The 57,257-nt window shown below is 62.1% G+C and carries 48 protein-coding genes (1 of these 48 running past the window's edge); 17 read left to right on the top strand and 31 right to left on the bottom strand.

Translation table 11 applies throughout. The features are described from left to right. Both mutS and ACQ4WS_RS19690 read left to right on the top strand, forming a co-directional pair. A protein-coding gene (mutS, locus tag ACQ4WS_RS19695) for a DNA mismatch repair protein MutS (RefSeq protein ID WP_436478752.1) crosses the window boundary here: on the top strand, window positions 1-1,898 show its 3' portion. It extends 796 nt beyond the left edge of the window; the window shows 1,898 of its 2,694 coding nt (coding positions 797-2,694); its start codon lies off the left edge, out of view; it ends in the stop codon at window positions 1,896-1,898. Then, window positions 1,895-2,932: a hypothetical protein gene (locus ACQ4WS_RS19690; RefSeq protein ID WP_436478751.1), complete on the top strand. Its 1,038-nt coding sequence runs from the start codon at window positions 1,895-1,897 to the stop codon at window positions 2,930-2,932. The genes mutS and ACQ4WS_RS19690 overlap by 4 nt, the downstream gene beginning before the upstream one ends. 184 nt (window positions 2,933-3,116) lie before the next feature. Here the strand turns inward: ACQ4WS_RS19690 and ACQ4WS_RS19685 are convergent, their stop codons facing one another. After that, a complete protein-coding gene (locus ACQ4WS_RS19685; RefSeq protein WP_133989882.1) occupies window positions 3,117-3,662 on the bottom strand; it encodes an FKBP-type peptidyl-prolyl cis-trans isomerase in 546 nt (181 codons plus the stop codon). A gap of 93 nt (window positions 3,663-3,755) precedes the next feature. Between ACQ4WS_RS19685 and ACQ4WS_RS19680 the strand changes: the two genes are divergently transcribed. Next, complete coding sequence (locus tag ACQ4WS_RS19680; RefSeq protein ID WP_219114829.1) at window positions 3,756-4,877, top strand: cupin domain-containing protein; 1,122 nt, start codon at window positions 3,756-3,758, stop codon at window positions 4,875-4,877. A gap of 354 nt (window positions 4,878-5,231) precedes the next feature. Continuing rightward, a complete protein-coding gene (locus ACQ4WS_RS19675; protein WP_043462404.1) occupies window positions 5,232-5,486 on the top strand; it encodes a flagellar basal body L-ring protein FlgH in 255 nt (84 codons plus the stop codon). A 173-nt stretch (window positions 5,487-5,659) separates the two neighbouring features. Here the strand turns inward: ACQ4WS_RS19675 and bamC are convergent, their stop codons facing one another. The 8 genes from bamC to ACQ4WS_RS19635 form a co-directional block, all read right to left on the bottom strand. Then, window positions 5,660-6,853 carry an NlpB/DapX family lipoprotein gene (gene bamC, locus ACQ4WS_RS19670; protein ID WP_436478750.1) on the bottom strand — a complete coding sequence of 398 codons (1,194 nt, stop codon included), beginning with the start codon at window positions 6,851-6,853 and terminating at the stop codon, window positions 5,660-5,662. An 80-nt stretch (window positions 6,854-6,933) separates the two neighbouring features. Next, the gene (gene dapA / locus ACQ4WS_RS19665) at window positions 6,934-7,812 is read right to left on the bottom strand and encodes a 4-hydroxy-tetrahydrodipicolinate synthase (protein WP_436478749.1); all 879 of its coding nucleotides are present in this window, start codon (window positions 7,810-7,812) and stop codon (window positions 6,934-6,936) included. 84 nt (window positions 7,813-7,896) lie between these two features. Beyond that, a complete protein-coding gene (locus tag ACQ4WS_RS19660; RefSeq protein WP_436478748.1) occupies window positions 7,897-8,469 on the bottom strand; it encodes a class I SAM-dependent methyltransferase in 573 nt (190 codons plus the stop codon). Between the two features lie 42 nt (window positions 8,470-8,511). Next, window positions 8,512-9,189, bottom strand: a complete 678-nt coding sequence (locus ACQ4WS_RS19655; RefSeq protein WP_436478747.1) for a site-2 protease family protein — start codon at window positions 9,187-9,189, stop codon at window positions 8,512-8,514. Between the two features lie 79 nt (window positions 9,190-9,268). Continuing rightward, window positions 9,269-9,892, bottom strand: coding sequence for an L-threonylcarbamoyladenylate synthase (locus ACQ4WS_RS19650; RefSeq protein ID WP_436478746.1), 624 nt, complete (start codon window positions 9,890-9,892; stop codon window positions 9,269-9,271). Window positions 9,893-9,930: 38 nt separating this feature from the next. Then, window positions 9,931-10,815, bottom strand: a complete 885-nt coding sequence (gene htpX, locus ACQ4WS_RS19645; protein WP_436478745.1) for a protease HtpX — start codon at window positions 10,813-10,815, stop codon at window positions 9,931-9,933. Between the two features lie 200 nt (window positions 10,816-11,015). Continuing rightward, window positions 11,016-11,849: a 3',5'-nucleoside bisphosphate phosphatase gene (locus tag ACQ4WS_RS19640; RefSeq protein WP_436478744.1), complete on the bottom strand. Its 834-nt coding sequence runs from the start codon at window positions 11,847-11,849 to the stop codon at window positions 11,016-11,018. A gap of 90 nt (window positions 11,850-11,939) precedes the next feature. Then, window positions 11,940-12,815, bottom strand: a complete 876-nt coding sequence (locus tag ACQ4WS_RS19635; protein ID WP_436478743.1) for an alpha/beta fold hydrolase — start codon at window positions 12,813-12,815, stop codon at window positions 11,940-11,942. A 218-nt stretch (window positions 12,816-13,033) separates the two neighbouring features. On the opposite strand from ACQ4WS_RS19635, the gene ACQ4WS_RS19630 reads away from it, so the two are divergent. The 5 genes from ACQ4WS_RS19630 to ACQ4WS_RS19610 all read left to right on the top strand — a co-directional run bounded on the left by ACQ4WS_RS19630 (window position 13,034) and on the right by ACQ4WS_RS19610 (window position 18,656). Continuing rightward, window positions 13,034-13,558: a gamma carbonic anhydrase family protein gene (locus tag ACQ4WS_RS19630; RefSeq protein ID WP_436478742.1), complete on the top strand. Its 525-nt coding sequence runs from the start codon at window positions 13,034-13,036 to the stop codon at window positions 13,556-13,558. A 4-nt stretch (window positions 13,559-13,562) separates the two neighbouring features. Beyond that, window positions 13,563-14,543: an Hsp33 family molecular chaperone HslO gene (gene hslO / locus ACQ4WS_RS19625; protein ID WP_436478741.1), complete on the top strand. Its 981-nt coding sequence runs from the start codon at window positions 13,563-13,565 to the stop codon at window positions 14,541-14,543. A 149-nt stretch (window positions 14,544-14,692) separates the two neighbouring features. Then, window positions 14,693-17,095, top strand: a complete 2,403-nt coding sequence (locus tag ACQ4WS_RS19620) for a TonB-dependent receptor (RefSeq protein ID WP_436478740.1) — start codon at window positions 14,693-14,695, stop codon at window positions 17,093-17,095. Continuing rightward, a complete protein-coding gene (locus ACQ4WS_RS19615; RefSeq protein WP_436478739.1) occupies window positions 17,095-18,225 on the top strand; it encodes a glycerophosphodiester phosphodiesterase in 1,131 nt (376 codons plus the stop codon). Before ACQ4WS_RS19620 ends, ACQ4WS_RS19615 begins: the two co-directional genes overlap by 1 nt. Window positions 18,226-18,377: 152 nt before the next feature. Then, window positions 18,378-18,656: a hypothetical protein gene (locus ACQ4WS_RS19610; protein WP_436478738.1), complete on the top strand. Its 279-nt coding sequence runs from the start codon at window positions 18,378-18,380 to the stop codon at window positions 18,654-18,656. A gap of 255 nt (window positions 18,657-18,911) precedes the next feature. Here the strand turns inward: ACQ4WS_RS19610 and ftsB are convergent, their stop codons facing one another. The 3 genes from ftsB to pyrG form a co-directional block, all read right to left on the bottom strand. Next, complete coding sequence (gene ftsB / locus ACQ4WS_RS19605) at window positions 18,912-19,235, bottom strand: cell division protein FtsB (protein ID WP_436478737.1); 324 nt, start codon at window positions 19,233-19,235, stop codon at window positions 18,912-18,914. A gap of 61 nt (window positions 19,236-19,296) precedes the next feature. Beyond that, the gene (eno, locus tag ACQ4WS_RS19600) at window positions 19,297-20,580 is read right to left on the bottom strand and encodes a phosphopyruvate hydratase (protein WP_070260371.1); all 1,284 of its coding nucleotides are present in this window, start codon (window positions 20,578-20,580) and stop codon (window positions 19,297-19,299) included. Window positions 20,581-20,720: 140 nt separating this feature from the next. Then, entirely contained in the window at window positions 20,721-22,373 is a 1,653-nt protein-coding gene (pyrG, locus tag ACQ4WS_RS19595; RefSeq protein WP_436478736.1) for a CTP synthase, read from the bottom strand. A gap of 246 nt (window positions 22,374-22,619) precedes the next feature. On the opposite strand from pyrG, the gene ACQ4WS_RS19590 reads away from it, so the two are divergent. Continuing rightward, a complete protein-coding gene (locus tag ACQ4WS_RS19590) occupies window positions 22,620-23,024 on the top strand; it encodes a PRC-barrel domain-containing protein (RefSeq protein ID WP_436478735.1) in 405 nt (134 codons plus the stop codon). 57 nt (window positions 23,025-23,081) lie between these two features. Here ACQ4WS_RS19590 and ACQ4WS_RS19585 read toward each other — a convergent pair whose 3' ends face one another. The 5 genes from ACQ4WS_RS19585 to ACQ4WS_RS19565 form a co-directional block, all read right to left on the bottom strand. After that, on the bottom strand, window positions 23,082-25,337 hold the full coding sequence (locus ACQ4WS_RS19585) for a TonB-dependent receptor domain-containing protein (RefSeq protein WP_436478734.1): 2,256 nt from the start codon (window positions 25,335-25,337) through the stop codon (window positions 23,082-23,084). A gap of 44 nt (window positions 25,338-25,381) precedes the next feature. Then, window positions 25,382-26,161 (bottom strand): energy transducer TonB family protein, encoded by a 780-nt coding sequence (locus ACQ4WS_RS19580; RefSeq protein ID WP_436478733.1) that lies wholly within the window; start codon window positions 26,159-26,161, stop codon window positions 25,382-25,384. Continuing rightward, the gene (gene exbD / locus ACQ4WS_RS19575; RefSeq protein WP_436478732.1) at window positions 26,158-26,583 is read right to left on the bottom strand and encodes a TonB system transport protein ExbD; all 426 of its coding nucleotides are present in this window, start codon (window positions 26,581-26,583) and stop codon (window positions 26,158-26,160) included. The genes ACQ4WS_RS19580 and exbD overlap by 4 nt, the downstream gene beginning before the upstream one ends. 3 nt (window positions 26,584-26,586) lie before the next feature. Continuing rightward, window positions 26,587-27,348 carry a tonB-system energizer ExbB gene (gene exbB / locus ACQ4WS_RS19570; protein WP_436478731.1) on the bottom strand — a complete coding sequence of 254 codons (762 nt, stop codon included), beginning with the start codon at window positions 27,346-27,348 and terminating at the stop codon, window positions 26,587-26,589. A gap of 140 nt (window positions 27,349-27,488) precedes the next feature. Next, complete coding sequence (locus tag ACQ4WS_RS19565) at window positions 27,489-28,406, bottom strand: ChaN family lipoprotein (RefSeq protein ID WP_436478730.1); 918 nt, start codon at window positions 28,404-28,406, stop codon at window positions 27,489-27,491. Window positions 28,407-28,590: 184 nt separating this feature from the next. On the opposite strand from ACQ4WS_RS19565, the gene ACQ4WS_RS19560 reads away from it, so the two are divergent. Then, on the top strand, window positions 28,591-30,000 hold the full coding sequence (locus ACQ4WS_RS19560; RefSeq protein WP_436478729.1) for an FAD-binding oxidoreductase: 1,410 nt from the start codon (window positions 28,591-28,593) through the stop codon (window positions 29,998-30,000). A gap of 69 nt (window positions 30,001-30,069) precedes the next feature. Here ACQ4WS_RS19560 and ACQ4WS_RS19555 read toward each other — a convergent pair whose 3' ends face one another. Together ACQ4WS_RS19555 and ACQ4WS_RS19550 are read right to left on the bottom strand one after the other, a co-directional pair. Beyond that, window positions 30,070-30,543, bottom strand: a complete 474-nt coding sequence (locus tag ACQ4WS_RS19555) for a GNAT family N-acetyltransferase (RefSeq protein WP_436478728.1) — start codon at window positions 30,541-30,543, stop codon at window positions 30,070-30,072. 39 nt (window positions 30,544-30,582) lie between these two features. Then, window positions 30,583-33,723: an error-prone DNA polymerase gene (locus ACQ4WS_RS19550; protein ID WP_436478727.1), complete on the bottom strand. Its 3,141-nt coding sequence runs from the start codon at window positions 33,721-33,723 to the stop codon at window positions 30,583-30,585. Window positions 33,724-33,819: 96 nt separating this feature from the next. Between ACQ4WS_RS19550 and ACQ4WS_RS19545 the strand changes: the two genes are divergently transcribed. The 3 genes from ACQ4WS_RS19545 to ACQ4WS_RS19535 all read left to right on the top strand — a co-directional run bounded on the left by ACQ4WS_RS19545 (window position 33,820) and on the right by ACQ4WS_RS19535 (window position 39,710). Then, on the top strand, window positions 33,820-34,605 hold the full coding sequence (locus ACQ4WS_RS19545; protein ID WP_436478726.1) for a PhzF family phenazine biosynthesis protein: 786 nt from the start codon (window positions 33,820-33,822) through the stop codon (window positions 34,603-34,605). A gap of 177 nt (window positions 34,606-34,782) precedes the next feature. Beyond that, on the top strand, window positions 34,783-37,185 hold the full coding sequence (locus tag ACQ4WS_RS19540) for a TonB-dependent receptor plug domain-containing protein (protein WP_436478725.1): 2,403 nt from the start codon (window positions 34,783-34,785) through the stop codon (window positions 37,183-37,185). A gap of 326 nt (window positions 37,186-37,511) precedes the next feature. Beyond that, window positions 37,512-39,710, top strand: a complete 2,199-nt coding sequence (locus tag ACQ4WS_RS19535; protein WP_436478724.1) for an OsmC domain/YcaO domain-containing protein — start codon at window positions 37,512-37,514, stop codon at window positions 39,708-39,710. 29 nt (window positions 39,711-39,739) lie between these two features. Here the strand turns inward: ACQ4WS_RS19535 and coaD are convergent, their stop codons facing one another. The 5 genes from coaD to ACQ4WS_RS19510 all read right to left on the bottom strand — a co-directional run bounded on the left by coaD (window position 39,740) and on the right by ACQ4WS_RS19510 (window position 45,344). Beyond that, on the bottom strand, window positions 39,740-40,885 hold the full coding sequence (gene coaD, locus ACQ4WS_RS19530; protein ID WP_436478723.1) for a pantetheine-phosphate adenylyltransferase: 1,146 nt from the start codon (window positions 40,883-40,885) through the stop codon (window positions 39,740-39,742). Between the two features lie 119 nt (window positions 40,886-41,004). After that, window positions 41,005-42,339, bottom strand: a complete 1,335-nt coding sequence (locus ACQ4WS_RS19525) for an ATP-binding protein (protein WP_035821221.1) — start codon at window positions 42,337-42,339, stop codon at window positions 41,005-41,007. Between the two features lie 2 nt (window positions 42,340-42,341). Further along, window positions 42,342-43,001 (bottom strand): response regulator, encoded by a 660-nt coding sequence (locus ACQ4WS_RS19520; protein WP_010400558.1) that lies wholly within the window; start codon window positions 42,999-43,001, stop codon window positions 42,342-42,344. Between the two features lie 97 nt (window positions 43,002-43,098). Continuing rightward, window positions 43,099-44,598: a Do family serine endopeptidase gene (locus ACQ4WS_RS19515; RefSeq protein WP_436478722.1), complete on the bottom strand. Its 1,500-nt coding sequence runs from the start codon at window positions 44,596-44,598 to the stop codon at window positions 43,099-43,101. Between the two features lie 284 nt (window positions 44,599-44,882). Further along, the gene (locus ACQ4WS_RS19510) at window positions 44,883-45,344 is read right to left on the bottom strand and encodes an Hsp20 family protein (protein ID WP_436478721.1); all 462 of its coding nucleotides are present in this window, start codon (window positions 45,342-45,344) and stop codon (window positions 44,883-44,885) included. Window positions 45,345-45,565: 221 nt separating this feature from the next. On the opposite strand from ACQ4WS_RS19510, the gene ACQ4WS_RS19505 reads away from it, so the two are divergent. Continuing rightward, window positions 45,566-45,916 (top strand): hypothetical protein, encoded by a 351-nt coding sequence (locus ACQ4WS_RS19505; protein WP_436478720.1) that lies wholly within the window; start codon window positions 45,566-45,568, stop codon window positions 45,914-45,916. Between the two features lie 72 nt (window positions 45,917-45,988). Here the strand turns inward: ACQ4WS_RS19505 and ACQ4WS_RS19500 are convergent, their stop codons facing one another. The 4 genes from ACQ4WS_RS19500 to imuA all read right to left on the bottom strand — a co-directional run bounded on the left by ACQ4WS_RS19500 (window position 45,989) and on the right by imuA (window position 49,735). Next, a complete protein-coding gene (locus ACQ4WS_RS19500; RefSeq protein ID WP_436478719.1) occupies window positions 45,989-46,747 on the bottom strand; it encodes an alpha/beta hydrolase family protein in 759 nt (252 codons plus the stop codon). A gap of 79 nt (window positions 46,748-46,826) precedes the next feature. After that, window positions 46,827-47,531: a glutathione S-transferase N-terminal domain-containing protein gene (locus tag ACQ4WS_RS19495; protein WP_436478718.1), complete on the bottom strand. Its 705-nt coding sequence runs from the start codon at window positions 47,529-47,531 to the stop codon at window positions 46,827-46,829. 76 nt (window positions 47,532-47,607) lie between these two features. Next, window positions 47,608-49,095, bottom strand: coding sequence for a Y-family DNA polymerase (locus ACQ4WS_RS19490; RefSeq protein WP_436478717.1), 1,488 nt, complete (start codon window positions 49,093-49,095; stop codon window positions 47,608-47,610). Next, the gene (imuA, locus tag ACQ4WS_RS19485) at window positions 49,025-49,735 is read right to left on the bottom strand and encodes a translesion DNA synthesis-associated protein ImuA (protein WP_436478758.1); all 711 of its coding nucleotides are present in this window, start codon (window positions 49,733-49,735) and stop codon (window positions 49,025-49,027) included. Before imuA ends, ACQ4WS_RS19490 begins: the two co-directional genes overlap by 71 nt. A gap of 217 nt (window positions 49,736-49,952) precedes the next feature. On the opposite strand from imuA, the gene ACQ4WS_RS19480 reads away from it, so the two are divergent. Beyond that, complete coding sequence (locus tag ACQ4WS_RS19480; RefSeq protein WP_436478716.1) at window positions 49,953-51,218, top strand: putative Na+/H+ antiporter; 1,266 nt, start codon at window positions 49,953-49,955, stop codon at window positions 51,216-51,218. 65 nt (window positions 51,219-51,283) lie between these two features. Here the strand turns inward: ACQ4WS_RS19480 and ACQ4WS_RS19475 are convergent, their stop codons facing one another. The 3 genes from ACQ4WS_RS19475 to ACQ4WS_RS19465 all read right to left on the bottom strand — a co-directional run bounded on the left by ACQ4WS_RS19475 (window position 51,284) and on the right by ACQ4WS_RS19465 (window position 56,194). Beyond that, the gene (locus ACQ4WS_RS19475) at window positions 51,284-53,317 is read right to left on the bottom strand and encodes a GNAT family N-acetyltransferase (RefSeq protein ID WP_436478715.1); all 2,034 of its coding nucleotides are present in this window, start codon (window positions 53,315-53,317) and stop codon (window positions 51,284-51,286) included. 83 nt (window positions 53,318-53,400) lie between these two features. Continuing rightward, window positions 53,401-54,615, bottom strand: a complete 1,215-nt coding sequence (locus ACQ4WS_RS19470; protein ID WP_436478714.1) for an MFS transporter — start codon at window positions 54,613-54,615, stop codon at window positions 53,401-53,403. A gap of 325 nt (window positions 54,616-54,940) precedes the next feature. Beyond that, entirely contained in the window at window positions 54,941-56,194 is a 1,254-nt protein-coding gene (locus ACQ4WS_RS19465) for an extracellular catalytic domain type 1 short-chain-length polyhydroxyalkanoate depolymerase (protein ID WP_436478713.1), read from the bottom strand. A gap of 183 nt (window positions 56,195-56,377) precedes the next feature. Here ACQ4WS_RS19465 and ACQ4WS_RS19460 point away from each other — a divergent pair, with 183 nt between their 5' ends. After that, the gene (locus tag ACQ4WS_RS19460; protein WP_436478712.1) at window positions 56,378-56,920 is read left to right on the top strand and encodes a PRC-barrel domain-containing protein; all 543 of its coding nucleotides are present in this window, start codon (window positions 56,378-56,380) and stop codon (window positions 56,918-56,920) included. Window positions 56,921-57,257: the final 337 nt, after the last annotated feature.

Genomic DNA, 57,257 nt, shown 5'->3' with positions numbered 1-57,257 from the left:
CGCAGGGTCGCGGCTTGCAGCACGTGCGCTCTTTGACGACAGAAACGGAAAGCGAATTCATCGGCCTGGACGCGGCTACGCGCCGCAACCTGGAATTGACGGAAACCATCCGCGGCCAGGAGTCGCCTACGCTGTTCTCTTTGCTGGATCATTGCCGCACGGCCATGGGTTCGCGCATGCTGCGCCACTGGCTGCACCATGCGCGGCGCGACCAGAACGTGGCGCGCGCGCGCCATGAAGCGATTGCCGCGCTGGCGCAAAGCGAAGCGGCGGGGCCCTTGGCCGCCACGCTTGCGCAAGTGCCCGATATCGAACGCATCACCACGCGCATCGCGTTGCTGTCGGCGCGTCCGCGCGACCTGGCCGCCCTGCGCGACGGCTTGCTGCAACTGCCGGCCCTGCGCGGCGATGTCGTGCGTTGTTATGGACCTGGCCAGGGCGGCGAAAGCGGTTTGCTGGCCGCCATCCACGCGGCGCTGGCGACGCCGACGGCCTGCCTGGACTTGCTGGTGCGCGCCGTGGCGCAGGAGCCGGCCGCCATGGTGCGCGACGGCGGCGTGTTTGCCACCGGCTTCGACGCCGAACTGGACGAATTGCGCGCGCTGTCGGAAAACGCGGGCCAGTTCCTGCTCGACCTGGAAACGCGCGAACGGGCGCGCACGGGCATCGCCAATCTGCGCGTCGAATACAACAAGGTGCACGGCTTCTATATTGAAGTTACGCACGGCCAGACGGACAAGGTGCCGGACGACTACCGCCGCCGCCAGACCCTGAAAAACGCCGAGCGCTACATCACGCCCGAACTCAAGGTATTCGAAGACAAGGCCCTGTCGGCGCAAGACAAGGCCCTGGTGCGCGAAAAGCTGCTGTACGACCTGCTGCTGGCCGAGCTGGCGCCGCACATTGGGACTTTGCAGACCATCTCGCAGGGCCTGGCCCAGCTCGACACCCTGAACGCGCTGACGGAACATGCGCAGCAGCACAACTGGGCCGCGCCGCAGCTGGTCGACGAGCCGTGCATCAACATCGTCGAAGGCCGCCACCCGGTGGTGGAAAAGCAGATCGAACGCTTCATCGCCAACGATTGCCGCTTCGTCAACGAACGCCGCTTGCTGCTGATTACCGGCCCGAACATGGGCGGTAAATCGACCTTCATGCGCCAGGTGGCCCTGATCACCCTGCTGGCCTACGTGGGCAGCTACGTTCCGGCAGCCTCCGCCACCATCGGCCCCATCGACCGCATCTTCACGCGCATCGGCGCCACCGACGACCTGGCGGGCGGGCGCTCGACCTTCATGGTGGAAATGACGGAATCGGCAGCGATCCTCAACGGCGCCACCGAGCACTCGCTGGTGCTGATGGATGAAGTGGGCCGCGGCACCTCGACCTTCGACGGCCTGGCCCTGGCGTGGGCCATCGCGCGCCATCTGATCGACAGCAGCCGCAGTTTCACCCTGTTTGCCACGCATTACTTTGAGCTGACGCAATTGCCGGACAGCCACCCTAGCGCCGCCAACGTGCATCTGTCCGCCGTCGAGCACAAGGACAGCATCGTCTTCCTGCACGCCGTGCAGGCCGGTCCCGCTTCGCAAAGTTACGGCTTGCAGGTGGCGCAACTGGCCGGCGTGCCGCAGCCCGTGATCAAGGCCGCGCGCAAGCACCTGGCGCGCCTGGAAGCGCAGGCGCTCGACGCCACGCCGCAGCGCGACCTGTTCGCGCTGCCCTCCGCCGATCCGTATGCGCAGGAGGAAGAAGAGGAAGCGGCAGCGCCGCTGGCCGCACTGAACGCGGCGCAGCAAGCCTTGCTCGACGCCATCGCCGACCTCGATCCCGACGCGCTCACACCGCGCGATGCGCTGGAACAGTTGTATCAGTTGAAACGGCTGGCCGCCGCATGACCCTCCGGCGCAGCGCCCTACGCTTGCTGGCCGCCGGCCTGCTGGCCGCCAGCCTGCCATGGCAAGCGGCGCTGGCCGCCCCGGGCGAGCAGGCCGGCTTCGAGTTTGCCGTGCTGGGCCATTCCTTCAACGCGGGGCCTGACGATGGCCCCCTGAAAAAAGCCATCGCCGACACCAGCGCCTTCAATGCCTCCTTCGTGGTGGCCACCGGCATCAAGGCCGCCAGCGAATCGTGCAGCGACAAGCTGTACAGCCAGCGCAAGGACGTGCTGGACGCCAGCGGCCCGCCCCTGATCGTCTCGCTGTCGGCCAGCGACTGGGCCAACTGCCGCAATTCGCGCGGCAGGGTCAACGCCATCGAGCGCCTGAACCGCTTGCGCGACGTGTATTTTGCCGACGACCAGAGCCTGGGCCAGCGCAAGCTGACCCTGTCGCGGCTGTCATCGACGGCAAAATTCCGCAGCTATGCGGAGAATGCCCACTGGGAATACGGTGGCGTGCTGTTTGCTACCGTCAACCTGCCCGCGAATAACAACCATTTCCTGCCGGAAGCGGGACGCAACAGCGAATTCGAAGACCGCCTGGTCGCCAATCGCTCCTGGCTGCAGCGTCTGTTCGCCATGGCGCAGCGCAAGAAACTCGACGGTATCGTGCTGTTTTCCGATGGCGACGTGGGCGTGCTCGATGAAGACGACAATTCGCTGCTACCCAGCTTCAGTTCGAAACAGGACGGCTTTGCCGGACCGCGCAAGCAGATCCGCACCCTGGCGAAAAAATTCAGCGGCAAGGTGTTATTGGTCGATACGCAGCGCGCTGGCGATGCGGATGGCAAGGAGGGGAAAAGTAAAAAAGCCGCAACCAGGGCAGGCGGGCCAAAAATCAGCTGGAAAGGCAACCTGGGCCACGTCAGCATCGACAACGACTGGTCCGCCATCGCCGTACGGCCAGGCAAGACACCGTTCTTTGAGGTGCGTCAACGTGCCGTCAGGCCATCGGCGCAAGCAAGAGCCAAGGCGTCGACTGTGCGCCGATAAACGTGCGCCGCAATAGATAAAGGCCGACGCAAAGTCAGCCTTTATCTATCCAACTACAGACGTCACGACGCCTGACAAAACCGTAGCGAGCGGCAGTGATTTGTGGCCGAGAAGCGCAACCGTACTCTAGTACGGTGAGCATCGCCGGCCGCAAAGCGCGCCGCGCAGTAGGTTTGGTCAGGTGTTAGTGGATAGGGTGGGTGCGGAAGTGATCGCCTTCGTCGCCTTCATCTTCATCATCGCCATGGTCATGGCCGTGTGCGCCATGCACGTGGCCATGGGCGATTTCTTCGTCGGTGGCTTCGCGTACGTCAGCGACGGTCAGCGAGAAGCGCAGCGCGATGCCAGCCAGTGGATGATTACCGTCCAGCACGACCTTGTCGTCGGCGATATCGGTGACCGTGAAGATCATCGCTTCTTCGTCCGGCGAATCGCTTTCCGGCATGCCTTCGAACTGCATGCCCACTTCCAGCGGCTCAGGCAGGCGATTGCGCGGCTCGACCTTCACCAGGGCTGGATCGTATTCACCGAAAGCATCATCCGGTTCGATCTGGATCGTGTTGGAGTAGCCAACTTCCTTGCCGTCGAGTTCTTCTTCGATCTTCGGCAGGGTGTTTTCATAATCACCGTGCAGGTAGACCATCGGCTGACGGCCGTCTTCGATCAGATTGTCTTGCGCGTCTGACAGTTTGTAGTTGACAGTCACGACCGTATTTTTGGCAATCTTCATTATGCTTCCTTTCATTGTATAAGCTGGCAAATTATACCTTCACGCCGCCAACGGCAGGCGCATTCCTGCATTTCCGGTTGTTATAATGGGCGCATGAAAAAATTAACTCTCCTCGGCGATATCACGCCGGCGCAATTCCTGCGCGATTACTGGCATAAAAAACCCTTGTTGATCCGTCAAGCCGTACCGGGCTTCAAGGCGCTGTTCGATTTCAAGGCCCTGGCCGAGCTAGCCACCCTCGACCACGTCGAATCGCGCCTGGTCAGCCATGCCGATGGCCACTGGAACATGCAGCAAGGTCCGCTGACCAGCCTGCCCTCGCTGAAACAGAAGGAATGGACCCTGCTGGTGCAGGGCGCCAACCTGCACAGCGCCAAGGCCGATGCCCTGCTGCGCCAGTTCCGCTTCCTGCCGGACGCGCGCCTGGACGACCTGATGGTCAGCTTCGCCACCGATGGCGGCGGCGTTGGCCCGCATTTCGATTCCTACGACGTGTTCCTGCTGCAAGGCCAGGGCAAGCGCCACTGGCGCATCGGCGCGCAGAAGGACCTGAGCCTGATCGACGGCTTGCCGCTGAAAATCCTCAGCAACTTCACGCCCGACGAAGAATTCACCCTGGAACCGGGCGACATGCTGTATCTGCCGCCCCACTACGCGCACGACGGCGTGGCCATCGGCGATTGCCAGACGTATTCGATCGGTTTCCGCTCGCCAACGTTCCAGGAACTGGGCGAAGCTTTCCTGCAATTCATGGCCGACTCGATCGACTTGCCAGGCATCTACAGCGATCCCGACTTGAAAGCGTCGGGCAAGCCGGCGGAAATCCCCCGTGAAATGCTCAGCACCATCACGGAAGAAATGAACAAGGTGCGCTTCACGGAAGAAGACGTGACCATCTTCCTGGGCGAACACCTGTCGGAACCGAAGCACAATGTGTTTTTCACGCCGCTGTCCAAGCCGCTGACGGTGGGCCGCTTCGCGGACGCCGCACAGAAAAAGGGCGTCGTGTTGTCGCGCAAGACCCTGATGCTGTATCGTGGCAAGAATGTCTTCATCAATGGCGAATCGTTTGCCATTGGCAAGGCCGATAAAACGGCCCTGGAAACCCTGGCCAACGAACGCGCCCTCGATGGCGCGGCCGTGGCTCAGGCTTCCGATGACGTGATGGATGCCTTGTATACCTGGTATCAGGATGGCTGGATCGAACTGGCTTGAATGGGTGCAGCGTAGCAAAAATGGTATGCCAGCAGGGGGAATATCTGCATCTGCGCTAGCGCAATAAACCATATTATTTTTATATCGTTTTGTCGCGCTTTCGCAAATCGCTTACACTTGCTTGCAATTTGCTTCGGCAAATATTGCGATATCACAAAATAGTTGCGAATTTGCCTCTTGCTCCTATTGCGACGCACCAAAAATCGCTATAATATTTGGTTAGGAAGTTTCCGTTGTCTGGCAGGCACCACCTGGTACGAAAAGCCTTCGAAGACGACCTAACGAGCGATAATTACCGGTAATTATTCATCGCAACAATATTGATTTATTTTTTGAAATAATTAAGGAAAACAAATGAAAAAATCCCTGCTGATCGCCTCCCTGATGGTTGTTGCTCTGGCTGCTTGCAGCAAAAAAGAAGAAGCTCCTGCACCAGCACCAGTAGTTGAAACCCCAGCACCAGCACCAGTAGTTGAAGCTGCTCCAGCTGCTGCTGCTGACGCTGCTGCTTCGGCCGCTACCGACGCTGCTGCTGCTGCTTCGGCTGCCGCTTCGGCCGCTACCGACGCTGCTTCGGCTGCTTCGGCTGCTGCATCGGCTGCTAAGTAATTTAGCACCCTGCACTAAAGAAAGCCGGCCCTCGGGCCGGCTTTTTTGCGTCCGGCGTTTTATCCGCAGGATAAAGCGCCGGACGCAAACACATTAAAAAAGGCTGGTCCGGTTTCCCGGGCCAGCCTTTCTTATTGCGCGGCAGATTCTGATGCCTGCCGCGAATGTATCACTTACTTCAGCTGCTCGTTCAGCAAACCCAGGATCTTCTCGGCCACTGGCGAGACATCGGGCTGGCCTTCGTTGCTGAGGATGCTGACCAGGCTGCTCGAGCCATTGCCGGCCTTGACCAGGACGCGGTAGCGCTGCGCTCCCTTGTCCTTGTCGGACGACGAGCCCCAGCTAAACAGTTTCGAGAAGAAACCATCTTTCTTGACCGCATCCGGATCGACGTAACGCACAAAATACGTGCCTTGCGTACGGTCGCGGTCTTCCACGGTGAAGCCCACGCGGTCCAGCGCCAGGCCGACACGGCGCCAGGCGCGATCGAAGCCTTCATCGACTTCGATTGCGCGCGCCGGCGTGGCGGCGTCACCGACCAGCTTGGCGTGCAGCGGCTGCACGATGGCGGCATCGACGGCTGTCTTCGCCTGCGCTTCGTCGCCGGCCGCGCCCAGGCGCGTCATCAGCTTGGCCAGGAATTGCGCTTCCAGACCAGGATCGTTGGGACGCGCGGTCCAGGTGGTGCTTTCCTTGTCGCGGCCAGTAACAACCTCTTCCACGCCACGGTGGCTGATGTAGATCTCGGTCGAGCCATCGGCCAGGCGCTCCACGCGGGTGCGGAACTTGTCTTTTTCACCGGTCGAGTACATCGAATCGAAAGCCTTGCCGATGGTGTTGCGGATAAAGTCTTGCGGCAACTTGGCGCGGTTTTCATTCCACTCGGTTTCCATGATGCCAGCCGTGGGCTGGTCGATGGCGATGGTAAAGCCCGAATCTTCCCAGAACTGCTTGAGCTGCGGCCACAGCACTTCAGGCGACAGCTTGACGACCAGCCAGCGCTGATTGCCCGCGCGCTCGACCTTCACGCCGCCTGCCGTGACAGGCACGACGCCCACCACGCCGTCGGCGCCCACGACGACGGGCGTGCCGGCCGTGGCGTTGCGCTGCGCGTTGTAGCCGGAAGCCGTGGCCACGCCGTTTTTCGAATCCGGCAGGGAATAACGGTTATCCTGCTGCAATTGCGTCAGGTCAGGCGGCACGTCCAGAGTGCCGGCTTTCTTGACCGACTTGTAGTCGACCTTGTCGCCGCCGACTACCGAACTGATCATGCCGCAGCCCGCGAGGCTGGCTGCGACGGCGCCGATGACGATGCCGCGGACGGCGATGGTGGCAGGCGCCAATTTGGTTTTCTTGCAATTAGTCATGTCGTAACTGGATAAGAAGCTAAGTAGCAGCTGGAATCAGGGAAGGTCCGGACTGGTCAAGTCCGGGCTTGAAGTTCGGCTTAAGACAGGATGCCAGCGTCGCGCAAGGCATCGCGCACGGTGGCATGGCAATTCTCAGCCAGCGGCACCAGTGGCAAGCGTATGCCGGCTGGCATCAGGCCCATTTCGGCCAGCGCCCATTTGACGGGCACTGGGTTGGGCTCGACAAACAATTTCTGGTGCAGAGGAAAAACTTTGTTATTGATGGCAATCGCCGTGGCACGCTCGCCCGCCATGGCCGCGACGCACAGTTCGTGCATGGCGCGCGGCGCCACGTTGGCCGTCACGGAAATGTTGCCGTGGCCGCCGCAGAACATCAGCGCCATGGCCGTCGGATCATCGCCAGAGTACACGGCAAAGTCCGCTGGAACCAAGCGCAGCAGGTCGATGCCGCGGCCGATATTGCCGGTCGCGTCTTTCACGCCAACGATATTCGGAATGGCGGACAGGCGCACGATGGTCTCGTTGCTCATGTCGGCAACCGTGCGGCCAGGCACGTTGTACAGGATGACGGGGATATCGACGGCTTCGGCGATGGCCTTGAAGTGCTGGTACATGCCTTCCTGGGTAGGACGATTGTAGTACGGCACTACTTGCAAGACAGCATCGGCGCCCGCTTCTTTCGCGTAGCGCGTCAGTTTGATGGCCTCGGCCGTGGAGTTGCCTCCGGCGCCGGCGATGATAGGAATGCGTCCCTTGGCATGTTCGACGGTCAACTTGATCAGTTCGCAGTGCTCTTCCACGCTGACTGTTGCCGATTCGCCCGTCGTGCCAACGATGACGATGCCGTCCGTACCCTCGGCGATATGCCAGTCGATCAGCTTGCGCAGACCTGGAAAATCCAGACTGCCGTCTGCGTGCATCGGGGTGACGATTGCTACAATGCTGCCCTTGATCATAGTAAGTTTATAGCGCCGATAAATAAAACAACGATTGTAGCGGATAGCCCGCGCCTGTGGTGCATTCTGACATAGTATGGCCGCTCAAAACGTCGGCAGCAGGGCTGCCAACCGTGGAAAATCCGGCCTGACGGCACAAATTCGTTGCACCAGAGCAGCTTTTGGCTGTTCCACGCGCCCGTCCTCATACGCTACCACACGCAAGCCGTGCTGCACCGCCCAGCTCAGCATTTCGCCTTCCTTCAGCAGGAATTTCGGATTCGACGGCTTGCCGAACTGCTCGTTACCCTCGGCAAACGTTTCATACAGCAGCACGCCATCGGGCGCCAGGCTGGCCACCATCGCTTCGAGCAAAGGCCGGTGCAGATAATTGGTGACGACGATGCCGGCAAAGCGGCCGGGAGCGAAGGGCCACACGGCGCCCGGCGCTTCCAGATCCACCAGCGAGGTGGTGATGCCCGTGCCGGCCGCCTTTTCCAGCATTTCCGGATCATGGTCGAGTGCGATCACGGGGTGGCCCAGGCTGACCAGGTGGCGCGCGTGGCGGCCTGCGCCGCAGGCCAGGTCCAGCACTTCGCCGCCCGGGATCAGGGGCGCCCAGCGGCGCAGCCAGCCGGAAATCGCTTCGGTTTCTATTCTTGGTTCAGTGACTTGCATCGGTACTTCCATCAATTATTTGCGTCCATCCAGTTGCGGACATCAAGCCAATAGCGCCGTCAGGGGCGTGACCAGGGTGACAAAAATGCCGATGACAAATTCAATCGCCGCCAGCAAGGCGCGGTTCAAGATGCCCGTGTACATCAGCAGCACCAGAGCACCGAAGACATACAGGCTGTAGCGCTCGATGCTGGCGTAAGGACGCGCCAGCTGCATCGGCAGCAAGCCCGTCATGATGCGTCCGCCATCGAGGGGTGGCAGGGGAATCAGGTTAAAGACGAACATGGCCGCATTCACGCTGACACCGGCGCCTGCCATCTTGCGGAAAAACATGCCCATTTCCGTCGGTGGCAACACGCTGAGCACGACAAAGGCGATCATCCAGCCCAGGCCCATGACGAAATTGGCGCCAGGCCCGGCAAACGCCACCCAGGCCATCTGCTTCTTCGGATTGCGCAGGCGGCTGAAGTCGACGGGCACCGGCTTGGCATAGCCAAACGGCACCTGGATCGTGAAATACAGTATCAAAGGCAGCAATATCGTGCCGAAAGGATCGATATGCCGGATGGGATTAAGGCTCAGCCGGCCCTCGTTCGAGGCCGTGGGGTCGCCGAAATAACGGGCGGCGTAGCCGTGCGCCGCTTCATGCAGGGAAATGGCAAACAGCACCGGCACCAGGTACACCGCAACGGTCTGGACTATCGTATTGAAATCGCTCATGACCGCGATTCTACCAGAGGCACCCTGGGGCCTTTCTTATGCTGTCATTAAGAACAGGTGAAGATCGGCGCCAGAACGCCTACAAGCCCAGCACGGCCGGGTCGCCGCGTCCCACGCGCACCACTTCCGGCTCCGGCCCCGTCAGGTCGATCACGGTGCTGGGACCATGCGCACAGACGCCGCCATCGACGATCAGGTCGACCAGTTTTTCCAGGCGCTCGCGGATGGTGTCGGCATCCGTCAGGCTGTCTTCGTCGCCGGGCAGGGTCAATGTCGCGCCCAGCAGCGGCTGACCCAGCTCTTCCAGCAGGCATTGCACGATGCGGTGCTGCGGCACGCGCAAGCCGATGGTCTTGCGCGAAGGATGGCTGAGGCGGCGCGGCACTTCCTTGGTCGCCTCCAGGATGAAGGTGTAGGCGCCCGGCGTGCCCGCCTTGAGCAGGCGGAACTGGCGGTTGTCGACCCTGGCGTACACGCCCAGCTCGCTCAAGTCGCGGCACAGCAAGGTTAAATGGTGCTTTTCATCCACGCCACGGATGCGGCGCAGGCGCTCGACGGCGCCCTTGTCGTCGAGCTGGCACACCAGCGCGTAGCAGGAATCGGTGGGCAAGGCCACCACGCCGCCGGACTGGATGATCTGCGCCGCCTGCTTGATCAGGCGCAATTGCGGATTGTCGGGGTGAATATGAAAAAATTGACTCATGTGTAAGCGTTCTGGCGAACCAGCTTGTTAAGTTAGCATTATTGTACGCCGCGCAGCGCGGCGATGCGTTGTTCGAGCGGCGGATGGGTGGCAAACAGCGCGCCCCAGCCGCCATTGCCGCCGCTGATGCCCAGCGCCTGCATCGATTGCGGCAACTCGCCCGGCGGCACGCCACCCAGGCGGGCCAGCGCATGCATCATCGGCGTCGGGCTGCCCAGGAGCTTGGCGGAACCGGCGTCGGCGCGGAATTCGCGCTGGCGCGAGAACCAGGCCACGATGATGGAAGCGAGCAAGCCGAAGATCACTTCGCACACCATCACGGTGACGAAATAGCCGATGCCCCGCCCGCCGCCTTCGCGGTTGTTATTTTTCAGCAGTACATTGTCGACAAAGAAACCAACAACGCGGGCCATGAAGACGACGAAGGTATTCACCACACCCTGGATCAGGGTGAGCGTCACCATGTCGCCATTCGCGACGTGGGCGATCTCGTGACCCAGCACAGCTTCGACTTCATCGCGGTTCATGCTTTGCAGCAAGCCGGTCGAGACGGCCACCAGCGCCGAATTCTTGAAGGCACCCGTGGCAAACGCATTCGCGTCGCCTTCATACACGGCCACTTCCGGCATGCCGATGCCGGCACGCTCGGACAGGGCGCGCACCGTATTGACCAGCCACAACTCGGTCGACGAGGTCGGGTTGTCGATGACGCGCGCGCCCGTGCTCCACTTAGCCATGGGTTTGCTGATCAACAGCGAAAAGATCGAGCCCGTGAAGCCCACCACCAGCGAAAACACCAGCAGGCTGCTCAGGTTCAATGTGCTGCCGCGCGCCGGATTGCCCACGCCCAGAAAGCTGAGGACGAGGGACAGCACCAGCATCACGGCCAGATTGGTGGCGATAAAAAGGACGATACGTTTCATGGGCGATGGCTCCAGAAAGAAAGTAATAGCTAAAAGATAAGCATGCAGTGACGAATTTCAAGCCCGCGCACATCCTGCACTTAATGCCTAAGAAAATCGTCGCGAGCGGATGTGAATTGTGGCCGAGAAGCGGAGCTGTGCTTTAGCACAGTGAGCATCGCAGGCCGCAAGTCGCGCCGCGCAGTAGATTTTCGACGGCATTAAAACCAGTCGTGCCAGATCGGGGTTACGTTGGCTGGTAAGGGCGGCAGCTTGGCAAAATCCACGCGCGACTCGCCCGGCGCATGGAAATCCGTGCCGCGCGAGGCGAGGAAGCCGTAAGCGTTGGCCAGCTGCGCGTATTGCGGATACTGGTCCGGACTGTGGCTGCCCGTGACGACTTCGATGGCCACGCCGCCGAGTTGCTTGAATTCATCGAACAGCACGCCTTGCGCCATGTCGCTGAAGCGGTAGCGGCCCGGATGGGCGATGACGGCCACGCCGCCCGCGCCGCGTATCCAGCCCACCGCTTCGGCCAGCGTCGCCCAGCGATGCTCGACGTAACCAGGCTTGCCTTCCGACAGGTATTTCTTGAATACGTCAGGGATATTCGCGCATTTCCCTGTTTCCACGATGTAACGGGCAAAGTGCGTGCGCGACATCAGGTCCGGGTTGCCGACAAATTTCAAGGCCCCTTCATAGGCGTCGGGGATACCAGCCAGGTCCAGCTGGCGGGCGATTTCGCGGCCGCGCGCGTCGCGCCCCGAGCGTGTCTGGTGCAAACCTTGCACGAGGCCCGGATGGTTTTCATCGACTTGCAAGCCCACGATGTGCACGGTCTGGCCGGCCCAGGTGATGGATATTTCCACACCGGCCACGAAACGCATGCCCAGGTCCAGCGCGGCCGCGCGCGCGGCGGCGACGCCGGACACTTCATCGTGGTCCGTCAGCGCCCATACGTCGACGCCAGCGCGGCGAGCGTACGCAGCCACGGCGGCAGGCGCGAGGACGCCGTCGGAAATATTCGAATGACAATGCAGGTCGACTTTAAGCATGTGAAAACAATACCCTGCACGGGCTCAGCATGGAAGAAGTTTTCATTGTACGCTGCTTGTCAAATAGCGCTGCAGCGTTCCCGACACACATCAGGCCAAAAATGCTTCCACCAGGCGCGCCAGCTCCGCCGGCTGGTCATGGTGCAGCATGTGGCCCGCGTCCAGCATCATCTCGCAGCGCACATCCTTGATGCAGGCCAAACGCCGGTCGATTTCAATCCTTGCCTCTTCCTTAGGTCCCATCCATTGCCACATATTCGTTTCAATCGCCTCCACCCACAGCACGGGCGCCGTGATGCGGCGCCAGCACGCCATCACTTCTTCCACCTGGTACAGGATGGGATTGACCCTCTTGTGCCGCGGGTCGCCCATGATGTCCCACTCGCCCGCCTCGTTCTGCGCCGACCAGTGTTCGGCCAAAAACGCCGCGCGGTCATCCGGCAGGCGCGGATTGGTCTTTTGCAGGCGCTCGGCCACGGCGCGCTGCGAAGGATAGCTGCGCATGACGGGCGGCTCGCGCAATTCGGCTAGCCACTTGGCGTAGCGGCCCGGCGCCTGCTCCGGCTTGGTCGCCATCATGCCGAAGCCTTCCAGGTTGATGAAACGGCTGATGCGCTCAGGCCGCACGCCCGCGTACAGGCCGGCCACGTTGGCGCCCATGCTGTGACCGAGCAAGTTGACGGGTGCGTCCGGCGAGTAATGCTGCAGCATGGCGTCCAGGTCGGCCAAGTAGTCGGGGAACCAGTAGGTGTCCGACTGCGTGTAGTCGCTGAGGCCAAAGCCGCGCCAGTCGGGCGCGATCACGTGCCAGTCGCCAGCTAACTCGTCGACGACGAACTGGAACGAGGCGGCCACGTCCATCCAGCCATGCACCATGAACAGGATGGGCGCCCCTGCACGGCCCCAGTGGCGCACATGCGTGCGGGCGCCGCGGATGTTGATGAATTCGGAACGGGAAAGTTTCATGGGTTTCATCGAATGCCTGCCTTGAAAGTGGCGCGGATGGCGCCACATGCTGTGTCTGTAGATAGTGCGGACATAAAAGTACGACCGTTCGATTATTATACCGGATTAGCGCCATGCGCCAGGACTTGTCCTGCAACAGCGTAAAATAGCGTACGCAGCACAGTAAAAATTCAGCGTCCGGCCCTGCCCGGCGCTTCCACCACCGCCACAGGCTAACGATGACACTCTACCAATTGGGCGCCGATGCGCCACAGATTGACGCTTCCGCTTTTGTTGCCGACACGGCCAACGTGATCGGCAAGGTGACCCTGGAAGCGAATACCTCCGTATGGTTCGGCGCCACGATTCGCGGCGACAACGAACGCATCACCGTGGGCGCCAACAGCAATGTGCAGGAAGGCGCCGTGCTGCACACGGACCCGGGCTACCCGCTGGACATCGGCCAGAACGTCACCATCGGCCACCAGGCAATGTTGCATGGCTGCACGATTGGCGATGGCGCCCTGATCGGCATCCAGGCCGTGATCCTGAATGGCGCGAAGATCGGCAAAAACTGCCTGGTCGGCGCGGGCGCCCTGGTCACGGAAGGCAAGGAATTTCCCGACAATATGCTGATCCTCGGCTCACCGGCAAAAGCCGTGCGGGCCCTGACGGCAGACGATATCACCAGGCTACAAGGCAACGCCGTGAACTATGTGCAACGCGGCCTGCTATTTAATACGCAACTCAAGAAGATTGGATAAAAGAATGACGACTGAAACCATCGGCGCAGCCAGCGCAGCCCTTAGCGGCCAGGATACCTTGCAAAAATTTATTTTCGACAACGCCGCCGTGCGCGGCCAGTTCATCGACGTCTCCGGCACCTGGCAGGAAGTTGTGTCGCGCCACGCCTACCCGACGGTCGTGAAAAAAGTGCTGGGCGAAATGGTGGCTGCCGCCGCCCTGCTGTCGGCCAACCTGAAATTCAACGGCTCCATCATCATGCAGATCCACGGTGACGGTCCCGTGCGCCTGATGGTGGTCGAGTGCGACTCCGACCTGCGCCTGCGCGCCACGGCCAAGCTGGACCCGGACGCCGCCCTCCCCGACGTGGCCACCGTGCCGCAATTGCTCAACGCCACGGGCAAGGGCCGCTTCATCATCACGCTGGACCCGGCCGACAAGGTGCCTGGCCAACAACCGTACCAGGGCATCGTGCCGCTGGACGGCGACGACATGGCGACCGTGATCGAAAACTACATGCTGCGCTCGGAACAGCTGGACACGCGTTTGTGGCTGGCCACGGACGACAGCGTCTCGCGCGGCCTGCTGCTGCAAAAGCTGCCCCACCATGGCGGCAAGGCAGAAGCGACGCCTGTGTCGGAAGAAGCTGCACTGGACACGTGGAACCGCGCCGTGATGCTGGCGTCGACCCTGAAAGAGGCGGAAATCCTGTCGACGGACATCGAGACCCTGATGCAGCGCTTGTTCTGGGAAGAAACGATCCGCGTCTTCGACCCGCTGCACCCGAGCTTCCATTGCAGCTGCACCCGCGAAAAAGTGGGCAATATGCTCAAGATGCTGGGCCAGGAAGAAGTCAACAGCACCCTCGACGAAGTGGGCCAGGTGGGCGTGAACTGCGATTTCTGCGGCCAACATTATGAATTCGATAAGGTTGATTGCGCGCAGCTGTTTATTACGGATGCGCCAGCCGAAGTCTTGATTCCCCCTGCAGCCAGCATTAACTAAGCATTGCCGTTTCGCCATATTCCCCGCGCCGCCGCTCAGGCGGCGCAATTGTTTCCACTGTCATCGTTCCGTCATCAGTTCGTCATCAGCCCGTCACGCGCCGCCGTTACGCTGCGCAGCTTGTCTTACTTTCCACTTTCCACAGGCTGATGATGACCACCCACTTGACGCTGGCCCTGCGCCGCCATTCCTTCCACGTTTTGCTGGGCGCTTGCGCCGCAGGCTTCTCCTTGCCGGCCCTGGCGCAAACGGCCGTCGCTGCCGCCGTGGCGTCCGCCGCCACCGAGATGGCCGCGCCCGTTGATGACAACGCACCGATGGCCAGCGTGGAGATTTCCTCGCGCAAGACGCGTTCTTCGGTTGCCCTGAGCAAGAATGAAATCCAGAAAATCCTGCCCGGCACGAATCCCCTGAAAGCCCTGCAAACCTTGCCCGGCGTCAGCTTCCAGACGGCTGATCCTTGGGGCAACAACGAGCAAAACCTGTCGCTGTTCGTGCATGGTTTCTCCGGCCAGCAACTCGGCTACACCATGGATGGCGTGCCGCTGGGCGACCAGCAGTATGGCAACTACAACGGCCTGTCGCCGCAGCGCGCCGTGATCAGCGAAAACGTGCGCAGCGTCGTGCTGTCCTCGGGCGCGGGCGACCTGGCCACGGCCTCGACCAGCAACCTGGGCGGCACTATCGAAACCTATTCCAGCGACCCGCTGGCCACGCAGGGCGCCAGCCTGCAGCAAACCGTGGGCAGCCACCGCACCTCGCGCACGTTTGCCCGCTACGACACGGGCGCCTTTGGCGACGGCAGCAGCGCTTACTTTTCCATCCTGCACCATGAAGCACGGGCCTGGGACTTCGATGCGCGCCAGGGCGGCGACCAGTTCAACGCCAAGTACGTCAACCGCAGCGAGGCGGGCAAGCTGACCCTGTTCTTCAATTACTCGGACAAGATCGAGCCGAACGAAGACAGCACCGTGCACCTGGCCGGGGAAACGAGCGCGCCCTACACGCGTCCCTTCCTGTATCCGGACTTCAAGGCGGCCCTGAATTACCTGTCGCCGACGGGCGCCACGCCTGCCGCCGATGGCAATAATTACCGCAATTACTACAGCGATGCGCAGCGCACCGATTACCTGGCCTACGCCAAGTTCGACGCCAACTTGTCCGAAGGCATGACCTGGGCTAACCAGGTGTATTACCACAAGGATGACGGCGCGGGCGTGGTGGCCGGCCCCATCGGCGTGGCCGGCTTGCCGGGCCTGTTCAGCGTGTACTATCCGAAACAGAACCTGAAACAGGTGTTCGGCAACTCGGGTTACGCCGTGCGCACCACGGAATACGACATCAAACGCGGTGGCCTGATCTCCACCCTGCGCAAGGAAATCGGCAATCACCAGCTGGAAGCGGGCCTGTGGCTGGAACAGAACCGCTCGTCCGCCTACCGCCGCTGGTATGCGCTGGACGTCAACAACCCCACCTCGCCGTATGACCGCCCCAGCAATCCCCTGATCACGCAGTACGGCAGCGAGATCGACAACAAGGTGGTGCAGCTGCACCTGCAGGATGAATGGCGCATCCGCCCCGATATCGCCCTGCAGGCCGGCTTCAAGTCCAGCCTGCAGTTTGCCGACGGCCAATTCCCCGTGCAGCCGGCCAAGGGCGCCATTTCCGGCGGTTCGACGGCCTTGCCGGTCGGCACCATCAACACGAAAAAATGGTTTTTGCCGCAAGTGGGCGCGCGCTGGGATTTCACGCCGCAAGACCAGCTGTATTTCAATATCCAGAAAAACATGCGCCAGTTCGTCACCTACGGCGGCGGCGGCGCCTCGCCATGGAGCTTGTCGAGCCAGGCCGCCTTCGACCTGTTCAAGCGCGATGCCAAGCCGGAAACGGCCCTCACGTATGAAGTGGGCGTGCGCGGCAGCCATGCGCTGAACTTGGGCGCCATCACGGCCATCGATGGTCAGGTCAATGTGTACCACGTCGATTTCAGCAACCGTTTGCTGCAGATCAGCCCGACCCCCGTGATTTCCTCCATCATTGGCGGCAACCCCGTGCTGGCCAACGTGGGCAGCGTGCGCACGGACGGTATCGATATCGCGGGCACCGTTCACTTTGGCAACAATTTCTCGTTCTACAATGCCCTGTCGTACAACCGTTCGCAGTACGCGGACAATTACAACAATGGCGCCGCGCTGGTGCTGACGGCCGGCAAGAACGTGCCAGGCTCGCCCGAGTGGTTGAACAAGTTTGTTGCTTCGGCAACCTTTGGCGATATCGAAGTGCAGCTGACGGGAGACTATGTGGGCAAGCGCTATGCGACGTACACCAACGATTTGTCCGTGCCCAGCTATTTCCTGATGGGCCTGGGCGTGTCGGGCAAGCTGCCGGCCATGGCCAGCTGGCTGAAAAACCCGCGCTGGCGTGTCAACGTCAGCAACCTGGCCAACCGCGAAGGTTCGCTGAACGTGGTGGTCGGTGCGGCAGACAAGACGTACAACACCTTCCCCATCGCCCCGCGCCAGGGCTTCTTGACCTTGACGGCGGATTTCTGATGCGCGAGCCTATCCTCCCGCGACGGCACTTTTCGCGCCGCAACTTCGTCCAGGCGGCCGTGGGCGGCCTGGCGCTGGCCGCCGCACCCGGCTTTGCGGCCGGCCTGCTGGCCACGCCCCCCGCCCGTCCCCTCGTGTTCGCTCACCGGGGCGCCAGCGCCCTGCGCCCCGAGCATACACTGGCGTCCTACGCCAAGGCCATCCTCGACGGCGCCGATTACGTCGAGCCGGATCTGGTCGCCACGCGCGACGGCATCCTCGTGGCGCGCCATGAAAGCAATCTGATCGACACCACCGACGTGGCGCGCCGTCCCGAGTTCGCCAGTCGGCGCGGCAAGAAGCTGGTCGATGGCGAGTGGCACGAAGGCTGGTTCGTCGACGACTTCACCCTGGTGGAACTGAAAACCCTGCGCGCCATCGAACGGTTGCCGAAAGTACGCACCGGCAACACCTTGTACGATGGACAATTTCAGATCCCCACCTGGGAAGAAATCATCGATTTTGTTGCAGCGCAATCGGCCGCCAGCGGACGCATCATCGGCCTCGTACCCGAGCTGAAAAGCTCGACGTACTTCCGCGATGCGGGCCTGGCGCTGGAAGACCGTTTCCTGTCGACCATGCTGGCGCACGAGTACACGCGCCGCGCGCCGATCGAAATCCAGTCCTTCGAAGTAGCGAATTTGAAATACCTGCGCGAGAAGCTGGGACGGCGCGCCAACGTGCGCCTGATGCAGCTAGTGGTCGGCGGCGATATCCGCCCCATGGACGTGGCCAAGGCGGGCGGCAAGCTGACGTTCGGGCAGATGACGACGCCGGCCGGCCTGCGCGACATCGCCGCCTATGCGGACGTGGTGGCGCCACCCACGCGAGGCGTCATCGCGCTGGGCGCCGACCAGCGCCTGGCCAAGCCCTCGTCCATCGTCGACGATGCGCACCAGGCAGGCTTGCTATTGCATACCTGGACCTTCCGTCCGGAAAACCGTTTCCTGGCAGCCGACTTCCGTGATGGCAATGGAGAGAATGCGCGCAACGAAGCCGGTTCCGTGGCGGAAATGCGCCGCTATATCGAGACGGGACTGGACGGGTTTTTCAGCGACGATCCCGGTCTGGGACGCATCGCCGCCGGATAAACATTTCGTAACACATTTATTTTCAGGGCGTGGCCAGCGACTACGCCCTTATTATTCGTTTCTTGAATTTCTGAAATTGGAATTTGAAATTGGACGCATATCGCAAACTCCATTATTGTGCAATGCAACAACAGACCATTCATGGAGGGCATATGTCCACTTTTACCAACACCTACAGCAACGACAACGACAACTACTTCAGCAACCTGGGCCGCGCCACGCGCGCCTTCCTGGGCGCCCTGCTCGCTTCCAAGCCGTACAGCGAACTGGCACAGAAGGAAGTCATCGCCAGCAGCGTCACCGATGAAGAGCAGCGCTATGTGCGCCCAAGCAAGCGCGATATCGCCCTGCTGAACTCGGAAGCGGCCCGTTATGAAAACCTGATGCCGAATCTGGCCTCGGAATTGCGCTTCTTGGCGTCGCGCGGATAACTAAATACTGAAAGGATTTTTATATGATATTTCTCGAAACCGTACTCGTGAGCGTGGCCGTCGTGGTCACCAGCATCCATTTTTACCTGATCTCGACCGGCAAAGCCCGTTTCTGATCAGCAAGCAGCAAGGCAATAGCACCACGCCGCGCCATGCGGCCAGTCGCGTGTAGCAGTACAGAGTAGCAATACAAGGTAGCAGTGATATGTCAGCCTGGCAATCGGTCCAGGCTGGCAAGTGGGATGTAGTAAATACTCAGTGCGGCGCAGCAGCGTCCACCGGCGTTTCCAGCAGTGGCGGGGTCTGGCCCTTGCGCACGATCTGCACGAAAATCTCATTCTGTTTGACCATGCCCAGCTCATAGCGGGCACGCTCTTCGACGGCGCCCGTACCATCCTTCAGGTCGCGCACTTCGGATTCGAGCTTGGCGTTGCGCGCCTTTAATTCCACGTTTTTTTTGTTGGCCGCCGCCACTTGGGCTTCCATGTCGGCAACACGCAGCCAGCCGCCTTTGCCCAGCCAGAGGGGAAATTGAATCAGCAGCAGCAGGGCTGCCAGGGCGAGCGTAATCAGGCGCATGGGGCATTCAGTTAAAAAACCGGCCGGATATCTCCGGCCGGCCAGTGGGTTTTACATCAGCTTACTTCAGATTATAGAACGCATCGCGGCCAGGGTAGCTGGCGATGTCGCCCAGGTCTTCTTCGATACGCAGCAGTTGGTTGTACTTGGCCATGCGGTCCGAACGCGACATCGAGCCGGTCTTGATCTGCAGGGCGTTCGTGGCAACGGCGATATCGGCGATGGTCGAGTCTTCCGTTTCACCCGAGCGGTGCGAAATGACGGCCGTGTAACCGGCGCGCTTGGCCATTTCGATGGCGGCGAAGGTTTCCGTCAGGGTGCCGATCTGGTTGATCTTGATCAGGATCGAGTTGGCGATGCCTTTCGAGATGCCTTCTTTCAGGATCTTGGTGTTGGTGACATACAGGTCGTCGCCGACCAGTTGCACTTTCTTGCCCAGTTCCTTTGTGAGGATCGCCCAGCCGTCCCAGTCGCCTTCATGCATCGCGTCTTCGATCGAGATGATCGGGTACTTGTCGCACCAGGTCGCCAGCAGGTTGGTGAACTCGGTGGCCGTCAGGCTCAGGCCTTCGCCTTCCATTTCGTACTTGCCGTTCTTGTAGAACTCGGACGCGGCGCAATCGAGGCCGATGGCGATCTGCGTACCTGGCTCGTAGCCCGCTTCTTCGATGGCCTGGATGATCAGCTTGATGGCTTCTTCATGGTTGGCCAAGGATGGCGCGAAACCGCCTTCGTCGCCCACGTTGGTGTTCAGACCCTTCTTGTGCAGGATCTTTTTCAGCGTGTGGAATACTTCCGCGCCGTAGCGGACGGCTTCCTTGAACGACGGGGCGCCCACGGGAATGATCATGAATTCCTGGATGTCCAGGTTGTTGTCGGCGTGCGCGCCGCCGTTGATGACGTTCATCATCGGCACTGGCATCTGCATGGCGCCCGAACCGCCGAAATAGCGGTACAGCGGCAAGCCGGCTTCTTCAGCGGCAGCCTTGGCCACGGCCATGGAGACGGCCAGAATGGCGTTGGCGCCCAGACGCGATTTGTTTTCCGTGCCGTCCAGGTCGATCAGGGTACGGTCCAGGAAAGCCTGTTCATTGGCGTCCAGACCCATGATGGCTTCGGAGATTTCGGTATTGATGTTTTCGCATGCTTGCAGCACGCCCTTGCCGAAGTAGCGCTTGGCATCGCCATCGCGCAATTCCACGGCTTCGCGCGAACCGGTCGAGGCACCCGACGGCACGGCCGCACGGCCCATCACGCCCGATTCCAGCAACACATCGCATTCGACGGTCGGGTTACCGCGCGAGTCCAGGATTTCGCGACCGATAATATCAACAATAGCACTCATGTCATTCTCCAAAGTTAAGCGTAACAGGGGCTGCACACTGCGTTCTGATGCGCAATTGCACAAAGTGGGCAAAGAAACTCCCGGCGGGAACCATCTGGCCGGGAGCTGTCTTACGGGTAATACTGTCGCGATCGACCGCGTTATTCAGCGACGGCGTTGGCTTCTTTGTGCGCCAGCGCTGCCTTGATGAACGAGGTAAACAACGGATGGCCGGTGCGTGGCGTCGACTTGAACTCAGGATGGTATTGCACGCCCATATACCATGGGTGGGCATTTTCACCCGTGCGTGGCAATTCCATGATTTCGCACAAATCTTCGCTCGGCGTGCGGGCCGAGACGATCAGGCCAGCCGCTTCGACACGGGCCAGGTAGTGATTATTGGCTTCGTAGCGATGGCGGTGACGCTCGGTCACCACGCTGCCGTAGATCTCGGCGGCGAGGGTGCCCGGATTGACGGCGCAGGTCTGCGCGCCCAGGCGCATGGTACCGCCCAGGTCCGAGTTTTCATCGCGCAACTCGACTTTACCATCGTGGTTTTGCCACTCATTGATCAGTGCAACGACAGGTTGATCCGTATCAAGGTCGAACTCGGTCGAATTCGCGTTCGGCATGCCTGCCTTGTTGCGCGCGTATTCGATCAGGGCCACTTGCATGCCCAGGCAGATGCCCAGGTAAGGGATCTTGTTTTCACGGGCGAACTGCGCCGCCTTGATCTTGCCTTCCACGCCGCGCTTGCCGAAGCCGCCCGGCACCAGGATGGCATCGTACTTGGCCAGGTTGTCGCAACCCGTCGTTTCGATTTCTTCCGAATCGATGTACTCGATGTTGACGCGGCTTTCCGTGTGGATACCTGCATGGCGCAGCGCTTCGATCAGCGACTTGTACGACTCGGTCAGTTCGACATACTTGCCGACCATGCCGACGGTGATTTCCGCCTTCGGGTGCTCCATCGTGTAGATCAGCTTGCTCCAGATCGACAGGTCGGCCGGTGCCGGATCGAGGTCCAGCGCGTCGCAGATGATCTTGTCGAGGCCCTGGTCGTGCAGCATTTGCGGCACTTTGTAGATCGTGTCGACGTCCCATACGGAAATGACGGCCTGCTCTTCGATATTCGAGAACAGCGAGATTTTCGCGCGTTCGTCTTCCGGAATGGCGCGGTCGGCGCGGCACAGCAGCGCATTCGGCATGATGCCGATTTCGCGCAGCTTTTGCACCGAGTGCTGCGTCGGCTTGGTCTTCAGTTCACCGGCCGAGGCGATGTAAGGCACCAGGGTCAAGTGGACGAAGGCCGTGTTCTTGCGGCCGGCGCGCAGGCTCAGCTGACGCGCCGCTTCCAGGAATGGCAACGATTCGATATCGCCGACGGTGCCGCCGATTTCGCACAGGGCCACGTCGTAGCCTTCGGCGCCACGGCGGATGTAATCCTGGATTTCATTGGTGATATGCGGAATCACCTGCACGGTCTTGCCCAGATATTCGCCCCGGCGTTCCTTGCGGATCACCGATTCATAGATCTGGCCAGTGGTGAAGTTATTCACCTTTTTCATGCGGGTGGAAATGAAGCGCTCATAGTGACCGAGGTCGAGGTCGGTTTCGGCCCCGTCATCGGTGACGAATACTTCACCGTGTTGCATAGGGCTCATCGTGCCAGGATCGACGTTGATATACGGGTCGAGCTTGAGCATGGTGACTTTAAGGCCGCGCGATTCGAGGATCGCGGCGAGGGAGGCGGCGGCAATCCCTTTTCCAAGGGAAGACACAACGCCACCAGTGACGAAGACAAATTTGGTCATTGCAGATGGTGCCGAACGGCACGTGCGGGAAATTGAAATTATACACTAAAGCCCGCCCGCGTCGCTCCCCGCGCACGGAAATTTGCGCCAAATACCGACTATCCCTCCCCCTCCTGCTGTCTACGCGCAACATAATTGCGTAGTAGAAATAATTGAAATATTTCCAATTCCATATTTTGTGTGGGCGAGCGAACAGACCCTGCCGCGCTGCGGCCGCAAACTGGGATTTTTCAACGGAGGTACATCATGAGCTACGAAGAACGCGACGCCTACGGCATGTATGTCAACCGCGGCCACAAAGGCCCCGGTCCTGAATTGATGGGTGCCGACACCCTGATCGGCGACCATGTGCACAACGCCAAGGATGAGCATCTGGGTGAAATCAAGGAAATCATGATCGACATGCGCAGCGGCAAGATCGCCTACGCCGTCATGTCGCACGGCGGTGTGTTTACCATCGGCGAAAAGCTGTTCGCCGTGCCTTGGGAAGCGCTGCTGCTCGACACCGTCAACAAGCGCTTCACCCTCAACGTCGACAAGGAACGCATCGAAAACGCGCCCGGCTTCGACACGGATAACTGGCCGAACATGGCCGATACCACGTGGGTGAACTCCATTCACAGCTATTACGGCACTACCCCGCGGGAATAGTCAGCTTTTCGCAGCAACTGCCCCGGCGCCTGGCACTGGGGCAGTTGCCTCACCTTGTTAGAACCGATACTCCAGTCCGGCTACATAAGTTCTCCCCCTTGCCGTGCTCAGCGGCGTATTCTCTTGCGACTGCGACGGCATTGAGTTCAGGCGGTTCAGCGCTTCCGAAAAATCCTTGTTCATGGCGTTCTGCACCGACAGGCGCAGGAACAGATTCTTGCTGACCTGGTAGCTGGCATATAGGTCGACCACGGCCGGGATCTTTGGATTGTCCACCTTCGTCACTTCACCCGTTACTTCATCGGCCTCATTGTCCGGCGACAGGCGGCGATTCGAACCCGTGTGCTTGAGGATGGCGCCCACTTCCAGCTTGTTGTCCAGCAAGCGCGTGCCCACGTCGAGGTTGTAATACACACTAGGCAGCTCGCTGATGTCGGCCGCGCCAAACCACGCGCTGGCGATCGAGGTGGGCTGGCGCGTCGTCTCACGCGTGTACGACAGGCGCGCATACGCCGGGCCCAGCTGATACTGCGCTTCCAGTTCCCAGCCGCGCGTATGCACGGGCGTGGCCGAGTTGATGTAGATATACATATTGGTCACGTACTCATCCACATTCTGCCAATCCTTGGCGATCACTTCCGCGATATTGCACTTGCGGCCGCTATCGCACACGAGGAAGGACTGGCTGGTGATATAGCCGTCGATCTTGCTCTTGAAATACAGGGCCTTGAAGTGCAGCGCGTCACTCGCGCTCAGCAAACCGTGCAGGCTGGAATTAAAGCCCAGCTGATAGGTCGTCGCTTTCTCGCCCTTCAGGAAAGGGTTCATCGAGGCGCCGCCATCATTCGAGAAAAACACTTCCTGCGGATTCGGGCCGCGCATGGTGCGCTCGGCGCTGGCAAACGGCTGGAACCACGGCGCGACCTGGGCCGACAGCATCAGAGAAGGATTCACACCGTGTTCTTTCAACGCAATGCGCGATGCGCCTTGCGGGAAGCACTGCACGCGCAGATCGCAGGCAGGCTTGTAGCCCGTCAGCTCGAAGCTCGTATAGTTGAGGCCGGCATTGACTTGATAGATGCCACGGTTGTATTGCAGGCCAGCATATACGCTGTCGATCTTTTGCCGTCCTTCCGGCCCGAAAGTATTGTTTTCAATCGATTGCTGGTTCGCCTCGGGGTTGTCGGGTTCGTCGACCAGGCTTTCCACGTGTTTGCTGTATCTGTTGCGCATCTTCTTTCCGCCCAATGTCACCAAGGCGTCGCCGCCCGCCAGCTTGAAGCTGCTGGTGTTGTTGATGTCAAAGGCATCGGCGCGGTTGGCCGCATTCGTGTTGATGAAATTAGTCAGCGCCTCGGGCATGTATTTCTGATTGCCACGGCTGCTGCTGGCAACCACATTGAGGTCGATCAATTCCGAAAACGGCGTGTAGTGATATTTTACGTAGTAATCGTCGCTCTGGATGTCGCGGCGCGTAAAGGTGCTGCGGTAATCACGCGCCGACAATTCCAGCGCGTGGAAGTCGTTCAGCTTCAGGTCCAGCTTGAGCAACTGCGACTTGGGCTTTTGCTTGTAATAACGGTTATAGCCGAAACCGAATTCCTCGCTGTTGACGCCCTTGGCATTCTTGTAGTTGTTGCCGATCACGCTCGCGCTGGTGGCGACCATGAAGCCCACGCTGCCGCCATCGAAGGCGGGGTTTTTCATGGCCACGGCCAGCATGGCGCTACGTCCCACGCCATTATTACCGGCGGACATCTTCGTGCGCGCCCCCGTTTTTTCACCGGCGAAGACCACGTCATCGACGCCGATGGTGCGGAAATTGGCGCTGCCGGCCAGCGCATTGACGCCGTCGCCGCCGATGACATTGCCGCGCGACACGTCCACGCCGATGATGAAATTCGGGTCGATCAGGGCGCCGAACTGACTGCTTGGCACGCCGCCATGGGAGACCGACGAGGGCGCGCTGCCATAATAATTCTGGCTCACGCCATCGACCATCATGTTGACGCGGCCCAGGCCCGACAGGCCGCGAATATTGACGCTGACGGCGCCCTGCGCCGGATCGATCTGGGTAAACGTGCCCGGCATGCTGCGCACGATCTGATCCACTGGCTGCAAGCGCGTGTCAGGCCCGCGCGCACTGACGGCGCCCGGCTGTTCCAGCGCCTGGCGTTCCGCAGGGACCGCCTCGCCCGACACATTCAGCGGCGAAAGTTCGACCTTGCCGCCGGTATTTTCTTGCGCCCACGCGTGTTGCGCGAGCACGGCCATGCACACGCCCACGGCATGCGCCATTATCTTGATATTCATACACCCTCGATTTCTTATTTGATTGGAAAAACTGCTAAAGCGATTCAGGTGACGCCGTGGCTGCCATCCGTTTCCAGCTTGAAAGACACGGGCAAGGTGACCGTCACCGTGCCCTGGTGCAAGACCGTGGCGGGCGGCGCCGGCAGCGGTTGCGCGCGCTCGAGCACTTGCAGCGCTTCGCGGTCGAGCAGCACCGTGCCCGACGAAGTGACCAGTTCGCTGGCCAGCAGCTTGCCGTCGCGGTCAACCCGAAAGCGCACCCAGGCGGCGCCGGCCCGCTTGCGCTGGCGCGCGTCGCCCGGATAGCGCTTGAAGTGGGCCAGGTGGCTGAGCACCCGGCTTTGCCAGCTGGCCGGCGCCGTGCTGGCGGGCGGCGTATCGCTATTGAAGGGCGCTGCCTGCGGACCGCGCACGGCAGCGGGCGCCGGCGTGGCGCTGCTGCTGGCCTGCGCGGGCATGGACGCTTCCTTGGCGGCATCCTTGCCGGGGTCAGGCGACGGAGCGGTTTCTGCCTTCGCCTCTTTTTCTGCGGCGACGATCTCCGGCGCGGCGGCGCGCGCCAGCACGGGCAGCGCTTCCTGCCTGATTGCACTCTTTGGCGGCCGGGCCGCGCTGGAGGCGGCCGACTGGCGCGCGCCCACGGCATGCGCGACCTGTGTTTCCGGCGACATCGCTTGCGCGGCAAATACCAGCATCACGCTGGCGGCCGGATTGGCGGGCGCCACGGCAACGGGCTGCCAGCTGGCCCACAGCAGCAGCGCCAGCGCCATGGCCACCACCAGCGCCGTGGCGATGCCCCAGTTCAATACCGGGCGCGGATTCACCCGCCCTCCCGGCCCACCAGGCCCACTTTCAGATAACCGGCCTGGCGCAAGGCATCCATCACGCCCAGCACGTCTTCATAGGCCGCTTGCTTGTCGGCCTGGAAAAACAGGGTGCGCTGGCGGTCGCCGCCCGTCTGCGCATCGAGCAGACTGCCCAGTTGCTCGCGCGCCACGGGCGAGTCGCCCAGGTACAGGCTGTGGTCCGCTTTCAGGGAAACGAACAGGGGCTTTTCGGGGCGCGGCTCCGGCTTGGCCGTGGCGGCCGGCAAGTCGATTTTCAGGTCGACGGTCGCCAGCGGCGAGACCACCATGAAGATGATCAACAGCACCAGCATCACGTCGATGAAGGGGGTGACATTGATCTCGCTCAACTCCGGCATGTCGGCCGTGTCGTCGTCCGACGAAGGAAACAGGGAAGCCATGGCTCAGGCCTGCTTGCGCGTGTCGAGGTCGCGGCTCAGCATCAGCAGCACTTGCGCGGAAGCGGCGCGCAGCTGCGCCTTGTACTGGTTGATGCCACGGCTCAAGACGTTATAGATGACGACGGCGGGAATCGCCGCCACCAGGCCCAGCGCTGTCGCCAGCAAGGCTTCCGCGATGCCCGGCGCGACGGTGGCCAGGTTCGTGCTCTGGCTGACGGCGATGCCGATGAAGCTGTTCATGATGCCCCACACGGTGCCGAACAGGCCGACAAACGGCGCCACGGCGCCGATGCTGGCCAGCAGACCGATGCCTTGCGTCATGCTGCGCACCTGCTGCGCTATGAACTGCTCCTGGCGAAAGCCGGCCCGCTCCTTCAGGGCCGCCGCCGGCGCGCTGGCGTGCGACAGATTCAGTTCCTGCTGCACCTCGGCCAGCAATTGCTGCGCCAGCGAAGTGCTGCCTGCGCCCTCTACCTTGGCGGCTGCGTCAGGCAGCGAGGTCGCCGTCTTCAGCATGGCGACGGCTTGCGCCGCCGCGCGCCGGGCTTGCAGCAAACTGGCACCCTTCACCAGCAAGACCACCCAGGTGGCCAGCGCGGCGATCAATAAGCCGATCAGCACGCTTTTGACGACCTGGTCGGCGGCGAAAAACATGCCCAGCGGCGACATGTCGTGCGGCAAGGCGGACGCTTGTGCAGTGGCATGGAAGAGGGAAAGAACGATGCCGCAGCTGGCGGCTTTGGCTTTGATACAGAGGATACGCATGGGAGCTTCAACAGGTAACAGGCATGGCTGCGCCAACGGCGCGCACGCGCATGCATAAAAATCGGACGGACTACCTGGCTGCTATGGAAGAGCTTGCTGGGGGAGAGTGCCGGGCTGAATGCCCGGCGGACATGCAGGAATTATTTGGCGCTGGCGACGGCGGGTGCCACAACAGGCGTGAACCAGACGAAATCGGCCTGCGGCGCCAGCACCGTGGCGCCGCGCTGCGCCAGCACCAGCACCAGCGGCGCCGGGCCGCCCGTCAAGTCTTGCACGTGCAGCGGCACGCCCAGATCCTTGTGCGCATGGTAGGCGCCGGCGATCAGCACCGCGGGCGCGGGTGCGGCCAGCAGGCGCTCGGCCATGCGGCGGTCGCGCTGCTGCTGCACCGACAACATGGCGGCCAGGCGCGGCGCGTCGATCTGGTTGTCGTGCATGACGCGGATGATGTCTTTCAATTTAGCATGCACCTTGGCATCGTTGGCCAGATTCGAATGCTTGCCCTGCACAGATGGCTTGTCGGCAAACAGTTGCTTGATCTCGCTGCGGTCCAGGTTGGCCGACCAGACGGGGTATGGCGCGCGCATCACGGTCATCACCAGGTCGCCATACTGCGCCCACTTCCAGCTCGGCTGCCATGCCAGCAGCTCGGCCACGTGCTCGGGGCGCACGACGGGATCCGTCTGCAGCCACGGCTTGACTTTATCTACCTTGGCTTGCTGATCCGGGTTCAGCATTTCCAGCAGCACGCTGCCTTGCGGACGCTGGCCTTGCAGTTGCTGCAGCAGCCATTGCTCGATCTGGTGATGGCTGAGCTGGTCATGCTGCTCTCCGATGATCACACGCGGGGCGGCGGCCAGCTGGGTCAGCAATTGCTCGGCAGTCACGCGCTGGCCGCTGCGCAGGTCGACGATCTCGCCCAACTGGCGCACATCCTGCGCAGCGGACGTCGCGGCGGCGCCGGCCGCCGCGCCGGTCATGGGTGCGACACCGCTGCAGGCGCTCAGCGCCAGCACGCAGGCGGGCAGGACGGCGGCGAGGGACAGGGGGAATTTCATGGCATGGCCTTTCGGGTCAACGCTGTTGTAAAAACACTCAGGCGGGCATTTTAATAGAAATGATTCTCATTTACAACCAATGCGTGGCGAACCATGCAGATTTTTTTACAACTGGCAAAAAATCAAATGATGCTCCGGTGAAATCCCCGGGCGCGGAGTAGAATAAAAAAAACGGAGGACTCGCGTGAATCAAACTGACCAGTTGGCGGTACTGAAAAAACCGCTGCCCGCATCCCTTGCTGCCGTACTTTCCCTGATCTTTGCCGACCGCTTTTCCATGACGCAAGCCATGCGCGCACACCATGGCCGCGACGAGTCGAGCTATCCTCCCATGCTGCCGGACGCCGTCATCTTCGCCCATTCCACCGAGGAAGTGGCGGCCGCCGTCAAGCTGTGCAGCGCGCACGACGTACCCATCATCGCCTATGGCAGTGGCACCTCGCTCGAAGGCCACGTACTGGCCCTGCATGGCGGCGTGACGATTGATCTGTCGCAAATGAACGCGATGGTAGCAGTGCATGATGAAGACTTGACGGCCACCGTGCAGGCTGGCGTGACGCGCAAGCAGCTGAACGAGGAAATCCGCGACACGGGCCTGTTCTTCCCTATCGATCCGGGCGCCAATGCGTCGCTGGGCGGCATGGCCGCCACGCGCGCCTCGGGCACGAATGCCGTGCGCTACGGCACCATGCGCGAAAACGTGCTGGCCCTGACGGTGGTGACGGCCGACGGGCGCATCATCAAGACGGGGACCAGGGCGAAAAAGTCGTCGGCTGGCTACGACCTGACGCGTTTGTTCGTCGGCAGCGAGGGGACGTTGGGCATCATCACGGAAGTGACGGTGAAACTGTACCCGCTGCCGGAAGCCATCTCGGCCGCCGTGTGCTCCTTCCCCGGCACGGGCGAAGCCGTGAACGCCGTGATCCAGACCATCCAGATGGGTATTCCTGTGGCACGGGTCGAGTTTCTCGATGAAAATGGCGTCAAAGCCATCAATGCCTACGACAAGATGGCGCTGCCGCAAAAGCCATTATTACTGTTTGAATTTCACGGCACGCCGGCCAGCGTGGCTGAGCAGGCGCAGCTGGTGCAAGCCATCACGGCGGAACACGGCGCCAGCGATTTCGAATGGGCCAGCCGCCCCGAAGACCGCTCGCGCCTGTGGGCCGCGCGGCATAACGCGTATTTCGCCCTGCTGCAGATGCGCCCCGGCAGCCGCGCCATTTCCACCGATTGCTGCGTGCCCATTTCGCGCCTGGCCGAATGCATCCTGGCCACCAAGGCCGATTGCGAAGCGCAGGGCCTGGTCTACGCCATCATCGGCCACGTGGGCGATGGCAATTTCCACGTGCAGATGCTGGTCGACCCCGATGATCCGGCCGACATCGCCCGCGCGGAAAAGGTCAACAGCGACATGGTCACGCGCGCCATCGGCATGGACGGCACCTGCACGGGAGAACATGGCGTGGGCATGCACAAGATGGCCTTCCTCGTGGAAGAGCATGGTGTAGGCGCCATCGACACCATGCGCGCCCTCAAGCACGCGCTGGACCCGAAGAACATCATGAATCCGGGAAAGATTGTGCGCTGGTAATAAGCCCACAAGCAAAAACTGGGGTCAGACCCGCCGGGTCTGACCCCGGCTTTGGCCTCGGGCTTATTTTTACAGCTCCATGCGCATCGGCACAAACGCGATGCCGCCCGTCTCCACCTTCGGTTCCGTGGCGACAAAGCCCAGGCTTTCATACAGGGGCAAGGCATAGGCCGAGGAATTGACGGTAAATGCCGTCACGCCGCCTTTGGCCAGCGACGCATCGCGAGCGGCCTGCCACAGGCGCCGCGCCATGCCGCGCCGGTGCAGGGCGCGCGGCACGAACATGTGGAACAGATGCGTGTTGTCGCGCATGGCCACCACGCCGGCCAGTTCGCCATCGATATGCGCCAGCTGATACGCGTAGCGCGACTGCGACAGATAGCCTTCGATGGCCGGCTGGCGGCAATGTTCGATGAACTTTTCCGCCCCCGCGCCATCGGGATGCAGGGTCAAAAAGGGCATCAGGTCGTCGATCAGGGCGACGATGGCGGGCGCGTCCGCGACCAGGGCGGGACGCAGTGTCGGTTCGGGCAAGGTTGTCATCGTCAAATAATGCCATGCCCTCCTCCCCGCCTGCAACTCTCAACAGAAATCCCGGCTGCTGGTCCTTAACCGTCCCAGCAGATGCGACATGTCGACCAGGCGCTTGGCCACCAGGTTGCGCACGATGCCTTCCCTTTGCCACACGCCATACACCCCCAGCAGCGGTGCGCTCAGCACTTCGCGCCGCTGGCTTTCCACCAGGTCGGGCCAGACGATGACGTTGACGGTACCCGTCTCGTCCTCCAGGGTCATGAAGATGACGCCCTTGGCCGTGCCCGGACGCTGGCGCACGGTGACGATGCCGCAGGCGCGCGCCAGCTGGCCATCCGTATAGCTGGCAAGCGTGGCGGCGGGCAGAAAGCGTTCCTCCAGCAACTGTGCGCGCAGCAGCGCCAGCGGGTGGCGGCCCAGGGTCAGGCCTTGCGCACGGTAGTCGCTGACGATGCTTTCGCCTTCCGTCGGCGCGGCCAGCACGGGCAAGTCTTCCTCTTGCGTGGTGGCGCGTAGCAAGTCCCTGTCGGGCACGGCGCCAGCCGCCTGCCACAGCGCCTCGCGCCGGTGGCCTGCCAGCGCGTGCAGGGCATTTCCGGCGGCCAGCACCTGCAAGTCATGACGGTCCAGGCCGCCACGCAGGGCCAAGTCGGCCACGTCGACAAAGGCGGCGATGGCGCGCGCATCCTCGATGCGCTGGGCCGCCTCGGCGCGCATGCCAAACAGGCTGTTCAAGCCCAGGCGCACGGCGGGTGCGGCGCCCTGCCCTTCTTCCAATGCCGCTTCCCAGCCGCTGACGGCCACGTCGACGGGCAGCACTTGCACACCATGCCGGCGGCCATCCTGCACCAGTTGCGAGGGACTGTAAAAGCCCATGGGCTGGCTATTTAGCAAGGCGCACAGAAAGGCGGCCGGTTCGTGGCATTTCAGCCAGGAACTGGCATACGTCAACAGCGCGAAACTGGCCGCGTGCGACTCGGGAAAACCATACTCGCCAAAGCCCTCGATCTGGCTGAAGATGGCTTCGGCAAACTCCTTGTCATAACCATTCTCCAGCATGGCATCGACGATGCGGTCATGGTAATTGTTCATGCCGCCCTTGCGTTTCCAGGCCGCCATGGCGCGCCGCAACTGATCCGCTTCGCCGGGCGTGAAATTGGCCGCGATGATGGCCACCTGCATCACCTGCTCCTGGAAAATGGGGATGCCCAGGGTGCGCCCCAGTGCCTTTTCCAGGCCCTTCGGATACTCGACCGGCTCTTTCTGCTGGCGCCGCTGCAGATACGGATGCACCATGCCGCCCTGGATGGGACCGGGGCGCACCAGCGCCACTTCGATGACGATGTCATAGAATTGGCGGGGACGCAGGCGCGGCAGCATGCTCATCTGGGCGCGCGACTCGATCTGGAACACGCCGATGGTGTCGGCCTGGCACATCATGTCGTAGGTGGCGGGGTCTTCGCGGGGAATATCCTGCATCCGGAATTCCTCGCCGCGCCGCGCACTCACCAGTTCCAGGGCACGCCGCAGGGCTGACAGCATGCCCAGCGCCAGCACGTCGACCTTCATCAAGCCCAGCTCTTCCAGGTCGTTCTTGTCCCACTCGATGACGCTGCGCTCGGCCATGCTGGCGTTTTCGATGGGCACCAGGCGCGACAGCTTTCCCTGAGCGATGACAAAGCCGCCAGGATGCTGCGACAAATGGCGGGGAAAACCCAGCAACTGCTGTGCCAGGCCGGCCCACTGCTGCGACAGTTCCGCTTCCGGGTCGAGCCCGCATTCGGCCAGGCGCTCCAGCAGATCGCGCTTGCCGTCGAACCAGCGGTGCGCCTTGGCTACCTTTTCCACGATGGCCTGGTCGATCCCCAGCGCCCGGCCGCTGTCGCGCAAGGCGCTCTTCGGCCGGTAACTGATCACCACGGCGGCCAGCGCGGCCCGTTCGCGTCCGTATTTTCCATAGATATATTGAATCACTTCTTCGCGCCGCTGATGCTCGAAATCGACGTCGATATCGGGCGGCTCGTTGCGCTCGCGCGACATGAAGCGCCCGACCAGCAAGTTGCCGCGCGCCGGGTCCACTTCCGTGATGTGCAGGCAATAACAGACGGCCGAATTGGCGGCTGAGCCCCTGCCCTGGCACAGGATGTTTTGCGCACGCGCAAAACGCACGATATCGTACACAGTCAAAAAGTACGCTTCATACGACAGCTCCGCGATCAGCTCCAGCTCCTGTTCGATCTGCTGCTGCACGTTGGCCGGAATACCCAGCGGAAAGCGGATGCGCGCGCCCGCATACGTTTCCTCGCGCAAATACGTCGCCGGCGTGTGGCCATGCGGCACCAGCTCGACTGGATAGTCATAGCGCAGGCTGCCGAGGGAAAAATTGCACAGGCCCGCGATGCGCAGGGTTTCCGCCAGCGCTTGCGGCGGATACACATTGGCCAGGCGCAAGCGCGCGCGCAGATGCTGCTCCGCGTTTTGCGCCAGCGCATAGCCGCACTCAGCCACCGGTTTGCCCACGCGTATCGCGCACAAGGTGTCGAGCAAGGGTTTGCGCGAACGCACATGCATGCACACATGGCCGACAGCCACCACCGGCAAACCCAGCGCCTGCGCTACCTCTTGCACGGCGCTGCGGTGCGCGTCATCCTGCGCCCGCTGCAGCAGGTTCAGGCCGACCCAGCTGCGTTCGCTGCCAAAGGTAGCCGCCATCCACGCCCCCTGTGCGCGCACGCTTTCCGGCTGGGCCGGATAGCTGGGCAGCAAGATCATCAGACAGCCCGGCAACCCCTGCAAATGGGCAAACTTCGCCGAGGGCGCACTGAAATCGTCGGGTGTCAGCAAATAGCGCCCCTTGGCTGCCCGCGTGCGCGCCATGGTGATCAGTTCCGACAAGTTGCCATACCCGTCGCTGTTACGCACCAGCGCCAGCAGGGACAGGGCCGGGCTGCCGTCGGCCTGCGTCAAATGAAAATGCGCGCCGATGATCAGCGGAAAACCGGCCCGCTTGGCCACCGCATGGGCGCGCACGACGCCCGCCAGCGAGCACTCGTCGGTAATGGCCAGCCCCTTGTAACCGAGCTGGACGGCGCGCGCCACCAGTTCTTCCGCATGCGAGGCCCCATGCAGGAAGCTGAAATTGCTCAGGCAGTACAACTCAGCATACTCGGGTAAGACGGCGCCCCACATGATCTACCTCAATACTGTATATAAACACAGTATATTATACTTATCTGGAATCGGGCTTATCGTTTATGCTGGTGTTTTACCTCCACATCGACCGCCATGATCGTCCATCTCTTGAAATGTTTCGGCGCCGCACCCGGTGGCGGCAATGCGGCGCTGGTCGTGGAAAACGACGACACCAGCGTAACGGCGCGCCAGGCCTTCGCCCGCGAGCGACAAGTGAGCGCCTGCGTCTTCATCGACCGGCCAGCGGACGGCGGCATCGTGCTCGACTATTTTTATCCGCACACGCGCAGCCCCCTGTGCCTGCATGCCACGCTGGCCGCCGCGCACGTGCTGCTGACGGCGCCTGGCGCCCCGGCAAGCTTGACGGTGACGACCGCCATGCGCGGGCAAGCCTTGCAGCTGGTACGCCGCGGGGAGCGGTTATTTATTGGCCTGACGCCGCAGCCCGCGCCTGCCGTCATGGTGGAAAGATATGTGCCGTCGGAACTCATGGGCCAGCACATGCACTTGCTGTCGCCGCCCGTGATCGCCTCCGTCGGCAGCCCGAAGCTGCTGCTGGAAGTGGCCGACCGCACCACACTGCGCGCGCTGCGGCCGAACCTGGAGCTGATCGCCGACTGGAGCGCCTTGCACAAGGTCAGCGGCTGCTATGCATATTGCCGCACCGGCGAACACGAGTACGAGGGACGCAACTTCAACCACCTCGACCCGGCGCTGGAAGACAGTGCCACGGGCGTGGCGGCGGGCGCGCTGGCAGCGCATCTGCAACAGTCGCTGCTCCTGCATCAGGGCCACGTGACGCAGCAGCCGTGCTTGATCGAGGTGCAGTACAGCCCACTGGCCATCCGGGTGGGCGGCATGGTGCAACGCAGCATCTAAATGGGGCATGCCGCACCAGCACGAGGCAAGCCGGGCAGCAGCCAAAAGATAATCAACCAGGAAACAACAGTTACAGCAAATTTGTAATAACAAAACAAAGTATCGCTGGTGAATGCTGAAATGATGGCACTAGAATCAAGTCACAAATCTTGCTCATCAGCCACTTGGAGATATTGCGTGCCCACCCTCACCACCTTGCGTAAAGCAGTCCTCATCAGCCTGTATGGCAGCGCCGCCCTGGCCGCCTTCAGTCCCGTCGCCATGGCCCAGAACACGGAAGCGGCCGCCACAGACGGCCCCGTGCAAACGGTCAGCGTGGTCGGCTCGCGCCGGGTCGCCAGTTCCGCCACCGATACCATGGTGCCGGTCGATATCATTCCCATTTCCAAGGTGGCCGAGCAAGGCGGCCAGTTTGACCTGGCGCAATCGCTGCAATACATCTCGCCTTCGTTCAATTCCACGCGCCAGACGGGCGCCGACGGGGCCGACCTGATCGATTCAGCCGCCCTGCGCGGCCTCGGCTCCGACCAGACCCTGGTGCTGGTGAACGGCAAGCGGCGCCACACGACGGCCCTGGTCAACCTGTTCGGCGCGCGCAACCGCGGCAACACGGGCACGGACATGAATGCGATTCCTTTGCTGGCGATCAAGAACGTGCAAGTGCTGCGCGACGGCGCCGCCGCCCAGTACGGCTCGGACGCCATTGCCGGCGTGATCGACATCGAGCTGAAGAAAAGCCTGGGCTGCGAAGCGGTGGCCGGCTACAGCCAGTATTCCGAAGGCGACGGCAAGAATTACATGACCTCCGCCTACTGCGGCATCGCGCTGGGCGACAAGGGCACCCTGGCCATCACTGGCGAATACCTGGACCGGGGCCGCTCGAACCGGGCCGACGCGGACAGCATGCGCATCATCGGTGACACCAAGTCCAAAAACAAAACCCTGTACGTGAATGGCGACTACGCCACCAGCGGCACGGGCAAGCTGTACTTCACGGCCGGCGCGCAGACGCGCGATGCATCGAGCGCCGCGTTTGGCCGCGGCGGCATCGGCAGCGACGATATCCCGTCGCGCAATTCGGCCGCCATGTACCCGGACGGTTTCGTGCCTTTCATTAACGGCAAGATCGACGACCAGTACGCCACCATCGGCCACCGCAGCCAGATCGGCGAATGGCATGCTGACTTCTCGCAAACCTATGGCTACAACAAGATGCGCTACGACATCAGCAACACGCTGAACGCCTCGATCGCCAACCTCGACCTGATGAACGGCGGCAAGGGCGTCAGCGCCAGCAACTACGACGCGGGCGGCTTTTCGTTCCAGCAACTGACCAGCAATGCCGACTTCAGCCGCTACTACGACACGGTGATGCGCGGCATGAACGTGGCCTTCGGCGCCGAGTACCGCAGCGAGGAATACAAGATCATGGCCGGCGAACCGGGCTCCTACAGCGACGCCGACGGCGTGGGCGTGGGCGGTAATGCGGGCAGCCAGGGCTTTCCCGGCTTTCAGCCCGGCGACGCCACCAAGGCCAAACGCCACAGCATCGCCGCGTATGGCGACGTGGAACTGGACTGGACGGAGCGCCTGAAAACCCAGGCGGCTTTGCGCTATGAAAAATTCAGCGATTTCGGCTCCACCGTGACGGGCAAGCTGGCCGCCAGCTATAAAGTGGCGCCCAACGTGCTGCTGCGCGGCTCGGCCAGCACGGGTTTCCGCGCGCCATCGTTGCAGCAAGTGTATTTCTCGTCCACCTTCACCGACTTCATCGGCGGCGTGCCCACCGACGTGGTGCTGGCGCCGAACGGCGGCGCCGTCGCCAACGCGGCCGGCATTCCCAAGTTGAAAGAGGAAAAATCCACCAGTTTTACGCTGGGCGCCACCTGGACGCCGACGCAAGCCATTTCCGTCACGGCCGACTTGTACAACATCAAGATCAAGGACCGCATCGTGCTGTCGGGCCGCTTCAATGCCGACAACTATCCGGACCTGGCGGCGCGCCTGGCCCTGTTGGGCGTGGGCGAGGCGCAATTCTTCGTCAACTCCATCGACACGCGCACGCGGGGGCTGGACCTGACGGCTACGCACAAGGGCGAGCTGGCCGGCAACCGCCTGAACACCTTCCTGGCCTTGAATTTGAGCAAAACGGAAGTGACGAAAGTCAAGACGCCCGCCTCGCTGACGGGCTTCGAGGATGTCTTGCTGTCCGAGCGCGAACGCCTGTTCATCGAACAGGGCGGCCCGCGCGCGAAAGCCACCCTGGGCTTCGACTACATCACGGGCAAGCTGGAGTCGGACCTGCGCATCATCTATTTTGGTCCGCAAACCCTGGGCACCTTCAGCGGCACGGCCGAAGGCGTACCGAACGCCCGCTACAAGGCCAAGACGTCCGCCGACCTGAGCTTCACTTACAGCATCAGCAAGAACACCAAGCTGACTTTCGGCGGCAACAACATCTTCAACGTCAAACCGACCACGCAAAACGCGGACGAAACGGATAACGGCTTCAAATACGACAGCGTGCAGTTCGGCCTGAACGGCGCTTCGTATTTCGGGCGGCTGTGGGTGAAGTTCTGATCACCGTGTCCGCCTGAAGAAACAGCGGCTGCGCCAATATGGGCAGCCGCTGTTTTTTTATGCGCAGATCAATACACTGCTGTCCAAGATGGATTGTCGTTAGCCTTGGCGAGAAATAAACCACTGCCGGCCTGCAATTGACGTGGGATGGTGGATCGTAAGCCATCGCCGGAAAACTCCGTCCCCTCACGTCACACAGCATGAACAGCCCGGCAGTCCTGCCCCAGCGGCTCCCGGCGGACACGGCCGCAGTGAACAATCTTTGCCCTGCGGCGGAAAGAACGGATAATAGCGGCTAACTCATTAGCACAGTATTGGATTACTTCATGGAAATTAAAGTCAACTTTCTCGACAAGCTGCGTCTCGAAGCCAAGTTCGACGATTTTACGGTCATCGCCGACCAGCCCATCCGTTATAAAGGCGATGGTTCGGCGCCTGGCCCGTTCGATTACTTTTTGGCATCATCGGCACTATGTGCAGCGTACTTCGTGAAGTTGTATTGCGATACGCGCAATATTTCCACCGAAAATATCCGCCTGTCGCAAAACAATATTGTTGATCCGGAAAACCGTTACCAGCAGATTTTCAAGATCCAGGTCGAATTGCCGGCCGATATTTCGGCCAAGGACCGCCAGGGCATCCTGCGCTCGATTGACCGTTGCACAGTGAAAAAAGTGGTGCAAACGGGCCCCGAGTTCGTCATTGAAGAGGTGGAAAACCTGGACGCCGATGCCCAGGCCTTGCTGGCCTTGAATCCGGCTCCTGGCGCGAATACCTATATCGTCGGCAAGGATTTGCCGCTGGAACAGACCATCGCGAATATGTCGGGCCTCCTGGCGGGCCTGGGCATCAAGATTGAAATCGCCTCGTGGCGCAACATCATTCCGAATGTGTGGTCGCTGCATATCCGGGATGCGCATTCGCCCATGTGCTTTACCAACGGCAAGGGCGCGACCAAAGAAAGCGCGCTGGCGTCGGCCCTGGGCGAGTATATCGAGCGCCTCAGCAACAACCATTTCTACGCCGGCTCGTTCTGGGGGAACGACATCGCCAACGCGGATTTTGTCCATTACCCGAACGAGCGCTGGTTCAAGCCGGGCCGCAAGGATGCGCTGCCGAAGGAGATTCTCGATGCCTACTGCCGCGACATCTACGATGCCGATGGCGAGCTGCGCGGCTCGCACCTGATCGATACCAACTCCGGCAATGCCGAGCGCGGCATCTGCTCGCTGCCGTATGTGCGGCATTCCGACGGCGAGGTCGTGTACTTCCCCTCTAACCTGATCGAAAACCTGTACGTCAGCAATGGCATGAGCGCCGGCAATACCCTGGTCGAAGCGCAGGTGCAATGTCTGTCGGAAATTTTTGAACGGGCCGTCAAGCGCGAAATCCTCGAAGGCGAAATCGCCCTGCCCGACGTGCCGCAGGACGTGCTGGCGAAGTATCCCGGCATCCTGGCCGGCATCCAGGGCCTGGAAGAACAGGGTTTCCCCGTGCTGGTGAAAGATGCGTCGCTGGGCGGCGTGTACCCGGTGATGTGCGTCACCCTGATGAACCCGCGCACGGGCGGCGTGTTTGCCTCGTTTGGCGCGCACCCGAGCCTGGAAGTGGCGCTCGAGCGCAGCCTGACGGAATTGCTGCAGGGCCGTAGCTTTGAAGGCTTGAACGACTTGCCGCAGCCGACGTTTGCCAGCGAAGCCGTCACCGAGCCAAACAACTTCGTCGAACACTTCATCGATTCGAGCGGCATCGTCTCGTGGCGCTTCTTCAGCGCCAGGGCCGATTACGATTTTGTCGAGTGGGATTTTTCCGGCCACGGCGAGAACTCGAATGCCGAAGAAGCGGCGACCCTGTTCGGCATCCTCGCCGAGATGGGCAAGGAAGTGTACACGGCCGAATATGACCAGCTGGGCGCCACCGCCTGCCGCATCCTCGTACCCGGTTATTCGGAAGTGTATCCGGTCGAAGATTTAATCTGGGACAACACCAACAAGGCGTTGCTGTTCCGCGCCGATATCCTGAACCTGCATGGCCTGGATGATGCCAGCCTGGAAGACCTGCTCGATCGCCTGGAAAACAGCGAGCTCGACGAGTACGGCGACATCGCCACCCTGATCGGCATCGAGTTTGACGAAAACACGGTCTGGGGCCAGCTGACGACCCTGGAATTGAAGCTGCTGATTCATCTCGTCCTGCAGCAATTCGAAGAGGCGAAAGAGCTGGTGGAAACCTTCCTGCAGTACAACGACAACACGCTCGAGCGCAAACTGTTCTATCAAGCCTTGAACGTGGTGCTGGAAGTACAACTCGATGACGAGCTGGAGCTGGACGATTACGTGGTCAATTTCCGCCGCATGTTTGGCGACGCCCGCATGGACGCGGTGCTGGGCTCGGTGGACGGCAGCGTGCGCTTCTTCGGCCTGACCCCAACCAGCATGCAACTGGAAGGCCTCGACCGGCACCAGCGCCTGATCGACAGCTTCAAGAAATTGCACGCGGCGCGCGCCAAGGCTGCGGGCCGCTAGGGCGGCAAGCCAGGGCTGGCTGACGAGAGTCAGCCAGCCAGCGCCGCGATCTCCTTCTGCATGTTTTCAATGGCCCGCTCGTTGTACTGGTCGGCAAAATACGCATCGCCAAACAGCTGACCCGCCTGCGCCTTGGCGCACAGATGCTGCAGGGCCAGGCCCCGCTGCTGGTTGAAGCGCACGGGGTCCACATGCGCGTATTCGCGGACTATGGCTTGCGTGTAGGCGTGATACACCTCTTCATCCTGGCCGAGGATGGCCAGGTCGGCGCTGAGCATGGCGTCCTTCAGCGCGTGGCTGATGCCGGGGCCCTGGAAATGGTCGGTAACGCGTATCAATTGCGCCACATCTTGGTTGTCCCCGGCATCGAGGCCGCTGGACAGCCACAGCTGGGCGCTCGCTTCTTCACTGGAATACAGGGCATCGTCGTCGTGGCTGTAGACGGCGTCGTGGAACCAGAACGCCTTTTTTACCAGCGCGCTGTCGCGCTTGGCCGCATAGGTATTATCGGCCCACACGCGGATTTCGGACAGGCCGTGCACCAGGTGGTCGAGGTTGTGATAGTGGCGGTCCGCGCCGCCATAGGCCTGCGGCCCCGTCAGGTGCGCGAACCAGTGATCCGCCAGCGCGATATCCGCTTGCGAGGCGCTGGCGTAATTCCACAGCGCTTCCCACTCCTTGCGCAGGCAGTCGAGTATCCACGCCTGATAAGCGGGGCCGGGGACGAATTTCTTCATGGTCCAGTTCCAGCCGACGGGCCCTTCCAGCGCCTTGACGAAGCTGGAACTGACGGAACCGAGGTCGCGCGGCGGCATGACGAAAATCGTCTTGGCGCCAGCAAGCACGTCCACATTGGTTTGCTGGATCAGATTTTCATAGTCGAAATCGGCCGTCGTGCGGATGCCGCGGATCAGGTAGTCGCAGCCGTGCTTTTTCGCTGCGCGCGCCGTGTAGTCGCCCTTGACGATGACCACCTTCACATTCTCCCAGCCGCACTCGCGCGCGCTCTGTTCGATGATGCGCTTGCGGTCTTCGGCGGGAAATTGGGGACGCTTGGCGGGGTTTTGCGACAGGAACACGATCACCTCGTCGGCGAGCGAACGCGCTTCGCCGATCACCCACATGTGGCCGTTGGTGATGGGGTCGAGGGTTCCTGAAAATCCAATCTTCTGCATGCTGCGCTCCGTGGTCTGGTTCTGCTTGTTTCGCAGACAATATAGGGCCACGGCGCGCACGTCAATGCACCCGCTTAAAGATCGTCCTCATGCAAGGGCAAAGTGGAGGGAAATCTGCCTCATTTTTTCACTGCCTGGGGGAATTCCACGCGCACGCACAGGCCGCCCAGGCGTTCGGACTTGTCCAGCACCAGGCGCGCGCCATGGCGCTCGGCGATGGCCTTGATGATGGCCAGCCCCAGGCCGCTGCCGTTGGCGTCCGTGCCGGGCACGCGGTAGAAGCGGCTGAAGACGCGTTCGCGCTCTTCGGGCGGGATGCCGGGGCCGTTGTCTTCCACAGACAAGGTCACACCGACGGGGCTGGCGCGCAGGTCGATGTCGACCGTGCCGCCCTGCGGCGTGTACTTGATGGCGTTGTCGACCAGGTTGCGCAGCATGATGTTGAGGGCGTCGGCCTGCCCCGCCACCTTGGCCGGATCCATGTGGTGCAAGCCCAGGTCGATCTTGCGCGCCTGCGCGATGCCGGCCATGTCGCCCAGCGCGCGCTTGACGACGTCGTTCAAGTCCACCGCCTGCAGCTGGTCGCCGCTGGCGGCACTCGCTTCCTGGCGCGCCAGCACCAGCAACTGCTCGACCAGGCGCGTGGCCCGCTCGATGCCGGCGCTGACGCGCGAAATCGCCAGGCTGCGTTTTTCTGCCGATTCGGCCCGCTCCAGGCTGAGTACCTGCAGCTTCAGGGCCGCCAGCGGCGTGCGCAATTCATGCGCGGCGTCGGCGACGAAATGCTGCTGCGCGTCGAACGCCGTTTTTACGCGGCCGAACAGCAGGTTCAGTTCATGCACCAGAGGGCGCACCTCGTCAGGCAAACCCGCTTCCGAGACGGGCGACAGATCGTCCGCCTGGCGCGCCGCCACCTGCTTGCGCACGCGCGAGACGGGCGCCAGCGAACCGCTGACGACCCACCAGACGACCAGCATCAATATCGGCGCCATCAGGGCGATAGGCCCCACCGTGCGCAGCGCCAGGCTGCCGGCCATGCGCTTGCGCACGGCCATGTCCTGGGCGATCTGCACGGTCTGGGAACTGGTTTGCACGGAAAAGATGCGGTAAGTCGTGCCGTTCGCCTTCACATTCGAAAAGCCCAGCACGGCGCGCTGCGGCAGTTCCGCGCGCGTGATCGAGCGGAACACCTGCACGCCGTCCGGCGTCCACACCTGCACCACCATGTCGTTGTTGACGGGGTCGGCCGGCAAGGCTTGCGCATGGTTGGCCAGCGGCGCGCCGGAGCGCAGCGACAGGGCCATCTGCTGCATGTGATAGTCGAAAATCTGGTCGGCGTCGTACAGCGCGCTGCGGTAGGCGATCGACGCCTGCGCCAGGGCCGCCATGATGATGGCCGCCAGCAAAAACCACAGCAGGCGGCCGCGCAGCGAGTGCGTCACCGTGACCTTCATCCTCATGCCTTGGGCACCATATAGCCGAGGCCGCGCACGTTCTGGATCAAGTCACTGCCCAGCTTTTTGCGCAAGCCATGGATATACACTTCGACGGCATTGCTGTTGACTTCATCCTTCCAGCTGTACAGTTTTTCTTCCAGCTGCGCGCGCGACAGCACGATGCCGGGGCGCGCGATCAAGGCTTCCAGCACGGCCCATTCGCGCGCCGACAGGTTGACGGGATGGCCCTCGGCGATCACTTCGCGCGTCAGCGGATTGATGGAGACGCCCTGGTGCTCGAAGATCGGTTCCGGCCGCCCCGAGGCGCGCCGCAGCAGGGCACGTATGCGCGCCAGCAATTCATCGAGGTCATACGGTTTCAGGACGTAATCGTCGGCGCCCGCGTCGAGGCCGGCGATGCGCTGCTCGACGGCGTCGCGCGCCGTGGCCACCAGCACCGGCGTGTCGAGCTTGCGCAAACGCATCGAGCGCAGCACGTCGAGGCCATCCTTGCGTGGCAAGCCCAGGTCCAGCAGCACCAGGTCATAGGTCTGCGTCTGCAGGGCCGTGTCGGCCATGTCGCCATCCTTGACCCAGTCCACCGCGTAATGCTCGGCGCGCAGCAAATCGAGCACCACCTCGCCGATCATCGTATCGTCTTCTACCAGCAATAAGCGCATGGCTGCTCCTTGTTCAATTTTTCACCCCAACGGCGAAAGGCCGGGGTCGAACCCTCAGGGTTCGACCCCAGTATTTGCCCTCGGGTTTGTTTCTTCATTAACCCAAACGCACGGGAATAAAAATCTTGTCGGGGCCCCGCTGTATCAGCAAAGCCACCGACTTGGCCGATTTTTCCACCACGTCGCGCACTTGCTCGACCGTGTTGACGGGACGGCCATTGACCGACAATAACACGTCGCCCGGCTGCACTCCGGCATTCGCGGCAGCGCCGCCCGCGTCTTCCACCAGCAAGCCGGCGCTGATGCCCGCCTCGCGTTTTTCATCCGATTGTAAGGGACGCAGTGCCAGGCCCAGCTTTACCTTGCCGGCGGCGCTGTCGCTCTTCGCCACGTCAGCCACCTTGTCGGCCGCATTGCCCAGGGTGGCCGTCAGGTTGACGACCTTGCCGTCACGCCAGACATCCATGCTGATCTTGTCACCTGGCAAGGACGTGCCCACCAGCGCCGGCAAGTCGGCCGAGCCGATGATGCGCTGGCCATTCACCTTGCGCACCACGTCGCCCGATTTCAGGCCCGCTTTGTCGGCCGGGCTGCCCCGCTCCACGTTGGCCACCAAGGCGCCTTCCGGCGTGGCCAGCTTGAACGAATCGGCAAAGCCCTGGTTCACTTCCTGCACCGTCACGCCCAGCTTGGCATGACTGGCCTTGCCCGTGGCGACGATCTGGTCCTTGATGCGGCCCGCCAGGTCGATGGGGATGGCGAACGACAAGCCCTGGAAGCCGCCTGTCTGGCTGTATATCTGCGAATTGATGCCGACCACTTCGCCGCGCGTATTGAACAGCGGGCCGCCCGAGTTGCCGGGGTTCACTGCCACGTCCGTCTGGATGAAGGGCACATTGCTATCGTCCGGCAAGGAACGGCCCTTGGCGCTGACCACGCCGGCCGTCACCGTACTGTCGAAGCCATAAGGAGAACCGATGGCCAGCACCCACTCGCCCACTTTCAGGTCGCTCGAATGGCCGAGCGGCACGATGGGCAGGTTATTGGCATCGATCTTCAGCACGGCGATATCCGTCTTCGGATCCGTGCCCAGCACCTTGGCGCGGAATTCGCGGCGGTCGTTCAGCTTGACGGTCACTTCGCGCGCATCGCGCACCACGTGAGCGTTCGTCATGATGATGCCGTCCGGGCTGACGATGAAGCCGGAGCCGAGGCCGTGCGTGGGCACGTCGCGGCCACCGCGCTGCCCGCCTTGCGGACCCTGGAAGCGGCGGAAGAATTCAAAGAACGGGTCGTTGCCGAAATCGTCATTGTCAGCCTGGGCCGAGGGGTCGTAAGCCACCTTGGTGCTGCCCGTGACGCTGATGTTGACCACGGCCGGGCTGTTGCGCGCGGCGATCTGGCTAAAGTCGGGCAAGGCCACCAGCGGCGCGGCAGCGGCAGGCGCGACGGCGGCAGCTGCGGGGGCGGCGGCATTCGCGCCGGCATTGTTCTGATGCACCACCATGGCGCCACCGGCGCCCAGCACACCGATCGCGGCCAGCGCGGCTACGGTGCGTTTGATTTTCAGGGATGCGGTATTCGTTTGCTGTTCCATGAATTGCTCCTCATTCAATGAGATTTTGATGTATGCAATAGTGGGCCACGAGTCTTAGGCAGTGCTTAACAATTTTCTATTTGGAAACAGGCATTTGCGCCTTTAAGCAGGGTTTAATCTTGCGCGCCGCGCGCACCTCGCATGGCGGGCCATGAAGAACCCGAACGGGCTCCAGACGTGATACTGGCCGGATCAACCGGCCAGTATTTTACTGCATGGGGAGGCGCTATCTCCTCCCGACGATGCCAGCGCGAGGCGCCGGGATCAGCTCAACTCAGATCACATCAGGCTGCCTGACGCTGTTCCAAAGTGCTGACGGTGGCGCCAGTGGCGGTGCCGATCTCGATCTTGCGCGGTTTCAGCGCTTCCGGCACTTCACGCACCAGGTCGATGGTCAGCATGCCGTTTTCAAACGTGGCGCCCGTGACCTTCACGTGGTTGGCCAACTGGAACCGCTGTTCGAAATCGCGGGCAGCGATACCGCGATGCAAGAACGTGCGCTCGACGCCATCTTTCTGCTTGCGACCCGTGACGTGCAGGGAGTCGCGTTCGGCGATGATGTCGACCTCTTCGCGCGAGAAGCCGGCCAATGCCATCACGATGCGGTACTTATCTTCCGACACCAGTTCGATGTTGTACGGCGGATAGCTGGGCTGTGCATCGGCGCGCTGTTCGTTGAGCAGCTGTGCCAGGCGGTCAAAGCCAATGGCGGAACGGTACAGGGGAGCAAGGTCAAAAGTACGCATGATAAATATCCTTTTCAAATGAAGCGATAAGAGGGGCGGACCTCACCATGAGCATCCGCTTGCTACCAATCTAAGGACGATCAAGCGGTCTTCAAGGCCTTGAAATTGGCGAAAAACGCCCCAGCCGCCACTAAATTTGTAAGAAATTTTTACATGAGCCAGCCAGGGGGATTTGCATGGCGTCCCCTATGCGGCACCGGCTTTTGGTGTATGCTGGCGGCATGAACAATGACACCGACATCCAGCTCAGCGGCCCCTTCAAGGCCACCGACGGCTCCGGCCGTGCCCACGACATCAAGGCCATCCGCATCTTCGACGAAGGCTACGGCATCATCGACGTCTACGTCGATTTCGCCGCCCCGCTCGAAGCGGGCGCCTATAAGGACAAGACCCTGGTCGGCCACATCCTGGCCCGCCTGCGCGGCCTCGGCTACGTGGGCCCCGACTTCGGCCATGGCGACCTGGGCTTGCAAGACAAGAAACTGATCGTCCTGGAAGCGCCGGAAGAATTTTCCGCCTTTGCCGTCAGCAAAGGCTGGAAAGATCTTTCGGCAGAATTTGACGAAGATTAATCCTTCAAACTATCGACACTATCTGCGCCGCGCCAGCTCTGCTGCCGCGGCGTTTTTCATGGACAACGATATTTAGGTCAGGTAGCGCGCGCTCCACGCGGCGATCACGTTGGCAACGTAGGCCGCGTCATCGCGGCCCGTCAATAAGTGATCGGCATCGTCGAGCGAAATAAAACTTTTCGGATGCTTGGCGGCCGTAAATATCTCCATCGCGTTCGACAGGCTCACGGTCGTATCGTTCGGCGCGTGCATCACCAGCAGGGCGCGGCGCAGGCCGGTGATGTGCTCTTTCAAGCTGTGGCTGCCCGCGTCGTCGACGAATTGCTGGCGGATACGGAAAGGCCGCCCTTCCAGCTGCACCAGCGCTTCGCCTTCGGCGGCGATTTGCTCCAGGTGCTCGCTGAACATGCGCGTCACGTACGCGGGCGTGCTCGGTGCGGCCAGGGTGGCGATGGCGGTCGCTTCCGGCACCTGCGCGGCGGCGGCCAGCACGGCGGCGCCACCCAGGCTATGACCGATCAGCAATTGCGGCGCGGCATGTTTTGCGCGCAGGAAATCGGCAGCGGCGACCAGGTCGTCCACGTTCGACGAGAAATTCGTGGCCGCAAACTCGCCTTCGCTGGCGCCCAGTCCCGTGAAGTCGAAGCGCAGCACGGCGATGCCGTATTGCGTCAAGCCTTGCGCGATGCGCCGCGCGGCCAGCACGTCCTTGCCGCAGGTAAAACAGTGGGCGAACAGCGCATACGCGCGGATGGCGCCGTCGGGCGCATCGAGCCGCGCCGCCAGCACATGGCCGTGTGCGCCAGGAAAATCTTGCCGGGTGGATTTCATTGTCTCAGATCAAAGCTGCCGCGCAGGGCGGCCGATGGCGCATTGTAGCGCCGCCCGGCCGCCGCCGGCTGGCATCACTTTAATCACGCTTGGGTATATCCAGGCCCTTGATGACGGCAGGACGGGCCAGAAACGCGTCCAGCGCGCGTTGCACATTCGGGAAATTGCTGAAACCGACGAGCTCGCCCGCGCCATAGAAACCCACCAGGCAGCGCACCCACGGGAAGATGGCGATGTCGGCAATCGTGTATTGGCTACCCATGATCCAGTCGCGGCCCTGCAGGCGCTGCTCAAGCACGCCCAGCAAACGCCTGGCCTCGCCGAGATAGCGCTCCAGCGGACGCTTGTCCTCGTAGTCCTTGCCGGCGAATTTGTGGAAGAAGCCCACCTGGCCAAACATGGGGCCGATACCACCCATTTGTAACATCAGCCATTGGATCGTTGCATAGCGCAGGCCCGCGTCCTGGGGGATGAACTTGCCCGTTTTTTCGGCCAGGTACAGCAGGATGGCGCCCGACTCGAACAGGGCCAGCGGTTTCCCATCGGGACCGTTCGGGTCGAGGATGGCGGGAATCTTGTTGTTCGGATTGAGGGACAGGAAGGCGGGCGACAGCTGATCGTTCTGCTCGAAGCTGACCAGGTGCGGCTCGTACGCCAGGCCCAACTCCTCCAGCAGAATGGAGACCTTGATGCCGTTCGGCGTCGGCAGCGAGTACAGCTGCAGGCGCTCGGGATGCAGTGCAGGCCATTTTTGGGTGATGGGGAAGTCGGAAAGTTGAGACATGGAAATCCTTATTGAAGTGGTTGACGCGGCGCAAGCAAGTATAGCCAAGCATGGCGGTTTCAGCAGGGCAGCGCATTCAGCCAAACAAGCCATGCAAAAACCAGCGCGGCGCGGCATTTTCTCCGCTGCCGGCGATGCGTTCGCGGTAGACCCAGTAGTGGGCGTGGTCGAGGCCTTCCGCGATGAAATAATCGCGCGCCTGCGACTGGCCCCACCAGCCCGCCTCGATACGCTCGGCGACAGACACCATTTTCAAAGGCGAGCCATAAAAGGGCCGGTGTTCGCGCATCAAGAGGGCGACGGGCTGGGCCAGCAGCCAGCCGGGACGGGGCATGCCGGGCAAGCCGGGCGGCAAGTCCGGCGCCGCGTTTTTTGCGCCGGGCTTGGCCGGCAGCGGCAGCCACTGGTTGGCCGTCTCGGGGCGGTAATCGGCGCGCGGCACTGCCTGCAAGACATTCTCGGCACCCAGGCGCGCCACCAGCAATTCCAGCAAGCGCTGGCGCTCCTGCGGCGTGCCGCCCGGCTCGGGAAACAGACTCTCGCTGGGCGGCGCCATGGGCTGCACCTGCAGCGCTTCCAGGGTGAGGCCGATCACGGGAGAGTCCAGCACCAGTTGCGCCAGGCGCTCCTTGAGCAAGCGCACCAGGTGCTCGTCGCGCCAGACGGCGACACCCAAGGCCAGGTCGATGACGGTGGGCGTGCGCGCCACCCTGCCCCGCTCGTGCGCCAGCAGCAGCTGAATGCGCTCGACGGCGAATTGCCGCGCGCACAGCCAGCCCGTCATTTGCTGCAACAGGCGGCGCGCGCCGAACAGCAGCGCGTCGGCGTGCTCCACGCGGTCGAACAATTCCAGGCTGGCGCGGAACGTGGGCGGCGCTTCGAGCCACAGGTACAGTTCCGTGCTGTGGCCATGCGCATCGTCGAGCATGTCCAGCAAGGCTGCGCCGCAGCGGCGCTGCAAGCCGGGCCGTGGCAACTGGCGCAACTGCCCCAGGGTACGGCAGCCGATGCCCTCAAACCAGTCCAGGTAGGGGCGCGCGGGCGGCAGCAAGGCGCACGGCAGGCGGTCGAGGCGGCGCACCAGACTCTCCATGCGCAGCACGCGGCCCCGGCGCGTAGGGGCGCGCGCCAGCAACCAGGCGCCGCGCGCCGTGGGGGCGCACGACAGCTGGGCCGTGTAGCCCAGCGCGCGCAAGCTGGCCGCGATCTGCCGACACAGGGCGCGCACGCCGCCAAACAGGCGCAGGCTGGCGCCCGCATCGACCAGCAGGGTCGCTTCCTCGCCCTGCGCCACCAGCGGAGAGTATTGCAGCAGCGCCAGCGCCACCGCTTGCAGGGCTTGCGCTTCCAGTTCAGGCGAGCGCTCGTGCAAGCGCGCCTGCGGCGCCAGCATCAGCGCGCCGGCGCGGCGCATGCCTGGCCGGATGCCGGCCGCCCGCGCCAGCGGCGACAGGGCCATCACTTGCTCCTGCTGCAGCACCACGCCCAGGTGATCAGCCGACCAGCGCGGGCAAAACACTTCGAGCGGGAGCCGGGGCAGGCACAGGCCGATCCAGAGTCGCATGGCGTAGCAATAGTGAAGGAGGTTGCAGGGGCAGGAACAGGGGCGCGTCGCGCTGCGGTCCCCGGCGCTTGATGAAGCCGATCTCGATGCCGCCGGCGGCCGGGCGCACGGACAGGCGCAGCGGTGCCGGCGACGCATCCTGCGCGCCGTGCAGCGGGCGCAGCATGCAGAACAGGGTGTTGCCGCTTTGCGCGGCCAGGTGCAGCCGGCGCAGGCTGTCGGCACGCACGTGCGCCTGCCAGAACAGCAAGGCGCCGCAACTGCCACTACGCAAGATGTTTTCCGCCGCCCACAAGGCATCCTTGCTGCCGGCGCTCTTTAGCCACAGCAATTGCGACGGCGCCAGTCCCTGCGCGGCCAGGGCCAGCGCCTGTGGCGGATGGGGTGGTTGCAGCAGCACGATGGGCAAGCCCGGCAGTTGCGCCAGCGCAGGCGCCAACAGGCGCAATTCGCCGCTGCCCGGCTGCTGCACCAGCAGATCGATGAGGCTGCCGCTGGGCCAGCCGCCGCCAGGCAACTGCGCGGACAGGGCGGCAAAGCCCGTGTCCAGGCAGCGTGTGGCGCCCTGGCCCAGCTGCGATGCGCGCCACAAGGACGGGTGCAAGGCTTCCGGCGAGGCCATCAATTCGGAATGTTGCATCATTGGCTAGATAGATAAATACTGTATGCATATACAGTACTATTCGCGCCCGCTTTTGGCAAGGCCTATCTGCATATTATCTGCGCAGCACCTCCCCGGAGGCCGCTCCGCCATGTCCGAAAAACCCCGTTTTTGGCATCGATTGCTGTACCATAAGCACTCTCCTTACCGCTCGGCAATGCACCGGGCGGCTTCCTCCGTCCATAAGGAAACGCATTTGACTACCATCCAACTCATCAGCGCCATCGTCTTCGGCCTTGCGCTCATCCACACCTTCGCCGCCAAATCGTTTGAAACATTGTCGCAGCGCCACCCCCGCCATGCAGGCTTGCTGCATTTGCTGGGCGAAGTGGAAGTCGTGTTCGGCTTCTGGGCCTTCATTTTGATCATCATCATGGCCTTTGTCTCGGGCGGCGATGCGGCCATCGAGTATGCCGAATCGCGCCAGTACACGGAACCGCTGTTCGTCTTTGTCGTCATGGTGGTTGCCGCCTCGCGCCCCGTGCTCGACGCCGTGCAGCGCCTGCTCAAAGGCGTGGCGCGCGTGATGCCGCTGCGCACGGAACTGGCCCTCGTCTGGCTGGGACTGGCGCTCGTCCCCCTGACGGGTTCGATGATCACGGAACCGGCCGCCATGACCCTGGCCGCGCTGATGCTGGCGCCGCAAATCTTTCGTCCGGGCATACCCGAATGGCTGAAATACGGCGCGCTGGGCGTGCTGTTCGTCAACGTTTCCATCGGCGGCACCCTCACCTCGTACGCGGCGCCGCCCGTGCTGATGGTGGCCACCACGTGGAACTGGGATAGCGCCTACATGGCCAGCCATTTCGGCTGGAAGGCCGCCATCGCCGTCCTCATCAACGCCACCGGTGTGAGCATATTGCTGCGCAAATACCTGCACAGCAACACCTCCGACATCAAGCCGAAGGCCGGCGAAGTCGAAGCGCCCAAAGTGCCGCTGGCCGTCAGCATCGTGCACATGATCGTGCTGGGCGGCGTGGTCGCCCTGGCGCACCATCCCGTGCTGTTCTTCGGCCTGTTCCTGTTCTTCCTCGGCTTCGTGCAGGCCTATGAGCGCTATCAAAGCCCGCTGATCCTGAAAGAGGGTTTATTGGTCGGCTTCTTCCTGGGCGGCCTGGTGGTACTGGGCGGCATGCAGCAATGGTGGTTGCAGCCCATCGTTTCGAGTCTGAAGCCGCTGGCCCTGTTCTTCGGCGCCCTGGGCTTGACGGCGATCACCGACAATGCGGCTCTCACTTACCTGGGCTCGCTGATCGTCGGCATGACGGACGAAGCGAAGTACATGCTGGTGGCTGGCGCCGTGGCCGGCGGCGGCCTGACCGTCATCGCCAATGCGCCGAACCCGGCCGGCGTATCCCTGCTGCGCCGCGGTTTCCAGGATGAATCGATCGGCGCCGTCGGCCTGCTGGCGGGCGCCCTGTTGCCGACGGCCGTGGCGGCCCTGGCCTTCCTGGCTTTGTAAGTCGCATCACGGGGCGGCTACCGGCCGCCCCCGCTTCCTTCAGTTTCCCACCTCAGTTCCCCTCCTCAGTTTCCTTCATACACGAGGAAATGCAGCCGGTCATAGAACAGGCTGTAGGCATAGTCAAACGTGCCCACGCTGCGAAAACCCTTGTGCAGATACACTTGCAGCGCTTCGCTCTTTTCCCACACCGTCAAGGTAATGCGCGCGCAGCCCTTGCGGCTGGCCAGGTCGCGGATTTCATGGAACATCTGCCGGAACAGGCCCTGCCCCCGGTATTTTTCATCGATGGCCAGGCTGCTGACGAAACAGTCGTCGGCGCGCGCATGCGCGAGCACGAAGGCGTCATACGCATCGTCGAGCGCTTTCATGTCGTCGCGGTAATACGAGACGGCGCCGCAAGCCTGGAACTCGGCCATCGTCGCCGCCGTGAAGAAGCCGATGAAGCGCCCGTCCTCGTCATGCAGGCCGTGGATGTGCGCCAGATACGGGTCGATGTTCTGCCGCCGCTGCAATTCGACGAATTGCAGATTGAGTTTATTGCCGAACGAGCAGTATTCGAGGTAACTGGTGGCAAACAGCAGCTTCGCCATGCGGTTCTTCGCCTCATCGCCCAGCAGTTCCCCCGCCACCAGCTTGAGCGGCGCATGCGACAGCAGGCCCGCCTGTGCCTCGTCACCTGGCCGGGCGACATCGCCGGCGGGCGGCATGCGGCTGCCATGGCGGCCCACGGTGGGACGCCAGAAATTGCCAGTGGCAATACGCTGCGAACGGTGGGCCAGCAGGTAGCGGCAAAAGACGGCATTCACGCGATCCAGCTGCGGGTCGTCCGACAGCACCGAGTAATAGTGAAAATGCTCGATGTCCGCCCGCAGCTGGGCCGCATACGCCATGCGCGGCACTTCCTCGATGTCGAACACGTCGACGATGTCGGGCAGGCTCAGGGGATCATCGAGTTGCCAGCCAATTTCGGCTAGCTGCGCCACGCAGCGCGCATACGCGCGCCGCTCCTCGTCGCTCAAGGGGATGTGCATGCCGGTAATGATATCGTCCAGCAAACGCATGCCGCGGATGCCGCCCGCCACCGCTTCCCGCGCGCCGTCATACAGCACGCCATAGCGCTGGTAGAACTCGGCATGGCTGAGCAGGGTCACGCCCAGGTTTTTCTTCCATTCGGCATAAAACTGGCCAAACAGCTGCGCCTCGAATTGCGGGCAGGAACGGGGAACCGCTGCATCGATGTCCGCATAGGCGAGGTTCACATTGCGCTGGATCACACGCAGCGCGGCATCGTTCTTCTTGGCGATCAGCATGCCCGTTTCATCGAGAAACAGATTCATCCAGCTGACATGCCGGCGCTCTTCGCTGTCACCATCCTTGCGCTGGAAATAATCGGGCACTTCCGGCTTCATCAGGAAAATCGTCGCCGGATTGTGCGGGATCGTATCGACATCCATATACATGCCGCCGTATTCGCACATGATGAGGATGCGGAAATAATCGGACAGGGTGGCGAAGTAGCGCTGCGTATGCAGGGTATCGAGTATGCCGAAGCGGGCCGGCGCGAAATCGAGCGCCAGCGCCCTCAACGAGTTGATATGCAGGGTCGTGCCGCCGATGGCGTAGCGGCCTATCGTATAGCGCCCGGCACCGCCCGTGGGGCTGAAACGCTCGTCATTGCGCAGCTGCTGCGCATCCCACACCCACAGGATGGAGACATACGGCGCGCCGCCGTTGTGCCGCACCGCTTCCAGCGCCGCGCCCCACTGCTGGATCGCTTCGGCTGCGATGGCCGGCAACGCTCCGCCCATCCAGATGCGGTGCAGGTAGCGCTCGTCGTCGCCCAGCGCGCGCGTGGGGATGCAGCTGAGCGACGAGCAGCTTGCCGCATTGAAATGGTTGAAGTTCAGGGCGACGAAGCTGCGCAGGGACGCGATGCCCGCCTGGTGCTCCACTGCCAGTTGTTCCAGATCAATGCCGGGGGGCCGGACATCGGCCAGAGTGATGTAATCGAGTTTCAGCCGGTTGATGCGGAACTCGTATTCCAGGTTGAAAATCTTTGCTTGATCGTGTTTCGAGGCCAGGTCATCTATTTTCATGGGCGCACCATTTTCCGCAGGAGAGTGTCAATAAACTTCGCAGGAGGTAAAACAAGGTCGACAACATGCGCATCGTTGCGCCATCAGTGCCGGGCCAGCAGCACCTCGCTTTCCCGGCGCCCCGTCATGCCCCGCGTAAACAGCAGCAGGCAGGCGGCGATGACCACGATGACGGGGATATTGAGCAGCGCATACGTTTCCAGCGCATAGCCGAAGCGCTGGCACAGCACGTTGTACAGCTGCAGCCAGGCGAACAGATAAATGCAGTACAGCAAGCTCATGGCGGCCGTCGTCAAGGTCATCGATTCCTTGCTGGCCGTGATCGCGCTGCGGATCAGGGCGCCGTTGAACAGGCCGAAGCCGATGGAATAGACAAACATGCAGGCCGCAAACACGTCGACATGGTGGCGGCCCGCGCCGGCGCCCAGCATGCCGCCGGCCGCGATCAGCCCGCCCAGGCGCAACAGGGAGACGAGGGGGAAATCCTGGCGCAGGCGCTGGATGGCGATGCTGCTGAGGACAAAGCCCGACAAGATCACGCATTGCAAGGCGATATACGTGGCATAGGAAGCACCCATTTCCTGCAGCACGAAGATGGGCGAAAAGCCGATCCAGGCCGTCAGCGGCACGGTGGCCAGCCCGGCCGTGAACATGCCGAACATGAAGCGCCCGTTGCTGAAAATGGCCGCATAGCTGCGCACGATGGCGCGGCCATCCAGGCGCGGCTGGGCCGGCGCCGCGCGCGGCATGCTCTTGAACAGGCCCAGCAAGGACAGCAAGGCCAGCAGGCCGGAGAGGAAAAAGACGTAGCGCCAGTCCAGCCGGCTGATGATGGCGCTGCCGAGGATGGGGCCGGCCAGGGGCGCGAGGATGGTGGTGCTCGACAGAATGCTGCTCAGCTTGACGGCCGCCATGTCATCAAACAGCTCATGAATCATGGCATAGCCGACGAAGATGAAGCAGCAGCCCATGCCCTGAATGAAACGCGCGGCGAGAAATTGCTCGATCGAGGAGGAAAATGGCACAGCCAGCGTGGCCAGCAGGAACAAGGTATTGCCGGTCAGCACCAGCTTGCGCTTGCCGATGGTGTCGGCCAAGGGCCCCAGGAAAATCTGCAGGGAACTGCCGCCCAGCAGATACAGGCTCAAGGACAGGGGAACGAATTTTTCCTCTGCCTGGAACTCGCCGACGATGCCCAGCATCGCCGGCATGATCATGTCGTTCGACAAATAAATATTCAGTTCAAAGACGAGGAAAAACGCAAAAAACCACAGCAACTGCTTGGACTTGATAGACATGGCGCGTTCCGTAACGTGGGTGGCTGCCGTCAGTGCGTATATGCCGTCGGGGCATGGGACGGCAGACACGTTTCACACTGAAAACGTGTACCAATTGTATACCAGTTAGTATTTTTAGCGCCTTTTTTTGTGATTTTTAAATACCGCAGCAATACCACTTATATGAAATCGAGGGAATGACGGCATGCGCTGCCAGGGCTGAAAAGGTGCGGCAGGCGCGCTGACGCGACCGTGCGGCGGCACGGCCAGCGCTGCAGGGAAGAGAAGAACCGTGCGTACCAGTGCCTGCCGTGCCGTTGCGGCGCGCAGGTACTGGTACGCAGGCTTACCGGCGGTGGTGGCTGGCGAAGAAATCGAGCAGCATCCTGCTGGCGTCGGGCTTGGCCTTGTCATTGAACGGCAGGCTGGCATCGCCACCGCTCCAGGCGTGCTCAAGGTGCTCGACCTGCGCCACGCGCAGCAGCACATCCTTGCCCACCTGATAATCGTGCAGCGCATACGCATGGGCCGGATTGCGCCCGCCCGCAGCGCCGCCAGGCAGGCGCTGTGCCGTCACCACGGTGTCGGCAGGCAGGCGGTTCACGCGCACGCTCTGGCGCACCAGCTGCGTCTGGTTGATGGGCCGCACCACCTTGTCGGCCAGCCCTTGCAGCAGGATGGTGGGCAGGCGGGGAAACGCGGGCCGGCGCGCCAGCACTTCATCGATGGCCGCGTCGGCACGGGCGGCAGCGCCATGTTGCATCACGCCCAGCGCACCGATCAGATTATGCCCGGCGCCAAACACGGGCCCGGAATGCAGGCCCAGCGCGGCAAACAACTGCGGGTGATTCAGGGCCACGATATGTGCCATGCCGGCGCCGGCGGAAATGCCGCAGATATAAATACGCGCACGGTCGATCGCATAGCGGGCCGCCACCTGCTCGATGGCGCCGACGATCAGGCGCACGTCGCCGCCGCCCTCCTGCGTCAGCTTGTCGTACCACTTCCAGCAACGGCGCGCATGCGAGCGCAACGATTGCTGCGGATACAGCACGGCATAGCCCTTGCGTTCGGCCAGGCGGTTCATGCGCGTGCCTTCGGCAAACTGCGTAGCGCTCTGTTCACAGCCGTGCAGCATCACCAGCAGCGGCCGGCCACGGCTGCGCATGGCGGCGCTCGGCGCCTTCTCGGGCAAGTACAGGAAATACGGCAGGCGCCGGCCCGGCACCTGTCCCAGTTCCGGCAATGGCGCATAGTGGGCGGCCAGCCACTTGCCCGGCGGAGGCGCCGTTCGCTTGCGCACGCGCGGCGGCGACAAAGACGTGGCAAAGGGCGCCAGGGCGGGCACGGCGTCGCTGGCGGGCCTGGCGCGCGGCTTGGGACTCGCCTTCACGGTCTTGACCACGGCCTTGCTCACCGTCTTGCGGGGCTTGGGCTTGGCTGGCACGGGCCCGAACAGCACCTTGGCCAGCTTGCTCGCCGTGCGCTGCTGCGCCTTACCCGCGCGCAATAGCCCGCGTAGCCATTTGGTGGCGGGCTTTACCATGACCAGCGGCGCGCTGGCCGTGATGGAGCGTACCGCAAGTTCATCCCTCTGCATCGTTGCATCGTCAGCATGTGCGGCCTCCTCCGTAGAATGCATAGAGTACCGCAATTGGCTGACAACACCGTACGTTTGCACACCGACAAAAGTGCCGTCAGCACCATTGAGGCAGATCAAGTGCGGCCTTGTGCACATGCGTAATCTGGGAACTCGATCAGCACTTCACGAGGAGAGAAGACCATGAGCTATCTGGACCGCGACATCTTGGGCATGTACCGCAACCACGACGGCCCGGGGCCGGCTCTGATGGGGGCCGATACCCTGATCGGGGACGATGTCTATAATCACGACGACGAAGAGCTGGGCGACATCAAGGAAATCATGCTCGACATGCGTACCGGCCAGATCGCCTATGCCGTGCTGTCCTTCGGCGGCATCCTGGGCATGGGAGACAAGCTGTTTGCCGTCCCCTGGGAACGCCTGACCCTGGACAACGTCAACAAGCGCTTCCTGCTCAACGTGAACAAAGACTTGCTGAAAGACGCACCCGGCTTCGACAAGAACAACTGGCCCGACATGGGTAGCGATGCGTGGAAGCAGCAGGTGGATGCGTTCTATGGCAGCGGCACGCGCTACGACCGCGGCGTCATGGCAGCGGGCAGCATGCAGTCCGGCAGCAAAGGCAGCATGTCCAGCGGTTCCATGAGCGGCAGCCGCGCTGGCACGGGCAGCAGCCAAGGCGACCTGGGCTCACGTTCCTCGCTCAACGATGATGAAAGGTAGAACCTGGGTCGGGTAGGTTGTGTAGGTTGGGTAGGTCGGGTAGGTCGGGTAGGTCGGGTAGGTCGGGTAGGTCGGATTAGCGGCGCAGCCGCGTAATCCGACACCACCGACACCACCAACGACATCGTTGACATCGTTGAAACCGTTGACACCGTTAACACCGTTGACACCGCACCACCGTCGCGCCAACGATGGCGTCGGATTACGCGTGGCTTCGCCACGCTAATCCGACCTTGTATTATTCCCTTCATGCCGTTCGTGATATTGCGAACGGTATCGACCGCTGTCAAAATCTTGGTAGGCATATCAAGACCGGGTAACTGGATGCCGTATCCGC

This window comes from Janthinobacterium leeuwenhoeki, from assembly GCF_051380795.1.
Taxonomy (GTDB): Bacteria; Pseudomonadota; Gammaproteobacteria; order Burkholderiales; family Burkholderiaceae_D; genus Janthinobacterium.
Note: the sequence above shows the minus strand (reverse complement) of the source record. Positions and strands in the feature narration are given on the sequence as shown.

Excerpts from the sequence above, each read along its gene's own strand:
- ACQ4WS_RS19685 (WP_133989882.1), bottom strand. The coding sequence starts at position 3,662 with ATGAAGATTGCCAAAAATACGGTCGTGACTGTCAACTACAAACTGTCA.
- ACQ4WS_RS19470 (WP_436478714.1), bottom strand. The coding sequence starts at position 54,615 with ATGTCTATCAAGTCCAAGCAGTTGCTGTGGTTTTTTGCGTTTTTCCTC.
- ACQ4WS_RS19490 (WP_436478717.1), bottom strand. The coding sequence starts at position 49,095 with ATGCGACTCTGGATCGGCCTGTGCCTGCCCCGGCTCCCGCTCGAAGTG.
- ACQ4WS_RS19590 (WP_436478735.1), top strand. The coding sequence starts at position 22,620 with ATGAGCTACGAAGAACGCGACGCCTACGGCATGTATGTCAACCGCGGC.
- ACQ4WS_RS19640 (WP_436478744.1), bottom strand. The coding sequence starts at position 11,849 with ATGCTTAAAGTCGACCTGCATTGTCATTCGAATATTTCCGACGGCGTC.
- ACQ4WS_RS19525 (WP_035821221.1), bottom strand. The coding sequence starts at position 42,339 with ATGAAGGTCACGGTGACGCACTCGCTGCGCGGCCGCCTGCTGTGGTTT.
- eno (WP_070260371.1), bottom strand. The coding sequence starts at position 20,580 with ATGAGTGCTATTGTTGATATTATCGGTCGCGAAATCCTGGACTCGCGC.
- ACQ4WS_RS19465 (WP_436478713.1), bottom strand. The coding sequence starts at position 56,194 with ATGCAGAGGGATGAACTTGCGGTACGCTCCATCACGGCCAGCGCGCCG.
- ACQ4WS_RS19520 (WP_010400558.1), bottom strand. The coding sequence starts at position 43,001 with ATGCGCTTATTGCTGGTAGAAGACGATACGATGATCGGCGAGGTGGTG.
- ACQ4WS_RS19550 (WP_436478727.1), bottom strand. The coding sequence starts at position 33,723 with ATGTGGGGCGCCGTCTTACCCGAGTATGCTGAGTTGTACTGCCTGAGC.
- ACQ4WS_RS19565 (WP_436478730.1), bottom strand. The coding sequence starts at position 28,406 with ATGAAATTCCCCCTGTCCCTCGCCGCCGTCCTGCCCGCCTGCGTGCTG.
- bamC (WP_436478750.1), bottom strand. The coding sequence starts at position 6,853 with ATGACTAATTGCAAGAAAACCAAATTGGCGCCTGCCACCATCGCCGTC.
- coaD (WP_436478723.1), bottom strand. The coding sequence starts at position 40,885 with ATGCAGAAGATTGGATTTTCAGGAACCCTCGACCCCATCACCAACGGC.
- ACQ4WS_RS19650 (WP_436478746.1), bottom strand. The coding sequence starts at position 9,892 with ATGAGTCAATTTTTTCATATTCACCCCGACAATCCGCAATTGCGCCTG.
- ftsB (WP_436478737.1), bottom strand. The coding sequence starts at position 19,235 with ATGCGCCTGATTACGCTCGCCCTGGCAGCCCTGCTGCTGCTGATTCAA.
- ACQ4WS_RS19500 (WP_436478719.1), bottom strand. The coding sequence starts at position 46,747 with ATGAAATCCACCCGGCAAGATTTTCCTGGCGCACACGGCCATGTGCTG.
- ACQ4WS_RS19535 (WP_436478724.1), top strand. The coding sequence starts at position 37,512 with ATGGAAATTAAAGTCAACTTTCTCGACAAGCTGCGTCTCGAAGCCAAG.
- ACQ4WS_RS19675 (WP_043462404.1), top strand. The coding sequence starts at position 5,232 with ATGAAAAAATCCCTGCTGATCGCCTCCCTGATGGTTGTTGCTCTGGCT.
- exbD (WP_436478732.1), bottom strand. The coding sequence starts at position 26,583 with ATGGCTTCCCTGTTTCCTTCGTCGGACGACGACACGGCCGACATGCCG.
- ACQ4WS_RS19610 (WP_436478738.1), top strand. The coding sequence starts at position 18,378 with ATGTCCACTTTTACCAACACCTACAGCAACGACAACGACAACTACTTC.
- ACQ4WS_RS19585 (WP_436478734.1), bottom strand. The coding sequence starts at position 25,337 with ATGAATATCAAGATAATGGCGCATGCCGTGGGCGTGTGCATGGCCGTG.
- dapA (WP_436478749.1), bottom strand. The coding sequence starts at position 7,812 with ATGATCAAGGGCAGCATTGTAGCAATCGTCACCCCGATGCACGCAGAC.
- ACQ4WS_RS19635 (WP_436478743.1), bottom strand. The coding sequence starts at position 12,815 with ATGAAACTTTCCCGTTCCGAATTCATCAACATCCGCGGCGCCCGCACG.
- ACQ4WS_RS19655 (WP_436478747.1), bottom strand. The coding sequence starts at position 9,189 with ATGAGCGATTTCAATACGATAGTCCAGACCGTTGCGGTGTACCTGGTG.
- ACQ4WS_RS19660 (WP_436478748.1), bottom strand. The coding sequence starts at position 8,469 with ATGCAAGTCACTGAACCAAGAATAGAAACCGAAGCGATTTCCGGCTGG.
- ACQ4WS_RS19460 (WP_436478712.1), top strand. The coding sequence starts at position 56,378 with ATGAGCTATCTGGACCGCGACATCTTGGGCATGTACCGCAACCACGAC.
- ACQ4WS_RS19515 (WP_436478722.1), bottom strand. The coding sequence starts at position 44,598 with ATGGAACAGCAAACGAATACCGCATCCCTGAAAATCAAACGCACCGTA.
- hslO (WP_436478741.1), top strand. The coding sequence starts at position 13,563 with ATGACGACTGAAACCATCGGCGCAGCCAGCGCAGCCCTTAGCGGCCAG.
- imuA (WP_436478758.1), bottom strand. The coding sequence starts at position 49,735 with ATGCAACATTCCGAATTGATGGCCTCGCCGGAAGCCTTGCACCCGTCC.
- exbB (WP_436478731.1), bottom strand. The coding sequence starts at position 27,348 with ATGCGTATCCTCTGTATCAAAGCCAAAGCCGCCAGCTGCGGCATCGTT.
- ACQ4WS_RS19475 (WP_436478715.1), bottom strand. The coding sequence starts at position 53,317 with ATGAAAATAGATGACCTGGCCTCGAAACACGATCAAGCAAAGATTTTC.
- pyrG (WP_436478736.1), bottom strand. The coding sequence starts at position 22,373 with ATGACCAAATTTGTCTTCGTCACTGGTGGCGTTGTGTCTTCCCTTGGA.
- ACQ4WS_RS19555 (WP_436478728.1), bottom strand. The coding sequence starts at position 30,543 with ATGACAACCTTGCCCGAACCGACACTGCGTCCCGCCCTGGTCGCGGAC.
- ACQ4WS_RS19620 (WP_436478740.1), top strand. The coding sequence starts at position 14,693 with ATGATGACCACCCACTTGACGCTGGCCCTGCGCCGCCATTCCTTCCAC.
- ACQ4WS_RS19545 (WP_436478726.1), top strand. The coding sequence starts at position 33,820 with ATGATCGTCCATCTCTTGAAATGTTTCGGCGCCGCACCCGGTGGCGGC.
- htpX (WP_436478745.1), bottom strand. The coding sequence starts at position 10,815 with ATGAAACGTATCGTCCTTTTTATCGCCACCAATCTGGCCGTGATGCTG.
- ACQ4WS_RS19680 (WP_219114829.1), top strand. The coding sequence starts at position 3,756 with ATGAAAAAATTAACTCTCCTCGGCGATATCACGCCGGCGCAATTCCTG.
- ACQ4WS_RS19505 (WP_436478720.1), top strand. The coding sequence starts at position 45,566 with ATGAACAATGACACCGACATCCAGCTCAGCGGCCCCTTCAAGGCCACC.
- ACQ4WS_RS19510 (WP_436478721.1), bottom strand. The coding sequence starts at position 45,344 with ATGCGTACTTTTGACCTTGCTCCCCTGTACCGTTCCGCCATTGGCTTT.
- ACQ4WS_RS19630 (WP_436478742.1), top strand. The coding sequence starts at position 13,034 with ATGACACTCTACCAATTGGGCGCCGATGCGCCACAGATTGACGCTTCC.
- ACQ4WS_RS19615 (WP_436478739.1), top strand. The coding sequence starts at position 17,095 with ATGCGCGAGCCTATCCTCCCGCGACGGCACTTTTCGCGCCGCAACTTC.
- ACQ4WS_RS19495 (WP_436478718.1), bottom strand. The coding sequence starts at position 47,531 with ATGTCTCAACTTTCCGACTTCCCCATCACCCAAAAATGGCCTGCACTG.
- ACQ4WS_RS19690 (WP_436478751.1), top strand. The coding sequence starts at position 1,895 with ATGACCCTCCGGCGCAGCGCCCTACGCTTGCTGGCCGCCGGCCTGCTG.